The following is a 44,425-nucleotide window of genomic DNA, read 5'->3' as shown; positions in this document are numbered from 1 at the left end:
TGGACGGCGGCAGATAACCGCATCCACGACGGAAGTTGGGGGAACTTCAGAGTGCTTCACACACATGAAGGACACGCTCGTACGGGCTCAAGATAACGGGCGGAAGCGGCACATCGTGACCGACTGCCTCGGCCTACCGTCTGAAGCACTGCCTCAGGGCCACCGGCCGGGACACCAACGTGGCCTGACGACTGGCCACGTTCAAGCGTACCGGCCCGGCCGCGCACCGGAGAGTACGCGGAAACCAGGGCACGCTGGGCACGCTGGCAACTATCTCTGCGCAGTCCGACGTACCGGTGGCGCGAGCTGAGGCTGGAGGTCAGTGCCCGTAGCGGTGCACGGTCTCCGGGTGGATGACGACGCGGAGTGGGTCAGCGGCCAGCATCATGGCGAGGTCGTGGGCCCGGGCCTGGTCGTTGAGGTCCCAGTAGCGAGCGGCGAGGCGGGAACACAGGTCGTGCGCTCCGTCGGCCGCCATCGTGGTGCGGCCGACGACGGACACCCAGCGCTCACGCTCACCTACCGGGGCTGCGACAACGATCGAGGCGCGGGGGTCGCGGTGCAGGCGCCGCACCTTCAGCGAGCCCGGCTCCGTGAAGAACTGGATCGTCCCCTCTGCGGTGGCCTCGAACCACACTGGCCGGGGCTGTGGCGGCTGCGTTCCCCCGGCCACGGACAGGAACCCGTGCAGGGGGCGTCCGAGGAACTTGAGGTCCTCGGCGGTCAGCCGGCTGGTGGCGGTGCTCATTGCGGTCCTTTCGGAAGATGCTGGCGTGACGGTGGATGGAGGTTTCGCTCCGTTCGCTCACCGCGATCACGGCGGGCTGACAGCGCGGACCGGATGCGCGGCGGCAACCGTTGGGAGACCACCCCGGCGCGCAACACCCCCACCGCCGGAGTCCGGCGCAGCCGCTGGACGGCCGCCCGAGAGGTCATGGCCGCCAGGCTCCCGCTGCCGCGGCCCGCACCACGTAGTCCTCGAAGTTTCGGGGCGCTCGCCCCAACACGGTGGCGATACCGTCCGTCGTTTCGGCAATCACCCCGCGCTCCATCAACACGAACATCTCGGCGACGTGGTGCGCGTCGTCCTCGCCCCACCCCTCCGCGACCAGCGCCGCGGTGTACTCGGCGGGGGAAAGCCGCTTGTAGGTCATGGGCAGTCCGGACGCCCGGGAGATCAGCTCGACGGCCTCCTCGAAGGTCAGCGCGCGCGGCCCGGTCAGCTCGTAGATCCGCCCGGCGTGCCGGCCGGGCTCGGCCAGCACCGCGGCCGCGGCGTCGGCGACGTCCTCCAGGTCGATGAACGGCTCGGGGACAGCACCGGCCGGGAGCGCCAGTTCGCCGGCGACCAGCGGGGCGTGGAAGAGGTCCTCGTCGAAGTTCTGGTTGAAGTTCGACGGCCGCAGGACGGTCCACTCCAGTGCGGAGCCGCGCACGGCGTCTTCGGCCGAGCGCATGTCCAGGCCGAACGTGGAGTCGCCCCAGGCGTCGGCGCCGTGCCCGGAGAGCAGGACAAGGTGCTGCACGCCGGCGGCCTCGGCCCGCGCCACGAACTCGTGTACCGGTCCGGGTACGGGCGGGGGTACCACGTAGGCGGAGGTGATGCCCTGCAGGGCCGAATCCCAGCCGTCGGGGTCGGACCAGTCGAAGCGGGTCCGGCTGGATCGGGAGGCGGCGCGCACCTGCGTGCCGCGCAGCCGCAACCGGGCGGCGACCCGTCGGCCGGTCTTGCCGGTGGCGCCGAGGACGAGGGTGGTGTCGTTGCTCATGGCAGCGATTCAACGGCGTCTGCCCGGACGAATACATAGGCGAAAAGCCGGATCGCATGTGTGATCGTCTAACCTCGGTGGGATGGACGCGTTCGGTGACCTCTTCCGCGGGATGCGGGCCCAGGGCTCGTTGTTCGGCAACTCGATCCTGTCCCCGCCCTGGGCGTTGCACTTCGTGGACGGCGCGCCGCTGACGTTGTGCACCGTCCTCGGCGGGGCGGGCTGGATCGTGCCGGAGCACCGCCCGCCCGAACAGCTCCGCGCCGGCGAGACGGTCATCGTGCGGGGCCCCGCACCGTTCACCTTCGTCGACGAGGTCGGCACCCGGGCCGAACCGATCGCGTGCGGCGAGCACTGCGCGACGCCCGAGCAGGGCGGGACCCGGCACCGGCTCGGCTGGAACGACTGCGACGGCGACGCCGGCGACGGAGCGACGACGCTGATCGTCGGCGCCTACCCGGTATGCGGCGAAATCAGCCGCAGGCTGCTGGACGGGCTGCCCGTCGTGCTGCGCGTCGTATCCGGCGGCGGGACCGACGCCGTACTCGACCACCTCGCCGCCGAGGTCGCCACCGACACCCCGGGCCAGCAGGTGGTCCTCGACCGGCTGCTGGACTGGATGCTGGTGTGCGCGCTGCGCGAGTACTTCGACCGGCCCGGCGGCGAGCCGCCCGCCTGGTACGCCGCCCAGCGGGACCCGGTGGTCGGCGACGCGCTGCGCCTGCTGCACGCCGAACCAGCGGCCCCGTGGACGGTGTCCTCGCTGGCCGACCGGACCGGAGTGTCACGTTCCACGTTGGCGAAGCGGTTCGCAGACCTGGTCGGCGAACCGCCGCTGACCTACCTCACCCGCTGGCGCATGACGCTCGCGGCGGACCTGCTGGCCGAACGTGAGGCGGCGACCGTCGCGGAGATCGGCCGCACCGTGGGCTACTCCGACGCGTTCGCGTTCAGCGCAGCGTTCAAACGGATCCGAGGCGTCAGCCCGAGCCGGTTCCGGCGCACCGGTACGGTCGTTCCCGAGCGGCCGACCGTCCCGCCCCTGCGGCCTCCGGGCACCGAACTGCCCGTCGTCCCCGTTCCTCCTCCCGGCGTTCGTGTGCGGTCCTGATGCCAGGACCGTAGACCTGGTATCACCGAATCTGATCCATGCTGAGCGGCGCTGAACTGCGGTGGATCAGATTCGGTGAGAAATGGGGTAGCCGACCATATGTCAATGAAGTTGATCCGCCTCTGGTCAGACGGAAACAAGGCCTCAGCGGCGGTCAGAGACGCGCCGAGCACCGTTGCGGATGGCCGGCACGGGCAAGCCTATTCCTGCCATCCGCTATACGGGTCCAGACGCCGGCGCGGCGGCCTCGCGGGCGTAGTCGGTGAGGTCTTTTGGTTGGCGGCCCGGGGCCTCCTGGACGTGGATCTTTACCTCGCCGTCGACCGGCGGCCTCTCGACAACCAGTGTGCCGGTGTCGGCCTTGGGCACGCCCCGGGAGCTTCGTGACTACTTCAACCGTTGGCGGATGCGTTGCCGTGCCCAGAGCGCCGAGACCGTGGGCACGATCGCGGGGCGTTCATCGCGGCCGGAGGCTCAGGAACCAGCCACGTTTGTGGGCGCGGTCCAGCCGGTAGCTCGGATCCACTCGACCAGGTCCAGGGTGGCCGGCTCGATCGAGCGCACCACCGCGAGGTCCGAAGGGTATTCCGCCGCCTTCGCGAACTGGCGGAACATCGCCTTGTCGAGGTCGTTGGGAAGCACGCTCAACGGGAGGGCCTCGTACCGTGCCGGGAGCCCGGCGCGCGCGCCGAACGCCGCGGCGATCTGGGGGCCCGTCAGCTCGTCGCCGACGAGCTCGACGGCTCCGCCGGGCGCCTGCGCGGTGTCGAGCAGGAGCGCGGCGGCGACCCGGCCGATGTCCCTGACCGAGATCATCTTCAGAGCGACGTCCTCCGGCAGCGGCAGCCTCAGCACGATCTCCCCATGCTCCAGGCTCGGTGCCATCACGCTCGCGAAGTTCTCCATGAAGGCGGTCGCGCGAACCATCGCGGCCCTCAGGCCGGACTTTCTCAGGTGCTCCTCGATCCAGTGCTTCGAGTCGTGGTGCGGCACACCCGACTCCCGGTCCGCTCCGAAGACCGAGTTGAACACGACGTGCGGGACGCCCGCCTCGACCGCCGCGTCGACGAGCGCGGTACCGATGCGGATCTCCGCCTCGACCTCTTCGAGGCTGTTCGCCTCCGGGGTCATGAAGTAGAACCCCTCGACCGTCGCCAGCGCGGCGGCCAGCGACGCCGGGTCGTCGGCCCGGATGGCCGCCAGCTCGACGCCGCGGGCGGCCAGCGCCTGAGCCCGGTCGGACTGCGGGTTGCGGACCAAAGCCCGCACCCGCGCCTTGTGGTCCAGCAGCGCGTCGACCACCGCCCCGCCCTGTTGCCCCGTCGCGCCTAAGACTGCGATCGTGCCGGTCGTCTGTGTGCTCATCGCTGCCACCCTTCACTAGTTCACGGCATGAACGAAATTAGTTCACGGTATGAACTACGTCAAGGTGCGGGTGTAGCGGGACCTCACGGTGTGATGGGTTGGTTCGAGGTGGGCGAAGAGAGGTCCGAGGTGTCCACGATGGCGGTGGCCACGCGCTCGAAGTCGCGCTGGTCGTCGGCGTCGAGGTTCCTCGCGATCTCGGGCAGGCGCTTGGCGACCTCGGCGTACACGGCCTCGGCGAGCACCTTCCCCGTGGGCGTCGCACTGAGCATGACGACCCGTCGGTCCTGCGCCGAGCTTGCCCGGCCGACCAACTCGCGCTGCGCGGTGCGATCGACCAGCTGGCTCAATGCGTTCTTGGTCATACCCAACGACGCGGCGAGGTCAGCCATCTGCCGCGGCTCGTTCCTGACTGCGCAGAGCAGCGTGGCCTGCGAGGGGGTCAGGTCGAACTCGGCGCAGATCTGCGCGTACTTGCGTTGAATCACAACCGAGAGCCAGAAGAGCTTGTCGCCATAGTCCACGCCGGCCTCCACGTCCGATGACGAACGATCAGCCTACTCGTCGCGGGCCGGCAGGCCACGCCACTCACCAGGAGATGCACACCTCTGCGAGACCGGCCTGGCACTCCTACCCCAACCACTTTGATCGACTTACCCTGTCCCTTCACCCTCAGGTGGCGCCTCTACCGGCGCGCGCCGGGTCTCGCGCCGGTGCCATGTCACTTCTGTGCCGCGTCGAGGGTGGGGTAGGCGGTGTATCCGGTGCGGTCGCCGCCGTAGAAGGTGGCCGGGTCGGCCGCGTTCAGTGGGGCGTTCGCCTGGAGGCGGGCCGGCAGGTCCGGGTTGGCCAGAGCGGCCGCAGGTGATCGCGTTCCAGCCAAGACTCGAAACCCACATGGGCGACCGCGCCGCCGCCCAGGCCCTACTCGGGCAGGTCGCCGACGCACACCACCAGTTGGAGCTGGTCTGGGCCGACGGCGGCTACACCGGCCCCCTCGTCGAGCACTGCCTCACCGCGCTCGCGCTGGTCCTGGCGATCGTCAAACGCAGCGACGACATGCGCGGCTTCGTGGTCCTGCCCAAACGGTGGATCGTCGAGCGCCTCTTCGCCCACCTGATGCGCACCCGCCGCCTGGCACGCGACTACGAACGCCGCACCACCAGCGCCGAAGCGATGATCTACTGGTCGATGATCCTTCTCATGACCCGCCGCCTCGCCCGGCCACACCCGCAGCGAGCGTGAACCGGCCCGGCTGCCCCTCGGCCAGCCAGCCCCGCGCGACCAGGCGTTTCGCCTTCGACCGCAATGCCTCCACCCGCGCTGGCACCGCGTCCAGGCCGAACAAGACGGCCATCTCCTGGCAGGTCAGCGGCCCTTGATGAAGCTGATGAAGCCGGAGACGGTCCGAGAGTGCCTGCAGAATGCGCTGATAGTCCACCGACAGCACCGACCGGGCCAGCCCCGCACGCCACACCGGCACCTGCGACTTCGACTTCGCCGCGGTCGGCGCTGACGATGTCTCCTTGGCCTGTCCCATGGCCGGCGCTGTCCCATCGGCCTGGGCGTGGCTTTGCCCGGGCTCGTCCACGGGGGCCAGTACCTCGCCGACCCGCGAGCGGGCGATGGCCCACTCCCGCCATTCCCGCTCGGCCACGGCCAACTCGGCCTGTGCGGTCGGCCTCTTCCCTCAGCCCATCCACGCGACGGTGCGTGACTGACGGGACGCGGTAGTTGGAACCCGGACCGGCTGGTGACCTGGTGGTTCAAGCCGCGCGAGACACGCTGGTTGGAACCACACGGTCACGCTTCCTGGAACCTGCGGCGCATTGCCATTCTTGTTGGAACCAGGTTCGGCCAACGACGGGGATGATGTGTCGCTATGGACACCAGGCCCCCGAGTCACGCCCTCGTCGAAGCAGGTTGGCAGAAGGTCCGCGCCGACGGGCGGGTCCGCCCGGAACTGCTCGAAGCGGCCTACACCGAACCACGCCTGCGCCAGTTGTTTCCATGGACAGGAATGGGAGAGCTGCACTTCAGCCGCTGCACAGAGCAGCGTTGGACATGGGACATTCCCTACATCCAGCCCGCAGCAGGAGGCGAATATTGGGTCTCCGGCCCCCTCCGCAGCGAGTCCGTGGGCCCAGCGGCGACGCCTGCGCAGGCCGTCACGATGGTGGTCGAACGCCTCCCTCCCGGCTGCGGACCTGCCTTCGTCGGCACCCCAGCAGAACTCGCCATCCACGACGCCACCGCCCTGTCCGCCACCCCCGAGCCTCCGGACACCGACCTCTCCACGAGCTGACCTCACCAGTTCCACCCATCATTGCCAGGTTCCAACTACCGTGTCCGGGCTCACTGTCGTCTGCCATGGCAACGTCAGCTGTTCTGCCACGGGAAGTGTCAGTGGCCCGCGTGGCGGGTTCCAACCGCCCGCAGGGTGTGCGACATCCCGCGAGTTCCCCTGAGTCTGGCTGCGTCCCCAACCCCGTTGCCAGGGGATTCTTCTCCTTTGGGTGCACTGCGTCTTTGTGATGTAACTTCGGGATTCTTGAGGCTTTATCACCTCGTCCGACCGATCCGCAGTCGGGCCGAAGGCGAGGAGGCTCGGGTTGACGGCGCTGGCGGTCGTACGGGACCTGCGTGAGCACTGGGCGCCCGCGTCAGTGGAGGAGTTGGAGTGGTTCGAGATCGACGCGGTGTCCGGGTTCGTCCTCGCGCGGGCCTCGGCGGGCCTGGCGGATGGCACGATCCGCGGGGACGTCGGGCACCTTGAGCAGATCAGGACCTGGTTCGGTCGGCCGCTATGGGACATGGAGCTGGCCGATGCCGACACGTACTTCGGGAAGGTGCTGCGGAACTCACCCAGCGGCACCCGGCTGGCCCGGTCGCAGGCGCTGACGACGTACTTCCTGTTCTTGGAGCTGCGGCACAAGGTCAAGCTCCACCGGATGACCGGCCGCGCGGGGCCAAGGAGCCCAGCTGCGGATCCCGCCGACCGGGCCGGAGGCCGGGACGCTGTTCACAGGCTGGGGCGGCGGGCTGGCCACCTGCCGCAAGTTCGCTGCTACCGCCAGGAACTACACCGCCTCCAAGCTGATGTCCCAGGTCGGACTGCGGGTCAGTGCTGAAGCAGGCCGCCGAGACCGGCCTAGCGACTCCACCACAGGGCCAACGGCCCCCCTGACGTCGGGGCACCGCACCCGAGGGTTCCCATCGAATCACGCATGACTGCCAACGGCTTGGAGACAACCTCCGTACGGGAAAATAGGCTCCGAGGGAGGCTGATATGCCTGAGGACCCAAGTGCATCAACGCCACAGCCTGACAGTGACGCAAGGCAGGAACCAGAACCGCAGCCTGAGCCGGGCCCAGTGATACAGCCATGGACACCGTTACGGGACCGGACGCACTGGACGACGCTCGTGGTACTGCCGCTACTAGGGGCCACCGCATTCTGGGCAGTTCAAGGTCTGTGGGGATGGATCTGGGACGAGATCTCCGGGCCACCCGGGCTGACGGCGTACACACCGGGCCCCATGCCCTGCACACCAGCCACGCTTCCCCTCGTACTGCAAGCGAAGACCGACGAGGCCATCGTGGTCACCGGCATCAAAGTCAACGTCCTGTCCGCCGAGGCTCTCCCGAAGGACGGAGAAGAGCCTTCTCATTCGGCCGAGGACTTCGCCTTCACCGATGCCGAAAAGGACCAGGTTCACAAGGGGGCTCAGGCGATGGTCCTGGCCTCCCGTGTGCACCGCCTCGCCGAGTTGCGGAAGCGGCAGCACACCACACAGGTCCAGGTTGCCGAAGCCATGGGTGTCACCCAGGCTCGCGTCTCGCGCATCGAGAAGGGCCAACTGGAGCGCAGCGAGGTCGACACCCTCGCTGCCTACGTCAAGGCACTTGGCGGCAAGCTGAAGATCGTCGCTGACTTCGGTGATGAGACCTACGTCCTCGGCTGATCCGATCGACATGCTGCGACCCAGGTCCATGCGTAGTCCGGTGGGCAGGATTGCCTCACGCAGGGATGATGCTCCACCTCGGTATCGGGGTGGAGCATCATCGCGTCGGTAAGGGACTCCGCTGCGCGAAGGGTTCCAGCCCCTCGGCTGAACTGGGCGGACATGGCTGCTGCTGTGGTAAGCGCCTAACTCATCGACCCCCAGGGGCCATTGAGGGGCCACAAGGACAGGAACGGAACGACAAGGACCACACAGGACTGACACTGATCGGCGCGTCTGACCTGGGAAAACGACAGAGATGAACGTTGGTTGGCAAGGGCCGCCAAGATCCTCAGGGGACTCATAATCCGTCGGCCGTGGGTTCGAGTCCCACCCGCCCCACCTGCGCAGGTCTCTGACCTGCGGAAACGTTCGTTTTTGGGTGTCGGAGCGTCAACTTTGCCTGAACGGACTGAATCCGCTGCTCGTGGGTTTGGAGTCCGGCGGTGGTCGGGGGAGTTCCCACCCCTCTGGCCTGCGGCAGAGCGCGTGATCGAGGTTGCCGCTCTCCGTGCGGGCGGCTGCGCTGAGGGCCGATGCCATGACCCAGGGGCCGTACAGGGGCCGTACAGGGGCCGGGGTGGCGCGGCCGTGTCCAGGCCGACGGTGTCTCCGAGGTGATTCATCCGCTGGTTGCGCTGCATGGGCTGCGGTCCATGGGGCTGCCGGCTGAGAACCGGGCCGGCGGCCAGGTCGCCTTCGTCACCGGTGTCGGCTCCGGAACGGGCCTGGCCACTGCCCGTGCTTCGCTGAATCCGGGACCGCTGTCGCCCTCTACCGACATCGACGCGAGTGGCGTGGACGCGGCTGCGTCCCGCCGGCCTGACCGCGAGCCCGCTGCAGTCGGAGGGGAGCCGATCGCATCCCCGACGGCCGCCTGCTCCACACCGTGAGCGTCCGCGCCCCGCACCCCACGTCGGTGTGCCCGCGTCCCGGCGACCACCGCTTCTTCGTCACCACGGTCCGGTACGGGGTGAGGAGTCCGACCGTCACTTCCGGCGCGGTGCTCAGTGTCCACGTACCGGTCAAGGGAACAGTGGCCCGCTCTCGGCGCACCAGCCGCCCAAAGAGGTGGCCCACCTGGCCGTTCGGCCGTCAGACATGCTCGTCCGGTTCGTCCACGCGGTTGATCCGGGCGCCGTTACCGAGGGTGACTCGCCCACACCCCGTGTGGCCGACGCCCGGATCCGAACCGCTCAGCCAGCCATCGCCTCGCGGACGAGGGCGGTGTCGACGAACTGCTCGAAGCGGACGATGAGCCCACCGCGCACCACGAAATGGTGGGCGACGCGGATGTCGATCGGCTTGCCGGTGGCCTTGTTGGTCGCGGTGTAGCGGGCGAGGACGACGACGTTCTCGCCGTCGACGACGTAGGTGTCGTCGTGGGCGGCCCAACTGTCCCAGTCGTGGCCGAGCTTCTCCATGACGTTGGCGGTGACGCCCTCGGGGGTGCGGTAGGTGCCGGCGAGGGGGAAGCCGGCCATCTCCGTCCACTCGACGTCGGGGGCGAGGGTGGCCCGAAGGGCCTCCAAGTCACCTGCCGCAGACGCCAGGTACTGACGCCGTACGACATCGGCGGGGGCGGTGGAGGTCGTGAACTCGGCCATGGTCAGCCCCACTTCATTTCGCCCTTGGCGACCTTTGCGCCGATCTGGGCGGCGATCAGCATGCCGTTGCCGGGGTAACGCTTGACCAGAGCCTCAGTCAGCGTCGCACCGTCGGCCGCCGTAGCAAGCTCCTCCTCGAAGGCCAGAAGGTACTCGCGGGTTGCGGTGATGGCGGAGGCGTCGGCCGCTGTGGCGGGCAGGCGGTGGCCGGGGACGACCAACTCCGGTTCGAGGACGGCCATTTCGTCGAGCAGGTCGATCCACGCGGCACGGTCGCCGGGGGTGGGGGTGTCGGCGACCCAGACGTGTTCCTGCTGGAAGAGGAGGACGCCGCCGAGGAGGGCGCGGTGTTCGGCCTGCCAGAGGTAGTGGCGGTCGGGCAGCGCGGCCGGGCCGCCCTTGAGTTCGAAGCGGTGGCCCTCCAGGGTGAGGTCGCCGGTCAGCGGAGTGAGGTCGACCAGGCGGGTGGGCAGGTTGGGGCCGAGCGCGGCCCATGCCTTGAGCTTGCCCTCGTAGGAGTGCTGGATGTGTTCGATGACGATCGGGGTGGCGACGAAGGTCGCGTCGGGGAAGGTGTCGGCGATGACTTCGGCGCCGAAGTAGAAGTCGGGGTCGGCGTGGCTGACGAAGACGGTGGTGAGCTTCTTGCCGGAGTCGAGGATCTCGGCGGCGAGGCGGTGGCCGTCGGCGCGGGTGAAGGCGGCGTCGACCAGGAGGGCCTCGTGCTCGCCGGTGACGAGGACGGCGGTCTTGTTCTTGCTGCCGGCCGGGAAGTCCAGGTCGAGGATCTTGAAGGAGAGGGTGCTCATCGATGACTCCTTGCGGGGAGGGGGGAGGGAGCGGGAGGTTCAGTGGGTGGGGAGCGCCGTGAGCCGCTGGTCGATCTCGTCGGCGGTGCCGTGGCCGTGGGCCACGGCAGTGACGGAGTCGCCGTCGACGGCCAGCAGCGTGGGGAAGGCGGTGACGCCCAGCGAGGCGGACCGGTGGAAGTCGGCGCCCGCCGCCACCCGAACCTCGGATCCCTCGAAGGCGGTGACCACAGCGTCGGCATCCAGTCCGGCCTCCTCGGCGACCTTCCGGTAGGTGGCCGCCTCGGACAGGCTCAGGCCGTCGACGTAGAAGGCCCGCTGCAGGGCGATCGCCAGCTCTGCCGCACGGGCCGGTGTGGCCTGGCGCAGGGCGGCAACACCACGCGCGGCGGCCTCGGAGTCCATCACGAACGAGCCGTCGGCGATCAGCCGCTCATACGCCTCGCCGAACTCGGCGCCGGTCAGCTCGGCGATCTTGGCGTTCGCGCCCTGGACGTAGCCGAACTCGCGGACGGATACCCGGCGCGACCCGGTGAACAGGCCGCCGGAGACGACCTCGACCGGCAGTTCGGGGTGACGGGAAGCGACTTCGCTCAGTGTTCCGGAGAACCCGTGCGACCAGCCGCAGTAGGCGTCGAAGACATAGACGAGCTTCATCGAAGACCTCGGCAGGGATGCGCGCCCGCCGGTTGCGGGCGATTCATCTGACAGAACAGTAACTGACTCGTCAGATATTTCAAGGTTCGTGTGAGGTGGGGCACACCAGGACGACTGGCAACGTCATTACACCAACGGTGTCGCCACTTCGCAGGTCAGGGCAGGCGGGGCAGCAGATCCCGAGCCGTGTGGCTGAGGATGCGGAGATCCTCCGAGAACCGCTTCCGGTCCGCTGCGGGCAGGGGGTCCACGAGGTACCGCTTGATGTGTCGTTTTCCAGATGGACCCAGGACGCGCGTACGACGGTCTCCTCGCCCAATGCGGTCAGCCGGACCAGTCGCGCGCGCCGGTCGCCTGGATCCGCTGCCCGCTCGACCAGTTCGGCCGCCTCCATCCGGGCGGCTGATCCGCGTGCCCCGCTTGTCGGTGCCTGCCTGGGCGGCCCGCAGCGGGGCGCCGGCCGGCTTGTTGGAGAGAGCGACGGGTCTGGCGAGGGTCCGGTCGGTGTCGGAGGCGCGGACGATCTGGTCGAGGCCGTGGTGGTCGTCGTAGGCGGCCTTGAGCTTGGACACGTTGATCAGGGCCCTGAACACCGGGTTGATCCGGGCCAGTCGTCTGCGGCGCCCTGCGTGGAGGTCACGACGATCCGGCGGATGTTCTGCTCGCCCATCACAGTGAGGGCGTCGCGGGTGACGTGGGTCATGAACATGGGCGGGCTGACGGGTGTGGCCCAGAGGTTGTCGGAGGCGTGGGAGTTGTTGAGTGCGCTGATCACCGCCTCGCTGCCCTGGGCTGCCTTGCGGATGGCGTCGATGTCCGAGGGCGTGCCCTGGATCAGCTGACGCCGGCCGGGGCCTGGACGGCTTCGGGTTGCGCACCAGCGCGCGGACGCGGTGACCGCGCGCGGCGGCCCGCGTCGGCGGTGACCGCGCGCGGCGGCCCGCGTCAGGACATGAATCCCGAGGCGGCCGCTGCCGCCGAGGATGAGCAGGTTGGTCATGAGGATCTCCTTGAGGGAAAAGAATCGGTGGCGGGGGTGCCGGTCGCGGACCGCTTCAGGGTTGGGCCGAGCGCGTTGGTCACCGCATCCGCCCGGTTCCTGGCGGTAAGGGTCAGAAGCCGCACCCAGGGCGGTGTTGCACGAACGTCTGCCCGGCCAGATCAAGGTGCGGAGGGGTGGTCAAATTGCTCACGGCGAGTTTTTCAGGCTGCCACTCATGGCGCATTGAGTCACAATAGTCTTTGTGGGACTAACTCAGCGCAAGGTAGCATCGGAGTCGTGGCGGATATGAACGCAGCCCCAACGGCCAACATCGCGGAGCGCAAGCGTCAGCTCGTACGCAACGAACTGGCCTTGGCCGCAGTGACGTTGCTGGCTGATCAGGGATTCGAGGAGACGACGGTCGACCAGATAGTGGCCGCCGTGGGGATGTCACGTCGCACGTTCTCCCGCTATTTCCAGTCCAAGGAAGACGTTGTGGTGCACCTGCTCGCGGGAGCCGGTGCGCAGATGTGCGCGGAACTGAGCGCCCGGCCCGACGATGAGCCACCCGCGCCGGCGCTGCGCCACGCACTGTCCGTTTTCACCTCCCTGTGCGACGCCGATCCGGACAGGACGCTGCACGTGAGCAGGCTGATCCTGGACACGCCGGCCCTGCTGGCCCGGTTCCTGGAGCGGCAGTCGCAGTGGCAGGCCGAGATGGGCGGCATCCTCGCCCGACGCGCCGGAGTGGAACCCGACGCCGACCTGCGCCCCGCCCTCGCCGCCGGCGTCGCCCTCACCGCGTTCCAGACCGGGTTGCGCCGGTGGGTGGACAGCGACGGCACCAAGGCCATGGACGAGCTGGTCGACCAGGCTTTCGCGATGATCACCCCGGCGCTCGACCTGAGCGCGGACCCGAGCTGAACCTGCCCGCGGCCGGGCAGGCGTCGGTCCCGCTGTCGAGGCCGAGCGCCTCCAGTGGTTGCACCCGCAACTCTGACGTGCAGACGCTCCGCCGGGACATCGGCCACCGTCGGCTCGTGAGGGCCGCGCACACGGCCGGACCGTGCCCGCAGCGGGACGTGCACTCCGTCCTGTGCCACGTCCGCGTCCGCACGACGATCCGCTCGCCCCTTGGGAAGCGGTCTCACAGGGCATGGGCATGCGGTGTCCGGTCCCCGATGCGCGGACCGGGCACCGCATGGGTGGCTGGGTCAGACGGCCGACCAGCCGTTGTCGACGGGGAGCACGGCGCCGCTGATGTTGCTCGCCGCGTCCGAGGCGAGGAACACGATGGCTGCGGCGACTTCCTCCGCCGCGGCCAAGCGGCCCACGTTCTCCCGGTAGCGGCCTACGATCGAGGCGCTGTCGCCGTCGAACGTGACGGTGTCGGTGATGTGGGTCCGGGTGCCGCCGGGGGCGATGGCGTTGACGCGGATGCCGCGGTCCCGGTACATGACCGCGGTCGACTTCGTCAGGCCGATGATTCCGTGCTTGGAGACGGTGTACGCGGTGCCGGCGGCGCTGCCGCGCAGAGCCGCCTCCGAGGCCGTGTTGACGATGGCGCCGTTGCCACGGGCCAGCATGTGGGGCAGGGCGGCGCGGGTGAGCAGGAACGGGGCGGTCAGGTTGATGCGGATGATCCGCTCCCATTCCGTGTCGCTCACGTCGGCGGTGGCGGTCATCGTGTCCATGATTCCGGCGTTGTTGACGAGCACGCCAAGGTCGCCGAAGGACTCGACCGCGGTGGTGATCACCTCGTCGACCGTGCCCTGGTCGCTGAGGTCGCCGACGACCGTGCGGGCGGTGCCGCCGTTCGCCTCGATCTCCTTGGCGACGGCCTCGGCGCCGACCGGATTGATGTCCGCGACAAGAACTTTGGCCCCGAGGCTCGCGAACCGCAGCGCGGTGGCGCGTCCGATGCCGGACCCGGCGCCGGTGACGACGACGCTCCGTCCCTCGAAGTCGGTGGTGTCAGTCATGCTGCCGCTCCTTCCAGGAGGGATGTGGCCTGATGCCAGGTGGTTCGGGCGGCGATGGCCTGCTGCCAGGGGCGGGTGGTCCTGGGCGGCATGCCGACTGCCAGGACGCCGGTGAGACGGTCGCCGGTGCGGTAGACGGCGGTGAACTCGCGTTCCGCCAGGCTGCCTTCGGCGATCCGCATCTCCTCGTGGCCGCGCAGGTAGCCGTAGGCGCGGATCTTCATGTCGTACTGGTCGGACCAGAAGTAGGGGACGGGCGCGAACGGCCGCCGGGCGCCCAGGAGGTTGCGGGCGGCGGCCATGCCCTGCTCGGCGGCGTTGGTACGGTGCTCGATGCGCATCGAGGTGCCGAAGAGCGGGTTGTGCCAGCGGGCCACGTCACCCGCGCCGTACACCCCGCGGGCGGCGGAACAGAACATGTCGCAGCTCAGCCCGTCACCGACGGGAAGGCCACTGCCGGCCAGCCATTCAGTGTTGGGCCGTGAGCCGATCGACACCAGCACGGTCTCGGCCTCGACCACGCTGCCGTCGCCCAGTCGTACGCCGCCGGGGACGACCTCGCTGACCCCGGTCCCGGTGCGCAGGTCCACGCCGTGGTGGAGGTGGGCCTGGGCGAGCATGCGGCCAACGTCCTCGCCGACCGCGTGGGCCAGCGGGACGGGCGCGGGCTCCAGGAGGGTCACCTGGGTGCCCAGGCCGGCCGCCACCGACGCGGCCTCGGCGCCGAGGAATCCGGCGCCGACCACGGCCAGGGTGCGGCCGGGGCCGAGGCGGTCCTTGAGGGCGAGGGCGTCGTCCAGGGTGCGCAGGACGTGGGCCGGTGTGCCGGGAAGGCGTCGGGGGCGGACTCCGGTGGCCACGATCAGTCCGTCGTACGGCACCTGCGTACCGTCGGCCAGCAGCACGGTGCCCGCTGCGACATTCACGCCGATGGCCTCGCGGCCATAGCGGGCGTCCAGGCCAAGGGCGTCGAGGTCGGCCTGGTTGCGCAGGGGCAGTCGGTCGGGGGGCCAGGCGCCGGAGAGGATCTCCTTCGACAGGGGCGGGCGGTCGTAGGGGGCAGCGGGTTCGTCACCGATGAGGGTGAGGGGGCCGGTGTGGCCCTCCCGCCGGAGGGTTTCGGCGGCAGCAAGGCCGGCCGCGGAGGCGCCGACGATGACCACGCGACTGATCGTGGTCGCGGTCACGACTCCTCCAGGCGGATGGCGGCCGCCGGGCAGACGGTGGCGGATTCACGGACGGCGTCGTGGAGTTCGGCCGGCGGAGTGCCGTCGAGGAGGACGACCATGCCGTCCTCGTCCCGCTGGTCGAAGACGTCGGGGGCAAGCAGTACGCACTGGCCCGACGCGACGCACTTGGGAACGTCGACTTCTACACGCATGACGTTTCTTCCCTGCTCTCGGTGGGGGGATCGGGGGGTTGCGGTCACCAGGTGACGGGCAGTTCGCGGACGCCGTAGACGGCGGTGGCCTGCTTGAAGGCGACCTCCTCCATCGGTACGGCGATCTTCAGGCCGGGAAGCCGGCGGAAGAGTTCGGGCAGGACGATCTGGAGTTCGGCGCGGGCCAGCGGCTGGCCGAGGCACTGGTGGATGCCGTAGCCGAAGGCCAGGTGCCGGCGGACGTTGGCACGCTCCAGGTCGAGGTCGTCCGGGTCGGTGAAGATGTCCGGGTCGCGGTTGGCGACGTGGACGGGAATGATCACGCCCTCGCCCGCACGGATGGTTACGCCGCCGATGATGACGTCGTCGATGGCGGTGCGGCGCAGTCCCAGGTGCACGATGGACAGGTAGCGCAGGAGTTCCTCCACCGCGCTCGCGACCTGGTCCGGTCCGCCGAGGATGTGCGGGATCTGGTCGGGGTGCTGCAGCAGGGTGACGGTGCTCAGCGCGATCATGTTCGCCGTCGTCTCGTGCCCGGCGAACAGCAGGAAGGCGCTCAGGTCGGCGGCGTCCTGGTCGGTGATGACGCCCTCGTCCACCTGCGCGGCGAGCCGTGTGACCACGTCGTCGCCGGGGGTGGCCCGCTTGGTCTGCACAAGGCGCAGCAGATACTCGCCGAGGTTGGCGAACGCCCGGGCGGACTCCTCTCCCGTGGCGTTCAGATCGACGAGGGTCTTCGACTGTTCCTGGAAGAACGGGTGTTCCTCGTACGGCACGCCCAGCAGTTCGCAGATGACCAGCGAGGGCAGCGGCAGCGCGAAGTGCTCCACGAAGTCGGCGGGGCCGCTCAGCTCACTCAGGCCGGTGAGGAGTTCGTCGGTCAGGCGGGCGATGGCCGGACGCAGCGCGTCGACACGCTTGACCATGAACTCGCGGGTCAGGGTGCGCCGCATCGCCGCGTGGACGGGGTCGTCGTGGCCCGCGAAGAAGCCGCGCGGGACCGGCTGGGCGTCTTCCGTGAAGTTGGGTGCGCCGGGGCGCGTCAAGTCGGAGCTGAACGCCGGGCTGCCCAGCACCGCCCGGGCGTCCTCCCAGCGGGTCACCAGCCACGGACTGAGGCGCCCCTCCCACAGGGAGACACGCGTGACGGGCTGTTCCTCACGCAGCCGCGCATACAGCGGCGGGGGGTCCAGGGGAGCGTCCTGCGGGCGGGTGACCGTGAACGCGGGGACGGTCGGAGACGAGGCCATGACTGTGCCTTTCCACCATCGGTTAACGCTGTTAGTCGAAGCGTCGTTAGGCTAACAGTGTTAACCGATGAATCGGAAGCGGCATCGGACCTGACGGAGCGCCGACTGTCGTAGGCGGAACGCACCGAGGGTCGGTAGGCTGCTGCCGGCAGCGAGGAGGGGGCCATGAAGTCGCAGGTCAAGCGGGTGCCCAATGTGCGGGGTGAGGGCGAGCGGTTGCGGCAGGAGATCCTCGACGCGGCGACCCGCATCCTGGAGGAGACGGGGCGCGAGGACGCGCTGTCCCTGCGTGGGGTCGCCCGCGAGGTCGGCATCTCCGCGCCCAGCGTCTACCGGCACTTCAAGGACAAGGGCGACCTGGTCTCCACCGTCCTCGACGCCGCCTACCGCACACTGGCCGTCGCGATGAGCGAGGCCGGCGAGTCGGCCGCCGCGGCGGGCGCGGACCCGTGGGCGCGCATGCGGGCCACCGTCACGGCCTACCGCAGGTTCGCCATCGACAAGCCCCGCCGCTACCGGCTGATGTTCAGCCTGGAGTACGAGCCCGAGCGCCGCCCCTCCGCTGGCCACCCCATCGACACCGTGCTCCAGGCATGGACCGATACGGCTGACGCCTACCTCACCGAAGCGGCCCGCGGCCGTCGGGCGGAGGCTCAGGACTTGGGTATCCACCTGTGGACCGCCCTGCACGGCCAGTTCGTCCTGTGGCGCACCCTGCCGAGCCCCGCCGCCGGCAGCGAAGACGTCCTGATCGAGCTGGAGGAGTCCCTGCTGCGACGCCTGCTCCCGACACCGGAGACTCCGAGCCCCGCCGAGTGACAGGCCAGGAACACTCCCTGCTCCCGGAAGACAGGCAGGAGCGCCCGATCACTCGTCGAGCGCGGCCAGTTCGGCGGCGTCTGGGCGCAGAACGCGACCCGCAAGGCCGCGGGCATCGGCGGCGCCAGGGTGCTGGAGGACGCCAAGCCGTCCATCGCCGGTTCCGTGGTCCGTTCCGCCGAGACGCACCCCCCGACGATGCCGAGGTCGCCGCGCAACTGGTCGAGGTCATCGGTCTGATCCATGGCGAGGCCACGTCCGCCGCCTGATCGATGTACGCATGATGGAGGGCCGAAGCCGCATGGGCTCCGGCCCTCCTTCCGGTTTCCGGCCTCAGCCCGGCTCGTTTTTTCCGGTTCCCCGGTCTCAGCCCAGCTCGGCCGCGCGCCGCACCACCGGGGCCACGAACCGCGCGATCCCGGTCGCCGGCTCGCCCGTGCGGGGACCCAGCATCAGCGACTCGATGCCGAATTTCGCGTAGCCCTCGATGTCCCGAACGAAGGCCTCGACGTCGTTCTCCTCCAGGGCGTCGCCCATGTAGAGCAGCGTCTTGGTGATGTCCTCGTACGGGCGTCCCACGCTGTCGCAGTGGCCGCGCAGGACGTCGAGCTTGTGCCCGACCTCCTCCGGGGTGCTGGCGAACAGGTTGCACACGTCCGCGTACTGGGCGACCAGCCGCAGGGTCTTGCGCTCACCGTCACCGCCGATCATGATCTCCGGGCGCGGTGAGCTGACGGGCGCCGGGACGCAGAGGGTCTCGGCGAGCCGGTAGCGCGTGCCCGCGAAGGGGCCGTTGTCGTCCGGGTCCCACATCTGGAGACAGATCCGCAGAGTCTCCTCCAGCCGCTCGAACCGCTCGGCGATCGCCGGGTACGGCACCCCGGCAAGGTCACCAACTGCCAGGCGGGCGTGTCCTTGCACCTGGCCTCGGACACCGCCTCGGCAGCGGTCGACTGGCGCCTGTTCCTGCCCAGGAGCTGGGATCCCGCCTCGCCGCAGGCCGATCCCGCCAAGGTGGCCCGCCGCGAACGGTGCGGCATCCCGCCGGAGAAGTGGCAACTGGCCCTGGACATGATCGACGAGACCCGGTCCTGGGGCGTCGATGTTCCCCTCGTCGTGGCCGACGGCGGCTACGGAGACACCGCGGCCTTCCGCTCGGCCTGGAGGAACGCGGGCTGCATTACGTGGTGGGCAGCTCGAGCACCGTGACGGCCCACCCGCACGACGCGAGGCCGCACACTCCGCCCCGCGGCGGCCGCGGACGACCACCCCAGCCGGCCTATCCCGAGGCGCCGAGGAGAGTGAAGGAGCTGGTCATCGCTGGGGGGGAAGCAGGCGGCCCGGCCCGTGCAGTGGCGGGAGGGATCCCGCCCGGGAACCGGCCGCAGCGGGTTCAAGCGCATGTACTCGCGGTTCGTGGCGCTGCGGATCCGGCCGGCCGGACGCGAGATCCGCAGGGCCGTCGACGGCCCGGAACTGCCCACGTGCCGGCTGCCGGCCGAGTGGCCCGTCACCGAGCCGGAGCCGGTGCAGTTCTCTGGCGGATCGAGCACGACTACCGCGAGATGAAACAGGCCCTTGGCCTGGCCCACTTCGAGGGCCGCACCTGGAACGGCTGGCACCACCACGTCACCCTTGTCTCCGCCGCCCACGCCTTCTGCACACTCCAGCGACTGGCCCGGACCTCAAAGAGACGGCGTCGGCCTGACCCTCTACCAGGTCGTCCGCGAGATGCAGTTACTCCTCGCCGTCTGGACCGGCGCCTGCCCCACCTGTCACCGCGACATACCCACGGCGATACCAACCTGACCAAGGACTACTACTGCCGCATCAGGCAACGTTCGCCCTGTTGACGACTGTGCGTAGCTCCTCGTCCTGGACGTGTCCGCTGCCCGGTGCGCCGCTAGGTCATGACCGTCAGCGGCAGCCGGACCGCCGGGGGCAGCGCCGGAATGGCCAGCTGGGCACGCATGCCCTGGATCAGCAGCGCGGCGAAGCGCCGCGAGGCGGCCACCGCGGTGGCCGGCGAGGGGGTCCGGATGCCGCCGTTGGCCATGAGCACCATGATCAGGTCGTCCAGGACGAAGTCCGGGCGCAGCTCGCCCGTCTCCTTGGCCCGGCGGGCGAGCTCCGCGACCTTGCCCCATGCCTGCTCCCGGTTCGCGGCGAAGTCGATCGCGCGGGGGAAGGCCGAGACGAATGCCGCGGTGAAGCCCCGGTCCCATGCGTGCATTTCACACATTTTCTCGACCACCCGGCAGAAGCCGTGCCAGGGATCCGGATCGGCCAGTCCTTCGTCGACGAGGGCGGCGCAGGCCGTCATCTGCTCGCTGAAGGCTTCGGTGACCAGCGCCTCCTTGGTCGGGAAGTGCCGGTAGAGGGTTGCGGGGCCGACCTCGGCACGCCGCGCGATCTCGCGCATCGCCACGTCCAGCCCCTGCTCGGCGAACGTCGTGCGGGCCACTGCGAGGATGCGCTCGCGGTTGTCCCGGGCATCGGAGCGCAAGGAGTGAGGCAAACGGTTCGTCACCGCTCCCACTTTAGTCAAACGGACGGGGCGTTCCGTTAGTGTCCGACGCCATGAGAGCACTGACATTCTCCGAGTACGGCCCTACAAGCGTCCTGGAAGTTTCCGACGTGCCGGAACCACACGCGGGACCGGGCCACATCCGGGTGGCCGTACGGGCCTCGGGCGTCACACCTTCCGACTGCTACCTGCGCGCGGGCAGGTTCCGCGACATGATGCCGCTGCGCCTGCCCCACGTGCTCGGCGTGGATGCCGCGGGTGTCGTCGACGAGGTCGGCCAGGGAGTGACCGGTGTCCGGCCGGGCGACGCGGTCTTCGGCATCGTCCATCTCGCGGTGCTCGGCGGCACGAACGCCGAGTACGCCGTCCTGGCAACCTGGGCGCCGAAGCCGGACGAGCTGAGCTGGGAGGAGGCCGGCGGCGCGGCCGCGAACGTCGAGACCGCCACGCGCGTCCTCGACCGGCTGAAGATCGGCACCGGCACGACCCTGCTGATCGAGGGCGCGGCCGGTGGGGTCGGCACGGTCGCCATCCAGCTCGCGGCGGCCCGCGGCGCGACCGTCATCGGTACGGCCAGCGCACGCAACCACGAGTTCGTCGCGGGGCTGGGGGCGATACCGACCACCTACGGCGCCGGGTTGGGCGAGCGGGTCACCGCCCTGGCACCGGACGGCGTCGACGTCGTCCTGGACTGCGCCGGATCCGGCTCGCTGCCCGATCTGGTGGACCTCACCGGAAGCCCGGACCGGGTGGTGACAGTCGCCGACCTGAACGCCGCGAAGTACGGAGTCCATCTGACACGCTCTGCGGGCCCCGGAGCGGACCCGCAGGCGGTCGAAGGACTCGCAGCGGCCGCCACCCTCGCACAGCAGGGCCGCTTCACCGTGCCGGTCGCGGCCTCCTTCACCCTCGGGGACGCGGCCGCGGCGCATCAGTTGAGCGAGACCGGCCACGCCCGGGGAAAGATCGTGCTTACCCTCTAGCGCCGCATCACGGCAGTGTTCGCCCTGTTGTGATGTGACGCGCCGCCCGGGTGATGGCTCGGGCGGCGGCGGGCCGCAAGGCTATGCGGGTGGCAGAGCGAGCACGGGTTCGGGAGATCGACGAAGGCGAGGGCAGACGGCTGTTGCGGATCATGCGTCGCGGTACGGGGTCGGTGGTGACATGGCGGCGTGCCCAGATGGTGCTGCTGTCCGCCAGGGCATGCCAGTGGCAAAGATCGCCGAAGTGACGTTCACCAGCGCAGACCGGGTCCGGGACCGTGATCCACAACTTCAACGCTGACGGCTTCGACTCCCTCTATCCGAAGTACTAGGGCGGGCGGCCGAGGACCCTCACGCTGCCCGAACGCCGTGAGATCAAGAAGTTCGCCAAGTCCCGACCGGCCGAGCACGGTCTGCCGTTCTCAACCTGGAGCCTGGCCAAGCTGGCGGACTTCCTGGTCGCCGAGGGGGTGGTCGACGACATCAGCCACGAGGGCCTGCGCATTCTGACTCCGCGAGGAAGGCGTGTCCTTTCAACGCATAAAGACCTGGAAGACCTCCCGCGACCGGGACAACGCGGCCAAGAAGGCGAGAGTGGAGCACCTGTACGCGGTCGCCGACAGCGAGGTCATACCCGAGGACGGCGAGCCGGAGGCGGTGTTCTGCCTGGACGAATTCGGGCCGCTGAACCTCCAACCGCACCCAGGCCGGCCGTGGGCCGAACGAGGCGGCCGGCACAAGGACCCGGACCGCCCGAACAAGCACGCCCAGGACGAGCGGCTATGCGCAGTCGTCGACAGGGCGAACGTTGCCTGATGCGGCACTGGTTCCTGGAGCGCACACGAAGGTAAGCTCTGGCGTCACATTGAGATCTGATTGACACACTGAGACATCAGGGGCATGCTGGGTCGCATGATGGAGAGTAAGTGGACAGCTGACCGGATCCCGGGCCTGGCCGGAAGGACCTTTGTCGTCACTGGGGCCAACAGCGGCCTCGGGATGGCCACCACCCGGCACGTGGCCCGCCGCGGCGGGCATGTCGTGATGGCTGTGCGGAACGAGACCAAGGGCCGCCGAGCCGCTGCGGAGATCAGTGACGCCCATCCCGGGGCGAGCCTGGAGGTGCGCCACGTGGACCTCGCCGACCTGAATTCGGTGCGCGCGTTCGCCGACGGGATCCACGCCGACGGGCTGAAGGTGGACGTCCTGGTCAACAACGCGGGGCTGATGGCGGCGCCCCGCCAGTTGTCCCCGCAGGGGCACGAGTCGCAGTTCGCCAGCAATCACCTGGGCCATTTCGCCCTCACCGGCTTGGTCTTGGACCTGCTACAGGCGGGCAGCGATCCCCGGGTGGTGACGGTCACCTCGCTGGCGCACCACAGTGGCGAGATCTTTTTCGACGACCTGACCGGCGCAGAGAAGTACGCACCGGTGACGTACTACTACCAGTCGAAGCTCGCCAATGTCCTGTTCGGGCTGGAACTCGATCGCAGGCTGCGCGCCGCGGGCAGTCCGGTACGCAGCCTGCTGGCCCATCCCGGGTTCACGGCCACGAACCTGACGTCCACCGGCCCGACCGGCATGCTCAAAGTGACCGGCGCGCTCGCCAAGACCCTGCTCTTCCAAAGCGTCGAACGGGGCGTGCTGCCCCAGCTGTACGCCGCGACCGCGCCGCACGCCCGCGGCGGAGAGCTCTACGGTCCCGACGGCTGGAAGGAATCCCGCGGACATCCCACGACGGTCCGTCCCAGCGACGCGGCCCAAGACCCGGACACCGCCCGCCGACTGTGGGAGCTGTCCGAGGAGCTGACCGGGATCCGCTACGCCCTCGCCACCCCATCCTGACCCGGGCTGTCAACTTCAGCCCTCCTCCAGACCAGCCCGAATTTCACCACCTGACCACTTTTCCCGGAAGGACATTTGTCGTGCCCACCATCGCCATCGTCGGAGCCGGCTCCGGCCTGGGCCTGTCGATCGCCAAGATGTTCGGCCGTAACGGTTTCTCCGTGGCGCTCGTGGCGCGGACCCAGAAGACACTGGACGGGCTCGCCGCGGAATTGCGTGAAGCGGGGATCGAGGCGGCCGGGTTCGCGGCCGACGTCACCGACCGGCCGTCCCTGGTCGCCGCGTTCGCCCGCATCAAGGAGCGGTTCGGCCAAGTCGACGTAATGGAGTACTCGCCCGCGCCGAAGACGTTCACCGATGCCATGATCGCTCCGTTGGACGCGACGGTGGAGAACCTCCAGCCGGAGCTGGACTATTACCTGTACGGCGGTCTCACCGCGGCCCAGCAGGTGCTCCCCGAGATGATCGAACGCGACGCCGGCACCCTCCTGTTCACCACCGGCGGGTCCTCTCTGGACGTATTCGCCGGGCCGCCGGAGTACGGCAACATCGCTGTCGCCGCGGCCGCCCTGCGGGCCTACGTGCTCAAGCTCACCCAGGTGCTCACCGGGACGGGCGTGTATGCGGCGCACGTGCCGATCTTCGCCCGGATCGGCTCCGGTGGCCCGGAAACCCAGGCCGACACCATCGCCGAGCTCTACTGGGACATCTACACCAAGCGCGAGGGCGCCGAGCACCCCTACGACATCCGGTGACAGAACGCGCGCGAGAGTGAACGCCGACGAAGAGCATGGCATGCGGTGTGGGGCGCCGCGGGCGGCCGCACCGCGTTCTGTCGGCGGAAGCCGGGGTTCCGGGGTCAGTTCGCGTCGATGGCGAGGTCGAGTGTCGGCGGGACAGCCGCGAAAGCCTCCTCGACCATGGCCGTAGGCGGCCGCCCGGTCCTACGACCGCTCCGCGCTTGAGGCAACTCACTCGCGGCTGTTCTGCGCATGAGGGCGCCGACGTCGGAGCGGACATGTTGCAGTCGTTCGATCGTGGCGGCCAGCTCATCGTCGAGAGCCCGCAGATCACGCGGGTCCGGGTCGGAATCCGGGCCGTCGCGCATGTCCGCGATCTGGGAGAGGGAGAAGCCCAGAGCGGTGAGGCGCTTGATCCGGAGGAGTCGGACGAGGTGGCTGACGCCGTACTGCTTGTATCCGTTGGAGCGGCGCCCCGGCTCCTCAAGCAGGCCGATGTCGTGGTAGTGCCGTACGGCCCTGAGGCTGGTGCCGGCCAGCTCCGCCATCTCCCGGGTGCTCCACGCCACGATCGATGTCCCCCGCACCGTCCGGTGCCGTCGGCGCGGTCGCGCCGTGGGCCCCTTGAAAACCATGACGCAACGGCAGGTCGGAGCAGGGAGAGCGTATGAGGGTGCGGTCCGCACCCTCTCCGTGATGTGCGGAGACCATCGAGGTTCAGAAGCCCGGTGGCTGCGGTCCAGACGATGCGTACCGAGTACCTGAGGGGGAACACGACGCCCGCCGGAGTCTTCCCTCGGCTCAGCGGCCTGCTGGCGAACCAGGGTCTGTTGCGAAAGTGGATCAGGAGTCGTGGTCGGCTCGGGCGGCTGTCTGGTCTGACCAGCCCCGCGACAGGGGGAGACGGCCGGATCGGAGCGTGTCGCGCTGTTCGGTCACCCATTGCTCAACCTGATCTACGGATTCCGCGACAGGCTGGTCCGTGGTGTCGAGCAGGTGGGTGCACCATCGCCGATCGTCGGCGGTCCACCCGGTCCAGCGGCGCCAGGCCATGCGGGGCCAGCTGTCGTCGATGATGACGTCGGGTCGGGATCGGGGATCCTCGGCGTGCTTGCGGTGCCAGGCGGCCCAGCCGAGAAAGGCGTCGACCGCCGGAGCGTCCCATCGGTCCGAGTCGCGCTTGGTGAGCCTGCCGCGCCGGGCCTCGTCGGACACGTCGACCAGACAGACCGCGATGCCATCCAGTAACGGGGCGGAGGGGCTGGCCAGGACCTCTCCCAGCGGGGACTGCCCGGTCAGCAGGAGGTCGACTCCGCGGGCCTGGTATTCCAGCGCGCGACGCACCCACATCTCGGTCATGCGGTTTCGCCACTGGCGATCGGCGCCTTCCGGTACGCCGAGCTCGTCGAAGTCGTGCACGGCAATCCGCCCCAGCCGCTCGCCCACGGAGTAGGCGAGCGTGGTCTTGCCCGAACAGCTGGAGCCGGTCAGTTTGAGCAGCATCTCACCAGGGTGGCAGGTCAGTAGTGATGTCCTCGAAGGGTTTTCCCGGAACCCTCCGCCCCGCTCTGGTGCTTGTCACAACCACTCATTGATGGCAGCGACCAGTACGGTCGCTTCGTAGCGGACAGCCAGCTTGTCGTATCTCGTCGCCACCGCGCGGTGCCTCTTCAGCCGGTTGGTCCCGCACTCCACCGCGTGGCACTCGCGGTGGTCGACCTTGTCGAACTTCGGCGGTCGGCCGCCACGGGAGCCGAGCTTCTTGCGATTGCGGACCTGGTCGCCTTCTCCGGGATTGTGCAGCCGATGCCACGTCTGCGCAGGTAGGCGCGGTTCGCGCGGGAGCCGTAGGCCTTATCCGCCCGCACCTTGTCCGGCCGGGTGCGGCCGGCCCCGACCCATCCGGGACACCCGTATGGCCTCCAGTACCGGCTGGAACTGCGGGCTGTCATGCCGATGCCCGGCGGTGACGATGAGCGAGAGCGGCTTCTGACCCTGCTCGACCGCCAGGTGCAACTTGGTGGTCAGTCCGCCGCGCGAACGCCCGAGGCCGTGGTCGTCGGGCTCAGTGCCGACGCCGCCGGGAGACTCCCTCTGCTCTGCCCCCTTTTACGCGCCCCGGCGGCGTGCCGGTGCGCCCGGGCGCCGAGCAGATAGCCGCACTGTGCCCCGGCGAGGGCGCCCACGGCCGCGGCCCTGTCCGCCAGTGCCGCGACGGCCGGCACGGTCGCCTTCCACCACGAGGTCGAGGTCGCTCAAGGCGAAGCTCCACGCCGAGTCGAGTCGCAACGGCATGACATGACCTGGCGCATCTGACCAGAATCCGCATGAATGCCCGGCACGCGATCGCCCCACTGCGAGCCCTGCTCGTCCTGGCGGACACTGAAGGTCAGAGGTGACCGGATCAGTCGGCATCCTGAAGGCGTGAAGAAACATCTCGGGCGGCGCTATGCCGCCCATCCGCAGCAGTCCTCGGAGAGCACACGATTGCGCCGCTCCAGCACGAGCAGTACGAGCAGCACGAGCAGTACGAGCGTCTTAGCGATGGTGCTGCTGATGACGCTCACCGCACTCGTCACCGCGTGTTCCAGCTCAGAACGGGACCGGAAGGCTGAGCCGACGACCCGCCCTCGGACCTCCGCTCCGGCGGACGTCCCGGGCGAGGGGCCTCTCGTCCCTGCCCACGGAGCGCTTCTCGGTCATTACTACGGTGCGGGCACGGCGGCCGAGACCGACGCGCGGACAGGACGGACACCAGCCGTCCATCTCACCTACTACAGCTGGGAGGACGACTGGGCCCGTTCCTCGACCACGCGTGCGGATCTCGCTGACGGTCGTATCCCGTTGATCAATTGGGAACCCTTCGACGTCGACTTCGACGACATCATCAGCGGAGAACAGGACACGACGATCCGGGAGCGCGCCGACGGGGCCAAGGCACTCGGGGAGGAATTCTTCCTCGACTTCGCGGCCGAGATGAACGAGGAGGAAGGCTGGGGCGGCCACGACCCGGCGAAATACGTCGCCGCGTACCGCCACATCCATGACATCTTCGAGGCACGAGGCGCCACCAACGTCGTCTGGGCGTGGTGCCCGAACGTCACCGACAGCCCCGACGCCCCGCCGGCCATGGCCTACTACCCCGGTGACCGATACGTCGACTGGACCGGCGTCGACGGATACAACTGGGGCACGTCCGACCCGGACTTTAGGTGGCAGAGCTTCGGCCAACTCTTCTCCGACATCTACGCCAAGCTCGCGGCGAAGGGCAAGCCCATCCTCATCGGCGAAATGGCCTCCGATGAGGTCGGGGGCAGCAAAGCATCATGGATCGACGGCGTCGTCCCGACACTGAAGACCGAGTTTCCACTGATCAAGGCCTTCGTGTGGTTCGACATCGACAAGGAACGCCACTGGCAGATCGACTCCTCGCCGTCGTCGCTCGCGGCCTACGCGCGCATGGCGAAAGACCCTTACCTCAATCCATGACCTGCTCGAACAACTCCCCGGACTGATCCACCGCCACCCGGATGTGTCCGGCAGCAGCGAGGACTTTGCCGCTGCCGGACGGGCTCAACACGACGGCGAAACGCCGCTTACACCGCCGGGACCTGCGTCAGAAGGTCAGGTTCCAGGCGTCGATCTTGCCTGTGTCGGAGGCGGCGTTGTCGTTGACGCGCAGCTTCCAGGTGCCGTTCGCGACCTCCGAGGAGGCGTCCACGGTGTAGGTCTGGGCGATGTCGTCGGCGCTGCCGCCGGCGTGGTTGTGCAGCGTGTAGACGGTGCCGTCCGGCGCCACCAGGTCGACCTTCAGGTCACCGATGTAGGTGTGCTTGATGTCCACACCCACCTTGAGGGCGGCCGGGGCGTTGCCGGTCACGCCGGTGACGGCGATCGGGCTCTCCACGGTCGCGTTGTCGTTGATGGCGAAGTCCGCGAGGTTCTCGAAGTACTTGCCGGGCGGCGGCGGGGTGGCCCCGACGGCCTTGAGGGCGTCGACCTGTCCCTCGCCGAAGAACGAGTTGTCGGCCGTCGTACCCGTGCAGCGGCTGTCCGAGGGGCAGGCGATGTCGTTGGCCTGGGCGGCCAGCTTGGCGCGGATCTGCGCCGGGGTGATGCCCGGGTTGGCGCTGGCGATGAGTGCCGCCACGCCGACCACGTGCGGGGTGGCCATCGACGTACCGCTCTTGCTGCCGTAGCCGCCGCCGGGGACGGTGGAGTACACGTTGCTGCCCGGCGCCGCGACGTCGATGACGCCCTGCCCGAAGTTGGAGAACGAGGCCTTGGTGACGCCCGTGCCGTTGGCCGCGACCGTGACCACGCCCGGCAGTTCGGTCGGGATGTCGAGGCAGGCGTTGGTGATGGTGCGGGTGCCCGGCGTCGAGTCGTTCGGGCTCGCGGAGTCGGTCGTCTTGTGGGCGAGGTCGTAGTTCTCGTTGCCCGCGGCGGCGATCTGGAGGGAGCCCTTGCCCTCGGCGTACTCCTGGGCGCGCTTGACGCCCTCGATGATGGCGGCCTGGTCGATGTTGTCCGGGCAGTTGAACTGCCACGGGTCCGTGTAATAGCTGTTGTTGGTGACCTTGAAGCCGTGGTCACCGGCCCAGACGAAGCCGCAGATGGTGTTCTCGGCGAAGAAGAAGGAGTTGCCCGGCTCGGCGACCCGGACCGCCGCGATCTTCACTCCGGGGGCCACGCCGACGACGCCCTTGCCGTTCTTGGCCGCCGCGACGGTGCCCGCTACGTGGGTGCCGTGCGTGTCGACGTCCCGCCAGGCGCCGGTACGGGTGTCGGGCTTGCCGTAGGCGCAGGAGACCGAGTCGGCCGCGTCGAAGTTGGGCGCCAGGTCCTGGTGCTGGTCGTCCACACCGGTGTCCAGGATGCCGACCGTGACGGCGGCGGAGCCCGGGTTCACGGCCCAGGCCCGGTCGGCCTTGATCTGGCTCATGTCGGCCCGGACCGGTTCTCCGGCCGGGGTCGAGGCCTGGGCCGGATTCGCCGGGAGCGCCGGGTTGTAGGCCTCGGCCGGGACGTCCGAGGTACGCGTGGCGCCGACCTGCTGTACGCCGGCGACGCCGCGCATGGTGGCGGCGAATGAGCTGGACGCCGAGTGGGCGACGATCACGCCGATGGCGTCGAAGCTCGAGAAGACGGTGCCGCCATTGGCCGCGATCGCGGAGCGGACCGCCGAACTGTCACCGGGGGCGGTGATCACGAGGTAGGCACGCGTGCCGGCCACCCAGGTCGCACTCTGCGAAGCCGGTACGGCGGCCGGTGTGCGGGCCGGTGCGTGGGCCTTGGCGGCCGGCGCGGTGGAGGAGGCGACGGGGAGCGTGCCCGCGAGGGCGCCCGGGGCGCCGAACGCGAGAGCGGCGCCGAGTGTGGCCGCCAGCACCAGCGTGCGTCTGGGGCGGCTGGATATGTGGGGTATCAATGCGTCCTCCGGAGACGGCCGGGCCGTGCTGAGGGCACTTGCTGGGCCGTACGAAACGAGTGGTGGATGCAAGATGTCAGGTGCATGCTCCTGTACGGAAGTACCTTTCCGTGCAGGGACGGTTTAGGGGCATGGCTGAAAAGCGACGTACGCCGGGCAAGGAGAGTGGGGCCGCGGTGGCTACGGGTACGGGCGCCGGGGGTCGAGGCCTGCGGCGCGCAGGTCCGGCTCGGTGCTGCTACCCGGGTGGCGCGCCTTGCCGGGTCGCCACGCGAGGTGAGGTGATGAATTGGTTCGGATCCTGGATGGAGGCATCCGCGCAATGAGCGGTACCGAGCCCGAGCCGGTGGGGCTGCTGCAAGTGGAAAGCATGTACGAGTGGCCGTCGGCGAACAGGGTGATCTGTCACGCTCGTTGCGTCAGTGTGGGGCGGAGCGTCTTCCCTGGTGATTTGGTGCTTGCGGTGGACAGCCCGCCGGGGTCGGGGGTTTCCCCGGCTCGGGTGGTCCGGATTCACCGGCCGCCGTTCGGAGAGTTCTCCGAGCTGCCCCCTGTCCGGCACGCCGCCGTCGAACTCGAGGGCCCTGCGGGCGCGGCCCTGTTCTGGGTGCGGCCCGACGCGAACCTTCGGGTGGTTCTTCCGGCGGCCGGCGGGGAGGAGGGGCAGACGGGCTGAGCATCGCCCTCGGCGGCGGCCGACCGGAGCGTTCCAGCAACGCGACGTGCGGACCTGGCACCGTGGCCCGTGGTCAGCCCGCACTTGGTTCAGCCGCTCCCGTTCCGCCCTCGTGGCATACCTTCCCCTCCGGCGGGGACGCTCAGCGGAGGGATGGTCGCGGCAGGGCCGCCCCAGTGGCCGGGTCCAGGACGACCCGTTCGAAACCGGTCGCATAGGCTGGTCCTCATTGTCGCCGGTGAAGAGGCGCAGGCTGCGGCAGCGAGCGCTCGCCGTCCGTTCGAGGGAGGCGTTCGAGTGGCAGTTGGCGGCCGGTCGACGAAGCGGCTCCAGCGGGGCACCCTCTCCCAGGGGCTCATCGTGGGAACCGCGCTGCGGATCCTCGACGAGGACGGCCCGGACGCGCTGACCTTCCAGCGGCTCGGCAAGGAACTGTCCGCCTCCGCGACCGCCGTCTACCGGTACTTCGCGAGTCGGGACCACATCATGGTCGCCGTCGCGGAGGAGCTCGACAGGATCTCCCTCGAGGGGTACGAGCCGCACGAGTCGTGGATCGACTCGCTGCGGAGCCTGGCGATCCGGGCCTGGAACACCGCGCTGGACCACCCCGCCGCCGCCGCGCTCTGCATGGGGCGAGTCACCCGGGGCGTTCACGAGTTGCGGGCCGTCGACGCCGTCCTCGAAGCGTTCCACCGCGGCGGCTGGCGCGGCCGGGCGGCCGTCCTCTACTACCAGGCGTTCTCGAACTTCGTTCTCGCCATGGCGAGCAACAACGCCTGGCGGCTCGTCAACCAGCGGTTCGGCGCAGAGGTCAACTGGGTGCAGGAGTACCAGCCGGCGGACCCTGACGCGTACCCCTACGCCGAGGCGGCGAAGGAGCACCTGCGCAGCGTGGACATGACCGAGGTCTTCCACCGGCAGGTCGACATCCTCCTCGCGGCCCTCGAGGCAGAGGCTCAGACGTTCCCGCGCGACTGACACGCGTCAGTCCTCCCGGCCAACCATTCAGCGGCGTTCTCGCGGCCGGAAACGGCGGTGAGCGTGGCGCGCGAAAAGATAGTTAACGCTATTGACTACGCCGTTCACTTGGCGGCATCCTCTCCCTACCGAGTGCTCCACTGCTCGTTCACATGCGGCGTCCTCCGAGTGCCGCGCGCACCGCCTCCGCCCCGAACTGCTCGCGCTCGCCCGCCAGATTCGTGCGACCTGCGCAGAGCGTGACACCCCTCTCCAGGAGCACCCATGCGCCAGACCCGTACCCGTACCCGCGTGGTCCCTGTGACCGCCGCCGTCGCCATGACGGCCGTACTCGCCGGCTGTACCACTACGGGGGCGACGGCCGGAGATCCGAGCGGCGGTGGTGCCGCCGGTGCGACGAAGATCCGTACGACGATCGATGTGCCGGCCAGTTTCGACCCGGCCAAGGCGTTGTCCCTGCCGGACTACCTGCTCGCCCGGGACAGCTACGACACCCTGGTGCGCAAGGACGACGGCGGGCTCGTCGGCGGGCTCGCCGCCGAATGGAAGAACACGCCGACCTCGGCCACCTTCACCCTGCGCGCCGACGCGACCTGCGCCGACGGGACGCCGATCACGCCGACCGTCGTCAAGGGCTCCCTCGACCGCTTCGTCGACCCGAAGACGGCGGCGCCCGATCTCCCCACGGTCTTCGGCCCCGGCAACACGGTGAAAGTGAGCGCCGACGACGCGGCGCGGACGGTGAAGATCACGCTCGCCAGGCCGTGGGGCGACATGGTCACCGGCCTGTCGGTCGCGAGCACGGGCATCGTCTGCCCGGCGGGACTGGGGGACCTCAAGGCCCTCGCCGCCGGTAAGGCCAAGGGCTCCGAGTCCGGCCCGTACCTTCTTCAGAAGTCCCAGTCGGGCGTCTCGTACTCGTACGCGCTTCGCCCGGAATACAAGGCATGGCCGGCCTGGCGTACGAAAATCCCCGGCAAGGTCGCCGCGACGATGGAGTACCTGGTCTCGCCCGACCCGACGGCGACCGGCAACCTCGTGACGAGCGGCCAGCTCGACATCGGCAAGATCGACGCCTCGGGCATCCCGCGCTTCGACGGCGTGGCCGGCTACTCCGTGAGCGTCAGCCGCTTCTCCGACTTCTACCTGCTCTTCAACGAACGACCCGGCACGGTCTTCGCCGACGTCGCCGCCCGCCGGGCAGTCGCCCAGGCCGTCGACCGCGCCGCCTTCACCAGGGTCGTCTCGAAGGAGACCGGCGAGCCGTCGACGATGTTCGTGCAGAAGGGCATCCCCTGCAACGACCCCGGCACCTCCTTCCTCGTACCGAAGGACAAAGCCGCGGCGGCGGGCGTGCTCAAGGGCAAGAAGATCCGCCTCGTCGGCCCCCAGGTCGTCGGCCCGGCCGGCGCCGGAAACCAGTACGTCCAGGAGGCGCTGCGGGCCGCGGGCGCGGACGTCACCCTCGCCAACGTCGACGTCGGCACCTGGGTCGGGACCGTGTTCGGCAAGCCCGACGCCTGGGACGTCACGGTCTTCGCCGACCTCAACTTCCTCGGCAGCCTTGCCAACCCGCTCGGCCACTTCGTGGGTCCGACCGTCCCCGAGGGCGGCGGCAACCTCGGCGCGGTGAAGAACCCCGTGGTGAACAAGGCCTTCGCCCAGGGCGCCGAGGCGACGACTGAGACGGCCCGCTGTGCCGCGTACCAGACGGCCACCAAGGCACTGATCTCGCAGGCGGACGCGGTGCCGATGGTCAACGACCCGTTCATCTACGCGCTGCGCAAGGGATTCAGCGCACAGATGCTCGGCGGCTCGCTCGACGACCCCATCCTGCGCGTCACCGGCTGACAGACACACAGGCAGAGGGACAGACCGACCGACTTACCGTTCCGACAGGAGCCCCCTGGTGATCGACCCATTCAGCACCGCCCAGCAGATCGCCGACCTCATACGCGCGAAAGAGGTCAGCCCGGTCGAGGTGGCCGAGACCTACCTCGAACGCATCGAGCGGATCAATCCCGCCGTCAACGCCGTCGTCTGGCTCGACGCCGACGCCGTCCGCGCGGCGGCCGTCCGGGCCGAGCAGGCGGTGCTGCGCGGCGATCCGCTCGGCCCGCTGCACGGCGTCCCCGTCCCCATCAAGGACCTCAACTCCGTTGCGGGACAACCCAACACGATGTCCTCACTGGCGATCCGGGACACCCCGCAGACGGTCACCGACCCCGACATCCAGCTCCTCCTCGACGCCGGCGCGATCCCCCTCGGCCGGACCAACTCGCCGGAGTTCGGTGCGCTGACCGTCTCCGAGAACGCCCGGCACGGCAAGACGCGCAACCCGTGGAACCTCGCGTACACCTCCGGCGGGTCGAGCGGCGGCGCGTCCGCGGCCGTCGCGGCCGGGCTCGCCCCGGTGGCACACGCCTCCGACGGCGGCGGATCGATCCGGGTCCCGGCGTCCGTCACCGGCCTCGTGGGCCTCAAGCCGAGCCGGGGACGCGTGCCCGAGTTCGTCCGGGGCTGGGAACACTCGACGACCGGAGGAGCGATCACCCGCACCGTGCGCGACGCGGCCCTCATGCTCGACGTCATGGGGCGTCCCGACCGGCTCTCCTGGTACAGCGCGCCCGAACCGGCCCGCCCGTACCTCGAGGAGGTGGGCGCCGATCCCGGACGGCTGCGGATCGGTCTGCTCCTCGACGCGCCGACCGGGCTGCCGGTCGACGAGGAGTGCCGCAAGGCGGCGCTGACGACCGCGCAGGCCCTGCGCGACCTGGGACACGATGTCGTCGAGGCCCGCCCGAAGATGTTCTCGCCCGCGGCGATCATGGGCTTCACCTGGACGATCATCAGCGCCTCCACCTACGCCATCGAGCTCGACGATCCCGAAGCGGTGGACCCCTACATCCGCCGCCGCCGCGAAACCGCCCTCGAGGCCACCGCGGGCGACTACGCCCGGACGGCCGCGCTCCTGCAGGCCGAGTCCCGCGACGTGGTCGCCCAGTGGGGCAGGGACTTCGACGTTCTCCTCACTCCGACCACGGCGGTCGTGGCGCCGCCGGTCGGCCCCGTGTACGACGAGGCGAACTCCGACCCCGACGGCCCGCGGGCCACGGAGACCCGGATGGTCTCGTTCACCGCGTTCGTCAACATCGCCGGGCTGCCCGCCATCTCGCTGCCCGTCCACGCGACCGCGTACGGACTGCCGGTCGGCGCGCAGCTCATCGGCGCGCCCTACGACGAGGCGACGCTGCTGCGCCTGGCCGCCCAGCTCGAACCGCGGTTCCGCTGGCACGAGCGGCACCCGGACGACGCGTCACTCGCGGTGGCGCTGTGAGCGCCGGGGCCGCGGTCCCGACCGGACCGCTGACGGCCGCACCCGCCCGGCGCGTGTCCCGGCTGCGGCTGGGCGGTGGCTGGGCCGGGTTCGCCGTACGCCGGGCGGGCGGCCTGCTGATGTCCATGCTGCTGCTCGTCTTCGTGACGTTCCTCATCGTGCCCCTGCTGCCCGGTGACCCGGCCCGCGCCATCGCCGGCACCAACTCGTCCCCGGCCGCGCTCGCGGCGATACGTGAACGACTGGGCCTCGACGAGCCGATGGCGACGCGGTTCGTCCACTACCTCGGCGACATCGCGTCCGGACGGCTCGGCACCTCGTTCCGGTTCAACACGCCGGTCGCGGACATCGTCTCGACCCGGCTGCCGTACACCGTCCAGCTCGTCATCCCGGCCGTTCTGCTCTCGCTGGTCATCGCCGTCCCGCTGGGCATGGCCGTCGGCGTCCTCACCCGTGACGGACGCCGCCGCCGGCTCGGCGTCGGATTCGGCACGGTCGCCGGGCTGCTGGCGTCGGCGCCGGTCTACGTCCTCGCGACCCTGCTCATCGTCCTGTTCTCGATCAGCCTCGGGCTGCTGCCGTCCGGCGGCGCCACGACACCGAGCGCGCTCGTCCTGCCGATCGCCGCGCTCTGCACGGGCCCGGCCTTCGCCATCGCCCGGGTCGTCCGGCAGGAGACGGCCTCGGTGCTCGCCCAGGACTACATGCGGACCGCTCGCGGCCACCGCCTGGGATCCGTACGTCTCCACCTCCGCCACGCGCTGCCCAACCTCGTGACGAGTGTCCTCACCCTGAGCGGTCTCGTCCTCACCTCGCTGCTCGGCGGGACGATCATCCTGGAGAACGTCTTCACGTATCCAGGGCTCGGCACCGAGGTCGTCCAGGCGATCATCTACAAGGACTATCCGGTGATCCAGGGCATCATCCTCGTCGTCGGCATGCTCGCCCTGCTCGTCAACCTTCTCGTCGACGTCGTCCTCGGAATCGTCGACCCCCGCACCCTTGAGGGAGGTCGTCGTGGCCACTGAAACGACCCTGCGCCGATGGCGCCGCAACCCGTCGCTGCTGGCCGGCGCCGTGATCCTCGGACTGCTCCTCGTCGTGGCCCTGGTGGCCCCGCTGGTGCTGAGCGGCTCCGCCGAGACCCTCACCGACGACGCCCGGCTCGGGCCCGGTGCCGAGCATCTCCTCGGCACCGACGCCTTCGGCCGTGACGTCCTGGCCCGGGCGCTCGTCGCGACCCGGCTCACCCTGCTCATGGCCGCCGCCGCCACCGCCGTCTCGTTCGTCTTCGGCGTCGCGATCGGCGCGCTGGTCCACCTGGCACCCGGGTGGCTGCGCGAGACCTGTCTGCGGCTCATCGACTCGGCGGTGGCCTTCCCCTCGCTCGTGCTCGCCCTCGTCATCGCGGCGGTGCTCGGACCGGGCATGGGGTCCGCGATCGTCGCCATCGCCGTCGCCGGTGTCCCCGGGTTCGCGCGGCTGACGGCGAATCTCGCCGCGACCGTCGCCGACAAGGACTACGTCCTCACCGCGCGCCTGCTCGGCGTTCCCGGCCTACGCATCCTGGGCCGCCATGTCCTGCCGAACATCAGCGGGCCGCTGCTGGTGCTCCTCAGTTCGAGCTTCACCCTGTCCCTGCTCGACATCAGCAGCCTGTCGTTCGTCGGCCTCGGCGTGCAGAGCCCGCAGTACGACTGGGGCCGGCTGCTCAACGAGGCGCTGCCGTCGATCTTCGCCCAGCCGTCGGTCGTGTTCGCCCCGTCGATCATGCTCATCGTCACCGGTGTGGGCGCCATGCTCCTCGGCGACGGCGTGGCCTCACTCGTCGACCCGCGAACCCGCGGCAAGGCGCCCGCGCCGGCCAAGGCGGCGGACGCGGCGGGACCGATCGTCCCGGCACCGGCACCCGAGGCGTTTCAGGCGTGGGACGGCGCGGGGGCGGCGGCCTGCACGGAGCCGGACGTCGGCCTGCTGACCGTCGACGGGCTGACCGTGCGGGCCGGCGAGCGGACACTCGTCGACGACGTGTCGTTCACCATCGGGGCCGGTCAGATCATCGGCCTCGTCGGGGAGTCGGGCTCCGGCAAGTCCACCATCGCCATGGCGGTCGCGGGCCTGCTCCCCGAGGACGTACGGGCCAACGCGTCCCGCCTCGCCCTCGGCGACCTCGACCTGCTCGGCACACCGCCCGAGCGACGCCTCGCGACCGAGATCGGCATCGTCTACCAGGACCCGATCGGTACGTTCAACCCGGCGCTGCGGCTCGGCACCCAGCTCACCGAGGTGGCCAGGGTGCACCTGGGGACGCCCCGGCGGCAGGCCGCGCGGGACATGGTCGGCGCCCTGGCCGACATCCACGTCACCGAGCCGGAGCGGCGGCTGCGCCAGCACCCGCACGAGCTCAGCGGCGGCATGCTCCAGCGCGCCTCGATCGCCTCCGCGATGACGACGAAACCGCGGCTGCTCATCGCCGACGAACCGACGACAGCCCTCGACGTCACCGTCCAGGCGGAGGTGCTGCGGCAGTTCCGGCGCATCAACCGCGAGCACGGCACGGCGATGCTGTTCATCTCGCACGACATCGGCGTGGTCGGCGTGCTCTGTGACACTGTCCTGGTGCTCCACCAGGGCCGGGTCGTCGACCGGACGACGGGCGACGACCTGCGCCGGGGGACGGTCACCCACCCCTACACCCGCGCGTTGCTCGCGGCGACGCCCGCCGCGGTCGAGGCCGGTGGAACCCTCAGCGCGGTCCGCTGGACGGCCGACGCGCATCCGGCGCAGCCGAACGGGTCGCCGTCGGACGACCTTTCCGACAAGGACGCGGACCGCTCCCCGGCCGCCGAAGGGAGCCGCTGATGTCCGCCACGGCCACAGCCACCGCACAGGAGCCACAGCCGGGCGATCCCCTGCTGCGCGTCGAGGATCTCACCGTCGAGCTCGGCCACGGCGCCGCGGCCCGCAGGGTCCTCAAGGGGGTCTCGTTCGACATCCCCCGGGGCAGCACTCTCGCACTCGTCGGCGAGTCCGGGTCGGGCAAGACGACGCTCGCGCGGACACTCGTCGGCGTCAACAGGCCGTCGAGCGGCCGGATCCTCGTGGACGGCGCCCCGCTGCGCACCTCGCGCGGACGGGCGGGAGCGGCGACGGTCCAGATGATTCCGCAGGACCCGTACTCCTCGTTCGACCCCCGGCGCACCGTCGCGCAGTCGCTCGCCGAGGCACTCGATCCGATCCGGGCCAGGGTCAGACCGGCCCGGACCCGGATCGCCGAGCTGCTCGTCCAGGTGAGCCTCGACCCCGACGCCATGGACCGCTATCCGCACGAGTTCTCCGGCGGCCAACGGCAGCGGCTGGCGATCGCACGGGCCCTCGCCCCGGGTCCCCGGTTCGTCATCGCCGACGAGATCACCTCGGCCCTCGACCTGACGACCCAGGCCGAGATCCTCAACCTGCTCGCCGATCTGCGCCGCCGTCTCTCGCTGACGATGCTGTTCATCTCGCACGACCTGGCCGTCGTCCGGCACGTCAGCGACGCGGTCGCGGTCCTGCTGCACGGGGACCTCGTCGAGCTCGGCCCGACCGCGGCCACCTTCGCGAAGCCGAACCACCCGTACACCGCCCAACTCCTCGCGTCGGTCCCAGGCGCCCCGGGGTTCAGCCTCGACCAGGAGCCCGCCACGACGTGAACCACCCGGACACACGCGGCGCGGCTTCCCGCCCGCCGACCGGCCCGTGCCGGTCGGCGGGCCGGGCGGCGTCTGCGGCGCCCGGGGATTAGAGCGGCGCTCAAATTCATTCCCATGCAGGGGTCGCTTTACTGAGTCACCTCTTCACCCGCAGGTATTCCGCCTTTAGAGTGATGCTCTAACCCGAGTGAAGCGAGGAGGTGTCCGCGCCATGAGACTGACTCCCACGGAGCGTGACCGGCTGCTGCTCTTCGGAGCCGCCGAGCTGGCCCGCGCCCGCCGCGCCCGCGGCCTGCGGCTCAACGTGCCGGAGGCGACCGCGCTGATCGCGGACACCGTCTGCGAGGCCGCCCGCGACGGCGCCCGGCTCGCGGAGGCCCTCGAGCGCGCCCGATCCGTGCTCGGCCCGGACGACGTGCTGCCCGGTGTCGCGGACATCGTCACCGAGGTGCATGTCGAGGCCGTCTTCGACGACGGTTCGCGGCTCGCGGTCGTGAGCGACCCGATCGGCGGGAGCATCGGTGAGCGGGCTCCGGGCGCGCTGCTGCCCGGTCCCGAGCATGCCGAGCCGGAGGCGGCCGTCCGGCTGACGGTCACCAACACCGCCACCGTGCCCGTCTCCGTCACCTCCCACTTCCACTTCTTCGAGACCAACCCGCGGCTCGACTTCGCCCGCGAGAGGGCCTACGGGATGCGGCTCGCCGTACCCGCCGGGTCGTCCGTGCGGTTCGGGCCGGGGGAGAGCCTCACGGTCGGCCTGGTGCCCATCGGGGGCGACCGGGTCGCCATCGGGTTCGCCGGTCTGGTCGACGGGGCACTGGACGCGCCCGGCGCCCGCGAGGAGGCGCTGCGCCGCGCCGCCGCCTGCGGCTACCTCGGCGTACCGCGGACACCTGATCAGGAGGTCGGGCGATGAGCCGCCCAGGAGGCCACCCCGCCGAGGCCCGCAGCCTCAGCCCGTACGAGTACGCCGCCACCCACGGCCCGCGCGCGGGCGACCGGATCCGGCTGGGCGACTCCGGCCTGACGATCCGCGTCGAGTCCGACTCCCAGCGCTACGGCGACGAGTTCCTCGCCGGGTTCGGCAAGACCGCCCGGGACGGACTGCACCTCAAGGCGGCCGCCGTCCGGGAGACCTGTGACGTGGTCATCAGCAACGTCGTCGTGATCGACGCGGTGCTGGGGATCCGCAAGGTCTCCATCGGCATCAGGGAAGGCCGGATCTGCTCGATCGGGCGGGCCGGGAACCCCGACACCCTCGACGGGGTCGACGTCGTCGTGGGCACCGGGACCTCGATCGTGTCCGGCGAGGGGCTCATCGCGACCGCCGGAGCCGTCGACACCCACGTCCACCTGCTGTCGCCGCGCATCATGGAGGCCTCGCTCGCCTCCGGCGTCACCACGATCATCGGGCAGGAGTTCGGGCCCGTGTGGGGCGTCGGGGTCAACTCGCCGTGGGCACTGCGGCACGCGTTCAACGCCTTCGACGCCTGGCCGGTCAACATCGGCTTCCTCGCGCGCGGTTCGTCGTCCTCCCCGGCGCCCTTGGTGGAGGCGCTCGCCGAGGGCGGCGCGTCCGGCTTCAAGGTGCACGAGGACATGGGCGCCCACACCCGCGCCCTGGACACCGCCTTGCGGATCGCCGAGGAACACGACGTCCAAGTGGCCCTGCACAGCGACGGGTTGAACGAATGCCTGTCGGTCGAGGACACCCTGCGCGTGCTGGAGGGCCGGACCATCCACGCCTTCCACATCGAGGGCTGCGGCGGCGGACACGTCCCGAACGTGCTGAAGATGGCCGGCGTCCCGAACGTCATCGGCTCCTCCACCAACCCCACCCTCCCCTTCGGCCGGGACGCCGTCGCCGAGCACTACGACATGATCGTCTCCGCCCACGGCCTCAAGACCGACCTGCCCGGCGACGCCGCCATGGCCCGCGACCGCATCCGCGCCGGGACCATGGGCGCCGAGGACGTGCTGCACGACCTGGGCGCGATCGGCATCACGTCGTCGGACGCGCAGGGGATGGGGCGGGCGGGCGAGACCGTCCGCCGTACGTTCGCGATGGCCGGGAAGATGAAGGCCGAGTTCGGCGCACCCGACGACCACGACAACGAGCGTGTCCTGCGCTACCTGGCCAAGCTGACGATCAACCCGGCCATCGCGCACGGTCTCGCCCACGAGGTGGGGTCGATCGAGACCGGCAAGCTCGCCGACATCGTGCTGTGGCGGCCGGAGTACTTCGGCGCCAAACCGCAACTCGTGCTCAAGGCCGGCTTCCCGGCGTACGGCGTGGTCGGCGACCCCAACGCGGCCACCGACACCTGCGAACCCCTCGTCCTCGGCCCGCAGTTCGGCGCCCACGGCGCCACGCCCGCCGACCTCTCGGTCGCCTTCGTCGCCCAGGCGGCCCTCGACCAGGGAGGCGACGCGATGCCGACCCGGCGCCGCAGGGTCGCCGTACGGGGCACGCGCGGCATCGGGCCGGCCGACCTGCGCCTCAACTCCCGTACCGGAGCGGTCGATGTGGACCAGCGCACGGGGGTGGTCACGCTCGACGGGGAGCCGCTGCACTCCGAACCGGCCGAGTCCGTCTCCCTCAACCGCCTGTATTTCCTCTGACATTTCCCCTGACATTTCCTCTGATATTCGGCCGAATGTCACCGCCTGTAAGGATCACTCATGTCTGCTGCCGCCGACGGCTTCCGCATGCCCGCCGAGTGGACCCCGCACGAGCGCACCTGGATGGCGTGGCCGGGCCCCAACCCGACCTTCGACGACCCCGAGGGCCTCACCGCCGCCCGCCTCGCCTGGGCCTCGGTCGCCCGTACGGTGCGCCGCTTCGAGCCGGTGACGGTGGTGTGCGGCCCCGGACAGTCGGCCGAGGCGCGCGCTCTGCTCGGGCAGGGCGTCGACACGGTCGAGCGGGACCTCGACGACGCCTGGATGCGCGACATCGGGCCCACGTTCCTCACCAACGACGCCGGTGAACTCGCCGCCGTCGACTGGACGTTCAACGGCTGGGGGGCCCAGGACTGGGCGCGCTGGGAGCACGACGCGAAGATCGCCGGGTACGTCTCCGGCCTCGCGGGCTCGGTGACGACGTACACCTCGGAGCTCGTCAACGAGGGCGGTGCCATCCACGTCGACGGCGAGGGCACGGTCCTGCTGACGGAGACGGTCCAGCTCGGGCCGGAACGCAACCCGGGGTGGACCCGCGAGCAGGTGGAGGCCGAGATCCACGCCCACCTCGGCACCCGCAAGGCGATCTGGCTGCCGCGCGGCCTCACCGGCGACTACCCCCCGCACGGCTACGGCACCCTCGGCCATGTGGACATCGTCGCCGCGTTCGCCCGTCCCGGGGTGGTCGTCGCCCATGTGCAGCCGGACCCGGCCCACCCCGACCACGAGGTGACGCGGGAGGTCGTCGGCCTGCTGAAGGCGCAGACCGACGCGAGCGGCCGCCGCCTGGAGGTCGTCGAGGTGCCCGCCCCGACCGTCCTGGAGGCCGACGGCCGCTGGGCCGACTACTCCTACATCAACCACTATCTCTGCAACGACGGCGTCGTCCTGTGCGGCTTCGACGACCCCCGGGACGAGATCGCGGCCGACATCTTCCGCAGGCTGTTCCCGCAGCGGACGGTGACACTGGTGGACGCGCGGCCGATCTTCGCGGGCGGCGGCGGCATCCACTGCATCACGCAGCAGCAGCCGAGGGCGATGGTCAGGTAGAACGTACGGGTGAACGTACAGCTGCTCTGCACGGCCTGCGGCCATCCCCTCACCGAACCGCTCCGCCGGCTGCCCGAGCTGCCGCAGCGCCCCGAGTACGACGGGCTGCCGGGCCCGGACGGCTCCCGGCACGCCCCGCCGACGGTGCCGCGCGGCACGTGCGCGGTGGATCCGGAGCCGTCCGGGGCCCCTTTCGTGCCGCATCCGGAACCTCAGTGGGAGGGAGCGGCGATCCCGGGGCTGTGCATGTCGAACCCCGACGGCGACGGGTGCCTGATGTCCGCCGGGCCGCGCGACCCCCTGGTGACGCACCCGGAGGACACCGCCGGGCGGCTGTCCCGCAACCCCGGGTCGTCGGAGGTGCCCGACGCCGTACGGGTGAGCCCGGTATGACCGCGCCGGGAGCTCGCCGCCGTACCCCCGCTCCGCCCCGCGAGGACGTGCTCGCCGCCGCCATGGGCATGGTCGCCGAGCGCGGTCTGGAGAAGCTCACCATGGCGGCGCTCGGCCGTGCGGTCGGGATGAGCAGCGGCCATCTCCTCTACTACTTCCACTCCAAGGACGAACTGCTGCTCCAGGCACTGGAGTGGAGCGAGGGCCGGCTCGGCGCGGAGCGCGGCCGGCTGCTGACCCGCACCACGTCCGCCCGTGAGCGGCTGGACGCGTACGTCGACCTGTACGTGCCCGACGGCCACCGGGACCCGCACTGGACGCTGTGGCTGGAGGTCTGGAACCGCTCACAGAACGCCGACGACGCGGCCCGCGACCGCCAGGCCGCGATCGAGGGCGCCTGGCATCGCGACCTGGTGGCACTGCTGGCGGAGGGCGTGTCGAGGGGAGAGTTCCGTCCGGTCGACCCGGACCGCTTCGGCACCAGGCTGCGGGCACTGCTCGACGGGTTCTCCATCCAGGTGGCGATCGGCCTACGGGGCACGGACCGGGCGCAAGTCATGGGCCACGTACGGGAGTTCCTGGACGAGAGCCTCGTCGGCTGACGTGCCCGCGGCGGCGGGGTCTTGGGGCCGCCATCCGTGGCACGGCCGGTCGAGTACCGGGCAGGCATCCGATGCGGCGCAGCTGTCGGCACGTCTGCGGTGGCGCGCCGGGCGGTCAGGCTGTCATCAGGCCCATCGAAGCGACCATGGCCAGTTCGCCCGCGTACGCAAGGAATCGGAAAGGGCGTCGGCGGTCGGCCGAGACGGTGCGTGACATCTGCCGTACGAGGAGGAGGAGCCTGCCGGTTGTCCACAACGCGATGAGCAGCCACGGCAGCCGGCTCCCATGATGCAAGTCCGCCATGGCCGCCATGTCCGGTGCGGGGTGGCCGGTTCCGCCGTACTCGTGCGGCATCAACATGGTCATGACCAGGCAGGCCATGCCGGTGACGTCGTTGACCGCACGCAGTTGGGACGGGAAGCCCAGGGGCCCGCGTACCACGCTGTGCAGCGTCGTTCCGGCGAGGAGGAGGAACACCAGGGTCCACCCGAGGGGGCCGAGGGGGTCGGCCCGCGGGGCGGTCATGGCGAGCATGGCGCCCGCCATGACCAGGTGGGGGAGGTGGGTCCGCAGCGGGCGGCGCGGGTGAGCCGCCACGCTGCAGAAGGCGCCGAGCGCACTCAGCCCGGCGACCCAGGGGCTCATTCGGGTCGGCCTCGTTCGTGGCAGTGCCCGCTGGTGGTGGGCGGTACGTCGAGGGTGGGGTTGCGGTCGAAGAAGCCGACCGGCTTGAGGGTGAAGCCGGCGTAGTCGACGGGCATGACGGGCCAGTCCTCGGGGCGGGGGAAGTGGGTGAGGCCGAAGGTGTGCCACAGGACGATGTCGGCGCCGTCCAGGTCGCGGTCTGCGGCGGTCCAGGCGGGAAGGCCGGCGCCCCCGGGGTGCTGGTTGACGAAGTCGCCGGCCGGATAACGCTCGGCCGGGTCGTACGCGGTGACCCACAGGTGGCGGGTGGCGAACGCGGCGCGGGCGTGGACGGACGAGCCGGAGTCGGCGAGCAGGGTGGGCTGGCCTTCGGGGTAGAGGGCGTAGCCGGTGTTGCGGCCGAGCCGGTTGAACTTGGCGGGGTTGACGACCTGCCAGACGCGGGCGTGTGCGTTGTCGGCCTGCCGCTGGGCCCCGGCCTCGGTGGCCAGGCGCGTGCGGGATTCGCGGAAGGCGTTGCCATAGGGGTTGGCGGCGCTGACCGGCACCGGCAGGGCTTCGACCTCGTCGACGGCGTTGAGCGGGCCGTCGACCATCATGTCGAGGCGGGCGGAGAACAGATGCTGGTGGAAGGGCGCGCCGAGGCCCGGGGCGATCTGGGTGGCGAAGTCATGGCCCTCGGCCGGGTAGGCGGAGGTGAAGACGATGCCGGTGGCCTTGGCCTCGCACTGGATGGTGCCATCGAGGTAGAGGTACCAGTAGAAGCCGTAGTCGTAGTTGCCGATCGTGGTGAAGAAGGAGACGACCAGGCGGCGCTGGCGGCGGGTCTCGTGCGAGCCGGTGAACATGTCGCTGTGCTTCCAGAGGACGCCGTAGTCCTCCTCGTGGACGCAGATCGCGTTACGGATGGTGCGCGGGTCGCCGGCGTCGTCGGCGATCACGGCGTCCAGGTACGCGATCTCGCCGAGGCAGTCGCATCCCAGTTCCAGGGAGTTGGTGTAGCGGGCGAACATGTACTCGCCCGCGTCGAAGTAGTTCTGCCAGAAGCGCACCGGGGAGGGGTCCGCGTAGGGGACGACCATCTCGGCGATGGAGGCTCGGTAGACGA

43 protein-coding genes and 8 pseudogenes (1 of these 51 only partly in view) are annotated in these 44,425 nt (G+C 70.1%); 26 read left to right on the top strand and 25 right to left on the bottom strand.

Annotated features, from left to right (window positions below):
- Nucleotides 1-319: 319 nt before the first annotated feature.
- Both ADL01_RS18460 and ADL01_RS18455 read right to left on the bottom strand, forming a co-directional pair.
- Nucleotides 320-748 (bottom strand): pyridoxamine 5'-phosphate oxidase family protein, encoded by a 429-nt coding sequence (locus ADL01_RS18460; protein WP_053743091.1) that lies wholly within the window; start codon nt 746-748, stop codon nt 320-322.
- Nucleotides 749-932: 184 nt separating this feature from the next.
- Complete coding sequence (locus ADL01_RS18455; protein ID WP_053743090.1) at nt 933-1,769, bottom strand: NAD(P)H-binding protein; 837 nt, start codon at nt 1,767-1,769, stop codon at nt 933-935.
- 82 nt (nt 1,770-1,851) lie between these two features.
- On the opposite strand from ADL01_RS18455, the gene ADL01_RS18450 reads away from it, so the two are divergent.
- Nucleotides 1,852-2,880 (top strand): AraC family transcriptional regulator, encoded by a 1,029-nt coding sequence (locus ADL01_RS18450; protein WP_078960599.1) that lies wholly within the window; start codon nt 1,852-1,854, stop codon nt 2,878-2,880.
- 474 nt (nt 2,881-3,354) lie between these two features.
- Here ADL01_RS18450 and ADL01_RS18445 read toward each other — a convergent pair whose 3' ends face one another.
- From ADL01_RS18445 to ADL01_RS43795, 3 genes and pseudogenes are all read right to left on the bottom strand, one after another.
- A complete protein-coding gene (locus ADL01_RS18445) occupies nt 3,355-4,245 on the bottom strand; it encodes an NmrA family NAD(P)-binding protein (RefSeq protein WP_053743089.1) in 891 nt (296 codons plus the stop codon).
- Nucleotides 4,246-4,328: 83 nt separating this feature from the next.
- Nucleotides 4,329-4,769 carry a MarR family winged helix-turn-helix transcriptional regulator gene (locus tag ADL01_RS18440; RefSeq protein ID WP_053743109.1) on the bottom strand — a complete coding sequence of 147 codons (441 nt, stop codon included), beginning with the start codon at nt 4,767-4,769 and terminating at the stop codon, nt 4,329-4,331.
- A 197-nt stretch (nt 4,770-4,966) separates the two neighbouring features.
- Nucleotides 4,967-5,107: pseudogene (locus tag ADL01_RS43795) on the bottom strand (alkene reductase); the annotation flags it as partial.
- A gap of 35 nt (nt 5,108-5,142) precedes the next feature.
- Between ADL01_RS43795 and ADL01_RS18435 the strand changes: the two are divergent.
- Entirely contained in the window at nt 5,143-5,490 is a 348-nt protein-coding gene (locus ADL01_RS18435; protein WP_107090923.1) for a transposase, read from the top strand.
- Here the strand turns inward: ADL01_RS18435 and ADL01_RS18430 are convergent.
- Nucleotides 5,447-5,948 (bottom strand): annotated as a pseudogene (locus tag ADL01_RS18430) (hypothetical protein). The gene ADL01_RS18435 and the pseudogene ADL01_RS18430 sit on opposite strands and share 44 nt — an antisense overlap.
- A gap of 179 nt (nt 5,949-6,127) precedes the next feature.
- Here ADL01_RS18430 and ADL01_RS18425 point away from each other — a divergent pair.
- The 3 genes from ADL01_RS18425 (at nt 6,128) to ADL01_RS18415 (ending at nt 8,209) form a co-directional block, all read left to right on the top strand.
- A complete protein-coding gene (locus ADL01_RS18425; protein ID WP_234354700.1) occupies nt 6,128-6,550 on the top strand; it encodes a DUF6193 family natural product biosynthesis protein in 423 nt (140 codons plus the stop codon).
- Nucleotides 6,551-6,857: 307 nt separating this feature from the next.
- Complete coding sequence (locus ADL01_RS18420) at nt 6,858-7,376, top strand: hypothetical protein (protein WP_234354699.1); 519 nt, start codon at nt 6,858-6,860, stop codon at nt 7,374-7,376.
- Nucleotides 7,377-7,783: 407 nt separating this feature from the next.
- Nucleotides 7,784-8,209, top strand: a complete 426-nt coding sequence (locus tag ADL01_RS18415; RefSeq protein ID WP_234354698.1) for an XRE family transcriptional regulator — start codon at nt 7,784-7,786, stop codon at nt 8,207-8,209.
- Between the two features lie 1,235 nt (nt 8,210-9,444).
- On the opposite strand, the gene ADL01_RS18410 is transcribed toward ADL01_RS18415, so the two are convergent.
- The 6 genes and pseudogenes from ADL01_RS18410 to ADL01_RS46285 form a co-directional block, all read right to left on the bottom strand.
- Nucleotides 9,445-9,855, bottom strand: coding sequence for a nuclear transport factor 2 family protein (locus ADL01_RS18410; protein ID WP_053743088.1), 411 nt, complete (start codon nt 9,853-9,855; stop codon nt 9,445-9,447).
- Between the two features lie 2 nt (nt 9,856-9,857).
- The gene (locus ADL01_RS18405) at nt 9,858-10,664 is read right to left on the bottom strand and encodes an MBL fold metallo-hydrolase (RefSeq protein WP_053743087.1); all 807 of its coding nucleotides are present in this window, start codon (nt 10,662-10,664) and stop codon (nt 9,858-9,860) included.
- Nucleotides 10,665-10,703: 39 nt separating this feature from the next.
- Nucleotides 10,704-11,321 (bottom strand): DsbA family protein, encoded by a 618-nt coding sequence (locus tag ADL01_RS18400; protein WP_053743086.1) that lies wholly within the window; start codon nt 11,319-11,321, stop codon nt 10,704-10,706.
- A 155-nt stretch (nt 11,322-11,476) separates the two neighbouring features.
- Nucleotides 11,477-11,721: pseudogene (locus tag ADL01_RS46290) on the bottom strand (MarR family transcriptional regulator); the annotation flags it as partial.
- Between the two features lie 52 nt (nt 11,722-11,773).
- Nucleotides 11,774-11,893: pseudogene (locus ADL01_RS47265) on the bottom strand (NAD(P)-dependent oxidoreductase); the annotation flags it as partial.
- 5 nt (nt 11,894-11,898) lie between these two features.
- Entirely contained in the window at nt 11,899-12,321 is a 423-nt protein-coding gene (locus tag ADL01_RS46285; RefSeq protein WP_053743085.1) for an NAD(P)H-binding protein, read from the bottom strand.
- 288 nt (nt 12,322-12,609) lie between these two features.
- On the opposite strand from ADL01_RS46285, the gene ADL01_RS18385 reads away from it, so the two are divergent.
- Nucleotides 12,610-13,227: a TetR family transcriptional regulator gene (locus tag ADL01_RS18385; protein ID WP_199834858.1), complete on the top strand. Its 618-nt coding sequence runs from the start codon at nt 12,610-12,612 to the stop codon at nt 13,225-13,227.
- A gap of 290 nt (nt 13,228-13,517) precedes the next feature.
- On the opposite strand, the gene ADL01_RS18380 is transcribed toward ADL01_RS18385, so the two are convergent.
- From ADL01_RS18380 to ADL01_RS18365, 4 genes are read right to left on the bottom strand one after another with little or no spacing between them, the layout of a single operon-like run.
- On the bottom strand, nt 13,518-14,285 hold the full coding sequence (locus ADL01_RS18380; protein WP_053743083.1) for an SDR family NAD(P)-dependent oxidoreductase: 768 nt from the start codon (nt 14,283-14,285) through the stop codon (nt 13,518-13,520).
- A complete protein-coding gene (locus ADL01_RS18375; RefSeq protein WP_053743082.1) occupies nt 14,282-15,472 on the bottom strand; it encodes an NAD(P)/FAD-dependent oxidoreductase in 1,191 nt (396 codons plus the stop codon). Before ADL01_RS18375 ends, ADL01_RS18380 begins: the two co-directional genes overlap by 4 nt.
- Nucleotides 15,469-15,666 carry a ferredoxin gene (locus ADL01_RS18370; RefSeq protein WP_053743081.1) on the bottom strand — a complete coding sequence of 66 codons (198 nt, stop codon included), beginning with the start codon at nt 15,664-15,666 and terminating at the stop codon, nt 15,469-15,471. Before ADL01_RS18370 ends, ADL01_RS18375 begins: the two co-directional genes overlap by 4 nt.
- Nucleotides 15,667-15,710: 44 nt before the next feature.
- A complete protein-coding gene (locus ADL01_RS18365; protein ID WP_053743080.1) occupies nt 15,711-16,916 on the bottom strand; it encodes a cytochrome P450 in 1,206 nt (401 codons plus the stop codon).
- Nucleotides 16,917-17,081: 165 nt separating this feature from the next.
- On the opposite strand from ADL01_RS18365, the gene ADL01_RS18360 reads away from it, so the two are divergent.
- Both ADL01_RS18360 and ADL01_RS46280 read left to right on the top strand, forming a co-directional pair.
- Nucleotides 17,082-17,735: a TetR/AcrR family transcriptional regulator gene (locus tag ADL01_RS18360; protein ID WP_053743079.1), complete on the top strand. Its 654-nt coding sequence runs from the start codon at nt 17,082-17,084 to the stop codon at nt 17,733-17,735.
- Between the two features lie 63 nt (nt 17,736-17,798).
- Nucleotides 17,799-18,004: pseudogene (locus ADL01_RS46280) on the top strand (FMN reductase); the annotation flags it as partial.
- Between the two features lie 97 nt (nt 18,005-18,101).
- Here ADL01_RS46280 and ADL01_RS18355 read toward each other — a convergent pair.
- Nucleotides 18,102-18,617: pseudogene (locus tag ADL01_RS18355) on the bottom strand (LLM class flavin-dependent oxidoreductase); the annotation flags it as partial.
- Between the two features lie 27 nt (nt 18,618-18,644).
- On the opposite strand from ADL01_RS18355, the pseudogene ADL01_RS47805 reads away from it, so the two are divergent.
- Nucleotides 18,645-18,994: pseudogene (locus tag ADL01_RS47805) on the top strand (transposase); the annotation flags it as partial.
- Between the two features lie 88 nt (nt 18,995-19,082).
- The gene (locus ADL01_RS47800) at nt 19,083-19,304 is read left to right on the top strand and encodes a hypothetical protein (protein WP_420719728.1); all 222 of its coding nucleotides are present in this window, start codon (nt 19,083-19,085) and stop codon (nt 19,302-19,304) included.
- A gap of 334 nt (nt 19,305-19,638) precedes the next feature.
- Here the strand turns inward: ADL01_RS47800 and ADL01_RS18345 are convergent, their stop codons facing one another.
- Complete coding sequence (locus ADL01_RS18345; protein WP_053743078.1) at nt 19,639-20,265, bottom strand: TetR/AcrR family transcriptional regulator; 627 nt, start codon at nt 20,263-20,265, stop codon at nt 19,639-19,641.
- Nucleotides 20,266-20,315: 50 nt separating this feature from the next.
- Between ADL01_RS18345 and ADL01_RS18340 the strand changes: the two genes are divergently transcribed.
- The 4 genes and pseudogenes from ADL01_RS18340 to ADL01_RS18325 all read left to right on the top strand — a co-directional run bounded on the left by ADL01_RS18340 (nt 20,316) and on the right by ADL01_RS18325 (nt 23,845).
- Nucleotides 20,316-21,245, top strand: a complete 930-nt coding sequence (locus tag ADL01_RS18340; protein ID WP_053743106.1) for an NADP-dependent oxidoreductase — start codon at nt 20,316-20,318, stop codon at nt 21,243-21,245.
- Between the two features lie 89 nt (nt 21,246-21,334).
- A pseudogene (locus ADL01_RS47520) lies at nt 21,335-21,998 on the top strand (helix-turn-helix domain-containing protein); the annotation flags it as partial.
- Nucleotides 21,999-22,157: 159 nt separating this feature from the next.
- Entirely contained in the window at nt 22,158-23,090 is a 933-nt protein-coding gene (locus ADL01_RS18330) for an oxidoreductase (RefSeq protein ID WP_053743105.1), read from the top strand.
- A gap of 80 nt (nt 23,091-23,170) precedes the next feature.
- Nucleotides 23,171-23,845, top strand: coding sequence for an SDR family NAD(P)-dependent oxidoreductase (locus ADL01_RS18325; protein ID WP_053743077.1), 675 nt, complete (start codon nt 23,171-23,173; stop codon nt 23,843-23,845).
- 104 nt (nt 23,846-23,949) lie between these two features.
- Here ADL01_RS18325 and ADL01_RS18320 read toward each other — a convergent pair whose 3' ends face one another.
- The 4 genes from ADL01_RS18320 to ADL01_RS46265 all read right to left on the bottom strand — a co-directional run bounded on the left by ADL01_RS18320 (nt 23,950) and on the right by ADL01_RS46265 (nt 26,055).
- A complete protein-coding gene (locus ADL01_RS18320) occupies nt 23,950-24,399 on the bottom strand; it encodes a MerR family transcriptional regulator (protein ID WP_420719727.1) in 450 nt (149 codons plus the stop codon).
- 274 nt (nt 24,400-24,673) lie between these two features.
- A complete protein-coding gene (locus ADL01_RS18315; protein WP_053743076.1) occupies nt 24,674-25,333 on the bottom strand; it encodes a hypothetical protein in 660 nt (219 codons plus the stop codon).
- A 351-nt stretch (nt 25,334-25,684) separates the two neighbouring features.
- Complete coding sequence (locus ADL01_RS46270) at nt 25,685-25,846, bottom strand: hypothetical protein (protein WP_234354696.1); 162 nt, start codon at nt 25,844-25,846, stop codon at nt 25,685-25,687.
- Nucleotides 25,847-25,854: 8 nt separating this feature from the next.
- The gene (locus ADL01_RS46265; RefSeq protein WP_234354695.1) at nt 25,855-26,055 is read right to left on the bottom strand and encodes a hypothetical protein; all 201 of its coding nucleotides are present in this window, start codon (nt 26,053-26,055) and stop codon (nt 25,855-25,857) included.
- Nucleotides 26,056-26,386: 331 nt separating this feature from the next.
- Here ADL01_RS46265 and ADL01_RS18310 point away from each other — a divergent pair, with 331 nt between their 5' ends.
- Nucleotides 26,387-27,319, top strand: a complete 933-nt coding sequence (locus ADL01_RS18310; RefSeq protein WP_107090922.1) for a glycoside hydrolase family 26 protein — start codon at nt 26,387-26,389, stop codon at nt 27,317-27,319.
- 127 nt (nt 27,320-27,446) lie between these two features.
- Here the strand turns inward: ADL01_RS18310 and ADL01_RS18305 are convergent, their stop codons facing one another.
- Nucleotides 27,447-29,222: a S8 family serine peptidase gene (locus ADL01_RS18305; protein ID WP_053743075.1), complete on the bottom strand. Its 1,776-nt coding sequence runs from the start codon at nt 29,220-29,222 to the stop codon at nt 27,447-27,449.
- Between the two features lie 1,012 nt (nt 29,223-30,234).
- Between ADL01_RS18305 and ADL01_RS18295 the strand changes: the two genes are divergently transcribed.
- From ADL01_RS18295 to ADL01_RS18245, 11 genes are all read left to right on the top strand, one after another.
- Entirely contained in the window at nt 30,235-30,915 is a 681-nt protein-coding gene (locus ADL01_RS18295; RefSeq protein WP_234354694.1) for a TetR/AcrR family transcriptional regulator, read from the top strand.
- 264 nt (nt 30,916-31,179) lie between these two features.
- A complete protein-coding gene (locus ADL01_RS18290) occupies nt 31,180-32,766 on the top strand; it encodes an ABC transporter substrate-binding protein (protein ID WP_053743073.1) in 1,587 nt (528 codons plus the stop codon).
- Nucleotides 32,767-32,824: 58 nt separating this feature from the next.
- A complete protein-coding gene (locus ADL01_RS18285) occupies nt 32,825-34,252 on the top strand; it encodes an amidase (RefSeq protein ID WP_053743072.1) in 1,428 nt (475 codons plus the stop codon).
- Entirely contained in the window at nt 34,249-35,280 is a 1,032-nt protein-coding gene (locus ADL01_RS18280) for an ABC transporter permease (RefSeq protein ID WP_053743071.1), read from the top strand. Before ADL01_RS18285 ends, ADL01_RS18280 begins: the two co-directional genes overlap by 4 nt.
- On the top strand, nt 35,270-37,114 hold the full coding sequence (locus tag ADL01_RS18275) for an ATP-binding cassette domain-containing protein (protein ID WP_053743070.1): 1,845 nt from the start codon (nt 35,270-35,272) through the stop codon (nt 37,112-37,114). The genes ADL01_RS18280 and ADL01_RS18275 overlap by 11 nt, the downstream gene beginning before the upstream one ends.
- A complete protein-coding gene (locus tag ADL01_RS18270; RefSeq protein ID WP_053743069.1) occupies nt 37,114-37,944 on the top strand; it encodes an ABC transporter ATP-binding protein in 831 nt (276 codons plus the stop codon). Before ADL01_RS18275 ends, ADL01_RS18270 begins: the two co-directional genes overlap by 1 nt.
- Nucleotides 37,945-38,155: 211 nt before the next feature.
- Entirely contained in the window at nt 38,156-38,860 is a 705-nt protein-coding gene (gene ureA, locus ADL01_RS18265; RefSeq protein WP_053743068.1) for an urease subunit gamma, read from the top strand.
- The gene (locus ADL01_RS18260; RefSeq protein WP_053743067.1) at nt 38,857-40,566 is read left to right on the top strand and encodes an urease subunit alpha; all 1,710 of its coding nucleotides are present in this window, start codon (nt 38,857-38,859) and stop codon (nt 40,564-40,566) included. The genes ureA and ADL01_RS18260 overlap by 4 nt, the downstream gene beginning before the upstream one ends.
- A 60-nt stretch (nt 40,567-40,626) precedes the next feature.
- On the top strand, nt 40,627-41,676 hold the full coding sequence (locus ADL01_RS18255) for an agmatine deiminase family protein (protein WP_053743066.1): 1,050 nt from the start codon (nt 40,627-40,629) through the stop codon (nt 41,674-41,676).
- 9 nt (nt 41,677-41,685) lie between these two features.
- On the top strand, nt 41,686-42,069 hold the full coding sequence (locus tag ADL01_RS18250) for a hypothetical protein (RefSeq protein ID WP_053743065.1): 384 nt from the start codon (nt 41,686-41,688) through the stop codon (nt 42,067-42,069).
- The gene (locus ADL01_RS18245) at nt 42,066-42,671 is read left to right on the top strand and encodes a TetR/AcrR family transcriptional regulator (RefSeq protein WP_053743064.1); all 606 of its coding nucleotides are present in this window, start codon (nt 42,066-42,068) and stop codon (nt 42,669-42,671) included. Before ADL01_RS18250 ends, ADL01_RS18245 begins: the two co-directional genes overlap by 4 nt.
- A gap of 115 nt (nt 42,672-42,786) precedes the next feature.
- Here the strand turns inward: ADL01_RS18245 and ADL01_RS18240 are convergent, their stop codons facing one another.
- The gene (locus ADL01_RS18240) at nt 42,787-43,317 is read right to left on the bottom strand and encodes a DUF5134 domain-containing protein (RefSeq protein WP_053743063.1); all 531 of its coding nucleotides are present in this window, start codon (nt 43,315-43,317) and stop codon (nt 42,787-42,789) included.
- On the bottom strand, nt 43,314-44,425 hold the 3' portion of the coding sequence (locus ADL01_RS18235) for a primary-amine oxidase (protein WP_053743062.1). Its footprint extends 823 nt past the window's final position; only the last 1,112 of its 1,935 coding nucleotides appear in the window; its start codon lies off the right edge, out of view; it ends in the stop codon at nt 43,314-43,316. Before ADL01_RS18235 ends, ADL01_RS18240 begins: the two co-directional genes overlap by 4 nt.

The organism is Streptomyces sp. NRRL WC-3618 (assembly GCF_001280005.1).
Lineage (GTDB): Bacteria > Actinomycetota > Actinomycetes > Streptomycetales > Streptomycetaceae > Streptomyces.
This window is presented reverse-complemented; position numbering and strand designations above follow the sequence as displayed.

What these genes read in the sequence shown, in the direction of transcription:
- ADL01_RS18340 (WP_053743106.1), top strand. Translation starts at nt 20,316, where the DNA reads ATGAGAGCACTGACATTCTCCGAGTACGGCCCTACAAGCGTCCTGGAA.
- ADL01_RS18370 (WP_053743081.1), bottom strand. Translation starts at nt 15,666, where the DNA reads ATGCGTGTAGAAGTCGACGTTCCCAAGTGCGTCGCGTCGGGCCAGTGC.
- ADL01_RS18290 (WP_053743073.1), top strand. Translation starts at nt 31,180, where the DNA reads ATGCGCCAGACCCGTACCCGTACCCGCGTGGTCCCTGTGACCGCCGCC.
- ADL01_RS18260 (WP_053743067.1), top strand. Translation starts at nt 38,857, where the DNA reads ATGAGCCGCCCAGGAGGCCACCCCGCCGAGGCCCGCAGCCTCAGCCCG.
- ADL01_RS18315 (WP_053743076.1), bottom strand. Translation starts at nt 25,333, where the DNA reads ATGCTGCTCAAACTGACCGGCTCCAGCTGTTCGGGCAAGACCACGCTC.
- ADL01_RS18255 (WP_053743066.1), top strand. Translation starts at nt 40,627, where the DNA reads ATGTCTGCTGCCGCCGACGGCTTCCGCATGCCCGCCGAGTGGACCCCG.
- ADL01_RS18425 (WP_234354700.1), top strand. Translation starts at nt 6,128, where the DNA reads ATGGACACCAGGCCCCCGAGTCACGCCCTCGTCGAAGCAGGTTGGCAG.
- ADL01_RS18415 (WP_234354698.1), top strand. Translation starts at nt 7,784, where the DNA reads ATGCCCTGCACACCAGCCACGCTTCCCCTCGTACTGCAAGCGAAGACC.
- ADL01_RS18310 (WP_107090922.1), top strand. Translation starts at nt 26,387, where the DNA reads ATGACGCTCACCGCACTCGTCACCGCGTGTTCCAGCTCAGAACGGGAC.
- ADL01_RS46285 (WP_053743085.1), bottom strand. Translation starts at nt 12,321, where the DNA reads ATGACCAACCTGCTCATCCTCGGCGGCAGCGGCCGCCTCGGGATTCAT.
- ADL01_RS18365 (WP_053743080.1), bottom strand. Translation starts at nt 16,916, where the DNA reads ATGGCCTCGTCTCCGACCGTCCCCGCGTTCACGGTCACCCGCCCGCAG.
- ADL01_RS18330 (WP_053743105.1), top strand. Translation starts at nt 22,158, where the DNA reads ATGATGGAGAGTAAGTGGACAGCTGACCGGATCCCGGGCCTGGCCGGA.
- ureA (WP_053743068.1), top strand. Translation starts at nt 38,156, where the DNA reads ATGAGACTGACTCCCACGGAGCGTGACCGGCTGCTGCTCTTCGGAGCC.
- ADL01_RS18270 (WP_053743069.1), top strand. Translation starts at nt 37,114, where the DNA reads ATGTCCGCCACGGCCACAGCCACCGCACAGGAGCCACAGCCGGGCGAT.
- ADL01_RS18240 (WP_053743063.1), bottom strand. Translation starts at nt 43,317, where the DNA reads ATGAGCCCCTGGGTCGCCGGGCTGAGTGCGCTCGGCGCCTTCTGCAGC.
- ADL01_RS18385 (WP_199834858.1), top strand. Translation starts at nt 12,610, where the DNA reads ATGAACGCAGCCCCAACGGCCAACATCGCGGAGCGCAAGCGTCAGCTC.
- ADL01_RS18445 (WP_053743089.1), bottom strand. Translation starts at nt 4,245, where the DNA reads ATGAGCACACAGACGACCGGCACGATCGCAGTCTTAGGCGCGACGGGG.
- ADL01_RS18400 (WP_053743086.1), bottom strand. Translation starts at nt 11,321, where the DNA reads ATGAAGCTCGTCTATGTCTTCGACGCCTACTGCGGCTGGTCGCACGGG.
- ADL01_RS18435 (WP_107090923.1), top strand. Translation starts at nt 5,143, where the DNA reads ATGGGCGACCGCGCCGCCGCCCAGGCCCTACTCGGGCAGGTCGCCGAC.
- ADL01_RS18245 (WP_053743064.1), top strand. Translation starts at nt 42,066, where the DNA reads ATGACCGCGCCGGGAGCTCGCCGCCGTACCCCCGCTCCGCCCCGCGAG.
- ADL01_RS18405 (WP_053743087.1), bottom strand. Translation starts at nt 10,664, where the DNA reads ATGAGCACCCTCTCCTTCAAGATCCTCGACCTGGACTTCCCGGCCGGC.
- ADL01_RS18360 (WP_053743079.1), top strand. Translation starts at nt 17,082, where the DNA reads ATGAAGTCGCAGGTCAAGCGGGTGCCCAATGTGCGGGGTGAGGGCGAG.
- ADL01_RS18410 (WP_053743088.1), bottom strand. Translation starts at nt 9,855, where the DNA reads ATGGCCGAGTTCACGACCTCCACCGCCCCCGCCGATGTCGTACGGCGT.
- ADL01_RS18455 (WP_053743090.1), bottom strand. Translation starts at nt 1,769, where the DNA reads ATGAGCAACGACACCACCCTCGTCCTCGGCGCCACCGGCAAGACCGGC.
- ADL01_RS18450 (WP_078960599.1), top strand. Translation starts at nt 1,852, where the DNA reads ATGGACGCGTTCGGTGACCTCTTCCGCGGGATGCGGGCCCAGGGCTCG.
- ADL01_RS18380 (WP_053743083.1), bottom strand. Translation starts at nt 14,285, where the DNA reads ATGACTGACACCACCGACTTCGAGGGACGGAGCGTCGTCGTCACCGGC.
- ADL01_RS18460 (WP_053743091.1), bottom strand. Translation starts at nt 748, where the DNA reads ATGAGCACCGCCACCAGCCGGCTGACCGCCGAGGACCTCAAGTTCCTC.